Origin of the sequence: Methylobacterium thuringiense (genome assembly GCF_022179645.1) — a bacterium.
Classification (GTDB): domain Bacteria; phylum Pseudomonadota; class Alphaproteobacteria; order Rhizobiales; family Beijerinckiaceae; genus Methylobacterium; species Methylobacterium thuringiense.
Genome location: NZ_BPRA01000025.1, coordinates 1 through 56,933, shown reverse-complemented (window position 1 = coordinate 56,933; position 56,933 = coordinate 1). Strand labels below are relative to the sequence as shown.

Here is a 56,933-nt window from a genome sequence, read left to right as displayed (position 1 = left end):
GCGATCTCGTGCGCTTCGAGGTGAGCCTCGTCTACGAAAAGGCCGACGACCCAGCCGTGAAGCTGCGCTTCGACGAGGCCGCACACGGCCGGCTGGCGCTCGTGCCGCAGGTCGATTGTCATGCAGATCCTGAGCCCTGCCAGCCGCTCAAGACGACGGATTTCGGCGTCGAGTTTTCGCTGTGGTGAGACGACGTCCGGTTGATCGCTGCCAATCCCCCATCGTCATTGCGAGCTTAGCGAAGCAACGACGGCAGCGCTTGAGCCGCACGAGAGCCGAACTCAGCAGCCAACCCTGTGACACTGCCTCGCAAGCTCGGTAGCTGCGGGGCGGCATCGAACGCTATCTGATGACGACCTGTCAGTCGCCGCCTGTCGGCTCGTGGATCGGGCAGCCGTTGAAGCGCTCCCGAAACTTCGCGGAATGGCGATAGGGGGCGTTGCGGGCGCGGTTGATGTTGCCCAACGGCCGGTGGGCGGCGAGCCCCGTCCACACGCCGAAGCGCATGCGCTCGTTCACGGCGTCGACCTGGGCGGCGTCCCAGCTGTCCTGCGGGCGGGCGGTGATGGTGGCGACCCGCTGGAACGGCGCCTCCTCCTCGTTCCACTCCACCGTCGGATCCTCGAGCGGCTGGCGGTCGAGGTCGCGACAGAGCTGGACCCGGAACTCCCAGACGCCCTCGATCCCGCGCATCTCGGCTTGCACCGTTTCGCGGATCGCGTCGGGCCGGCCCGACGCATCGATCTCGGTGCCGGTGAGGGCGGTCAGAGCGGGCGCGACCGGCGCGACGGAGAATTTTGCGATGTAGTCGCTGTAGCGGAACGGCGTGACGCTGTAATAGGTCTCGCCGAGGGGATCGACGTTCGGCGCGCCGCCGAGCGCACCGAGCGTCGGGCTCTCGATGCCCACCGCCGTCAGCGCCTTGTTGACGCCGCGCAGGACGGTGGAGGCCGCGACCTTCACCCCCTCGATCCGGTCCGTCGTCTTCGCCAGGAGCTTGAGGCTGCCCAAGAACTTTTCCGCGTTCGGCGCCTGAAACACTTTGCCGTTGACCATGACGAAGTCCTGCGTCGTACCCTCGGCCTCGGGCAGGCGCTCGCCGTCAACGTCCAGCACCTTCAGCGCGAGGCCGCGCGGGAGGGAGACGGCGTCGGGCAGGATGTCGCCCGCATTGGTCGACATCCGCATGAAGACCGTGTGGGTGCCGGGCTTCGCGAAGAGACCCTGCGCCAGCTCCGGCGGCAGGTTCGCGTCGATCGTCAGCGTGCCTTCGAGAATGCCGTGCGACTTGGCGTGGACCGAGCGGATCGCGTGGCCGTCATTCTCCGCCGTGGTCTGGAGGATCGTGTCGAAGGTCTCGCAGAGCCCTTCGATCGTCTGCGCCTCGTCGGGCTTCACGTCCTCGACGTCCGGCCTGTAGCGGACGGGTGTGCTGGTCATGCCGTGTCTCTCCTGGAATTCTTCCAGAGAACCGTGGCTGTAGACCGGTGTTCCCGGGATCGTCCGCTCGGTACGCCGACGACCCGTCACGACTGTGTGAGGCCGTTTCCCAGCGGTTGGATCGGACCGTCCGGTTTTTCCCCTCCCCCTTGTGGAGAGGGGCCAGGGGTGGGGGTGGTTCAGGATCGAGCGTTGCGCCTCCTTCTGCACCACCCCCACCTCCTACCTCCTGCCCACAAGGGGGAGGAGGGTGCTGTCATCGACCGCTTCGATCACCTGGAAACCGTATGAGCTGCGCGGCTACGCCTTCCCCGTGAAGAAGCGGGCGATCTCCGCCGCCGCCGCGTCCGGCCGTTCCCGATGCGGAAAGTGTCCCGCCCCCTCGAACGGCGCCAAGTCCAAATCCGCAAAGAACTCGCCGAGGCGGTCGGTCCAGGCGTAGGGAAACAGCGGGTCGCGATCCCCCCAGCGCACGCAGGTCGGGACAGTGATCGGCGGCAGGCTCGGGCTCTCGCCGCGGATCATGGCGAGGCGGCCTTCCTGGGCACTGCGGTACCAGTTGAACCCGCCCTGCAGGTTGCCCGGCAGCATGAAATTGTCGGTGAAGGCCTCGATCACGTCGTCGAAGGCTGACGGATTGCCGCCGGCCCAGTGTTGCAGGAAGTGGCCGATATAGGCCCGGCACCCCTCGCGCGAGGCGCCGACCGTCGTGGCAGCGAAATCCTTGAGGTGGAAGGACTGGTACCAGATCTCGGCCAGCATCTCCGGCTGCGCCAGACGCGAGCCGATGCCGGCATAGGGGCAGTTGAAGAAGAACAAACCGGTGAGCCGTTCCGGCGCGGACCGCCCCAGGGCCTGCCCGACATAAGCGCCGACGTCGTGCCCGACGAGTCCGGCCCGTGCGAGGCCGAGGGCATCGAGCAGCGCGACGATATCCGCCGCATGGACCTCGGCGCCGGCCCGATCGGAGGGGCCGGGATCGGGCTTCTCGCTGGCGCCGAAGCCGCGCAGGTCCGGCGCGATGAGGTCGAACCGGTCGGCGAGGCGCTGCATCACCGGCTCCCAGGTAAGCCAGAATTCCGGCCAGCCGTGCAGCAGGACCAGCGGCTGCCCCTGCCCGGCTCGCGCGACGTGAAGGTCCACGCCGTTCGCCCGCACCGTCTCGTGCCGGATGTCCACCATTCGGGTCCGCTCCTTCCGTTTCGGAAGGTCAAAGCCCGCGGGCAGCGCTCACGTTCCCCGAAACGCCGTCGCTGCCGCCCTCGGCAAGGGCCAGCCACAGGAAGCGCGCCGGATCGACCGGTCCCGGCAGCACGAGGCGGCCCATCGGCACGGGCGAAAATCCGAAGCGCCGGTAATACGGCAGGTCGCCGACGAGGATGACGAGGCCGTGGCTGCCGGCCCGCGCCGCGTCGAGGCCGGCCTGCATGAGGGCGCAGCCGATGCCGCGATTGGCAAAACTCGGATCGACGGTGATCGGACCGAGCGCCAGCAGCGGCCGGCCGCCGGCCTCGGCCGCACTGAACCGCAGCGAGCCGACGAGGTAGGTCCCGACGAGCGCGGTGAAGCAGAGCTCCGGCAGTGCGGCCGCGCCCTCGCGCAGGCGGTAGGCCGTGCGGGCGAAGCGGCCGGGGCCGAAGGCGCGGGCGTGCAGGCGCTCGATCGCTTGCGCATCGTCAGGGTGCTCGCGCCGGATGACGAGAGGTAAAGCCGTCAAGGCGAGGTCTGCCGACTGAGGACGGCTCCGCGCGGCGATCTCGAACCCTGGTGTGCCAATGGCTCAGCCGTCATTGCGAGGCGAAGCCGAAGCAATCCAGGGCCAACGGGCCGACGTAGCGGGTGTCGCCCTGGATTGCTTCGCTGCGCTCGCGATGACGGGGGAGGTTCGGCCATGCCGAGATCAGTGCTCACGCGGCGCGGGCGGAGAAGTCGATGCGCGGATCGATCCAGGTGTAGATCAGGTCCGACAGCAGGTTCACCGCCAGCCCCATCAGCGAGAAGATGTAGAGGGTCGCGAACACGATCGGGTAGTCGCGCCCGATGATCGCGGTGAAGGACAGGAGCCCGAGGCCGTCCAGCGAGAACATCGTTTCGATGAGCAGCGAGCCGGTGAAGAACGCCGTGATGAAGGCGCCCGGAAAGCCGGAGATCACGATCAGCATCGCGTTGCGGAAGACGTGGCCGTAGAGCACCCGCGTCTCGGTGAGGCCCTTCATCCGCGCCGTCATCACGTATTGCTTGCGGATCTCGTCGAGGAACGAGTTCTTCGTCAGCAGCGTCGAGGTGGCGAAGGCGCCGAGCACCAGGGCGGAGAGCGGCAGCACGAGGTGCCAGGCGTAGTCGGCGACCTTGCCGACGAGGCTGAGCTGGTCGAAGTTTTCCGACGTGAGCCCCCGGATCGGAAAGATCTGGAAGAACGAGCCGCCGGCGAAAACGATGATCAGCAGCAGGCCGAACAGGAAGCTCGGGATCGCATAGCCGATGATGACGACGCTCGACGTCCAGATGTCGAAGCTCGACCCGTCCTTCACCGCCTTGCGGATACCGAGGGGGATGGAGATCGCATAGGAGATCAGCGTCATCCAGAGCCCCAGCGAGATCGAGACCGGCAGCTTCTCCTTAATCAGTTGCAGCACCGACACATCGCGAAAGTAGCTCTTTCCGAAATCGAAGCGGACGTAGTCCCAGAGCATTTTCGCGAAGCGCTCGGGGGCCGGCTTGTCGAAGCCGTACTGCACCTCGAGCTTCTTGATGAAGGCCGGGTCGAGCCCCTGCGCGCCGCGGTATTTCGAGTTCGATTCGCCGCTGCCGCCGCGCGTCACGCCGCCGCCCATGTCGCCCTGGCCGCCGGTGATGCGGGAGAGCGAGCCCTCCTGCTGGCCCTGCATCTGCGCGAGCACCCGCTCCACCGGGCCGCCGGGGGCGAACTGGATGATCGCGAAGGTGATCAGCATGATCCCGAAGATCGTCGGGATCATCAGGGCGATGCGACGGGCGATATAGGCGAGCATGCGGTTCGCGTCCTCAGTTCCGACCGATCCGCTTGGCCTTGTCGGCGTCGAACCACCACAGGCCCGGGGTGCCGAGGGCGTATTTCGGTGGCGTGTCCGGATGCCCGAACACGTCCCAGACCGCGAGCTTGTAGTTCGGGGAGTACCACATCGGGATCCAGTAGCGACCGGCGCGCAGCACGCGGTCGAGGGCGCGGCAGGCGATGGTCAGCTCCGCCCGCGAGGCGGCGCCCGCGATCCGGTCGAGCAGCGCGTCGATCGCCGGCTCGCCGATTCCGGCGAGGTTGTTGGAGCCGGGGATGCCGGCCGAGCGCGCACCGAAGGCCTCGCGGATCTCGGGGCCGGGCGTCGGGTCGGCCCCCATGGCGCGGGAGGCGACATCGAAATCGAAGTCGCGGATCCGCGCTTGGTACTGCGAGGCGTCGACGATGCGCTGGCTCGCCTTGATGCCGATCAGTCCGAGATTCTTGATGAAGGGCTGGGTGATCGGCTCCCAAAGGGAATCGTTGTCCAGGAACTCGAATTCCAGCGGCTTGCCGCCGGGCAGGCGGATCGTTCCGCCCTCACGGGTGCAGCCGGCCTCCTTCAGCAGCGCGACGGCGCGCGCCAGCAACGTCCGGTCCTGCCCCGTCCCGTCGGCCGTGGGCAGGGTGAACGGCTCGCCGAAGACGTCCTTCACGAAAGACGCCGGCAGTTTCTCGCGCAACGGTTCGAGGAGCGCCAGTTCCTCGGCCGAGGGCGGCCCGCTCGCCATCTGGTCGGTTTTTTCGAAATACGAACTCGTGCGGGTATAGGCGCCGAACATCGCCGAGCGATTGGTCCAGGGGAAATCGAAGCAGAGCCCGATGGCCTCGCGGATACGCGGATCGCGAAACGCCTCGCGGCGGGTGTTGAAATACCAGGCCTGGATGTTGGGCGGCGACAGGTCGGGCAGGGTGTCGCGCTTCACGCGGCCCTCGCGCACGGCCGGGAAGTCGTAGCCGTTCGCCCAGATCCGCGAGGTGTATTCCTGCCGGTAGGTGAAGGCGCCGCCCTTGAAGGCCTCGAACGCCACCTGCCGGTCGCGAAAGTACTCGTAGCGGATCCGGTCGAAATTGTTCTGGCCGAGCGTCACCGGCAGGTCCGCCGCCCAGTAGTTGGGGACGCGCTCGTGCTCGATGAAGCGGCCGATCTCCATGCGCCCGACCCGGTAGGGGCCGGAGCCGAGCGGCGCCGTCAGCGTCGGCTCCTCGAAGTCGCGCGTGTTAAAGTAGGCGGCGGAGAAGATCGGCAGTTGCGCCACCACCAGCGGCAGGTCGCGGCTGCGGCCGGCCGCGAAGCGCACCACCAGCGTCTCGTCGTTCTCGGCCGAGGCCTCCACCATGTCGCGGATCACCTGCGAGATGGTCGGGTGGCCCTTCTCCTTCAGGATCGACAGCGAGAACGCGGCGTCCTTCGCCGTCAGCCGGGTGCCGTCGTGAAAATGCGCCTGCGGGCGCAGGAAGAAGCGGTAGGTCAGGCCGTCCGGGCTGATCTCGACGGCGCGCGCGACGAGCCCGTAGAGCGCGTCCGGCTCATCGAGGGCCCGCACCATCAGGGTGTCGAAGGCGAGGTTCATCCCCGCCGCGCCGTTGCCGCGGAAGACATAGGCGTTGAGGGTGTCGAAGGTGTCGAAAGCCTGGTTGCCGAAGGTCTGGACGATCTGCGCCGAGAAGCTGCCGCCGCGCGGAGCCTCGGGGTTCACGTAGTCGAAGCTGCGAAAATCGGCGGCGTATTTCAGGTCGCCGAAGCTGGAGAGGCCGTGGCTTACCCGTACCTCGGCGGCGTGGGAGCCCTTCGGAAGCACACCGAAAGCGGCGAGCGCACCTACGCCTACAAGCAGATCGCGCCGGGCCAGCCTCACTCCCCTCCCCCTTGTGGGGCGGGGTAGGGGTGGGGGTGGAGCCGAAAGAGGTGCTGCGGTGCCTTCTGCACCACCCCCACCTCCAACTCCTCCCCACAAGGGGGAGGAGAGCCCGTCGAGACGCCGGCTCAACGCGGCGCCCCGGTCTTCGCGGCGAGTTTGTCGTCGTACCACCACGTCGCGGGGAAGCCCGATCCGCCGTATTTCGGCAGCACGGCCGGCCGCGAGAAGCGGTTCCAGTGGATCGTCCGCGTCACCGGCGAGGACCATTGCGGCAGCACGTAGTTGTGGGCGAGCAATACTCGGTCGAGGGCGTGGGTCGCGGCGATCTGGCTCTCGCGATCGGTCGAATAGATCAGCTTCTCGATCAGCGCGTCGACGGCTGGATCCTTGATGCCGGCGATGTTGCGCGTGCCCGGCTTGTCGGCGGCGGCCGAGCCCCAGAACTCGCGCTGCTCGTTGCCCGGCGAGAGCGATTCCGGCCAGTTCGAGGTCGTGATGTCGAACTCGTAGCCGCGCATCCGGTTCTGGTACTGCGCCTGGTCGATCACCCGGATCGAGCTCTGGATGCCGATGAGCTTCAACTGCGCGGCAAACGGCAGGATCACCCGCTCGAACACGTTCTGGAATTCCAGGAACTCCACGGTCAGCGGCTCAGCCGTAGCCTTGTTCACCATCTGGCCGCCCTTGAGCTCGTAGCCGGCCTCGCGCAGCAGTTTTACGGCTTCGCGGAGATTGGCGCGCACGGCCTCGGGCGTGTCGTTGACCGGGTTCCTGTAGCGCTCGGTGAAGACGCTGGCCGGGACCTTGTCCTTCAGCCCCTCCAGCAGCGCCTTCTCGGCGCCCTCCGGCAGGCCTTGCGAGGAGGCCAGCTCGGAGCCGTAGAAGTAGGAATCGATGCGGCCGTAGAGTCCGTAGAACAGCTGCCGGTTCATCTCCTCGAAGTTCATGGCGAGGTTGAAGGCCCGGCGCACGCGCTCGTCCTTGAACTTGTCCCGGCGCAGGTTGAACACGAAGGCCTGCATGATGCCGGTGCCGCGGCCCGGAAATTCCTCCTTGATCAGGCGGCCTTCCTTCACGGCGGGGAAGTCGTCGTAGGAGGTCGCCCAGTTGCGGGCGACGTTCTCGGTGCGGAAGTCGTAGAGATCGCCCTTCAGGGCCTCCAGCAGCACCGAGCCATCGCGAAAATACTCGAAGCGCACCGTCTGGAAGTTGTTGCGCCCGAGATTCACGGGCAGGTCCTTGCCCCAGTAATCGTCGACGCGCTCGTAGACCGCGCTGCGGCCGGCATCGATCTTGGCGAGGCGATAGGGGCCGGAGCCGAGGGGGATCTCGAGTGTGGTCTGGGTCGCATCGCGCGGCTTGCCGCTGGCGTCCTTGCCGGTCCACCAGTGCTTCGGCAGCACCTGCATCTGGCCGAGCACCTGCGGTAACTCGCGGTTGCCGGCCTCGTCGAAACGGAAGGTGACCTCGCGCTCGGCGGTCTGCTCGGCCTTCGAGACGCTCTGGTAATAGGCCGCGTAGAACGGGCTGTTGGCCTTCAGGGTCTCGAACGACCAGATCACGTCCGCGACGGTGAGCGGCTGGCCGTCGTGCCACCTGGCCTGCGGGCGCAGCCGGTAGGTGACGGACTTGCCGTCCTCGGCGATGCGCACGCCCTCGGCGATCTGGCCGTAGGAGGAGAACGGCTCGTCGGCCGAATCCTCCATCAAGGTCTCGTAGATCTGCGTGATCCCGCCCTCGAGGTCGCCCTTGAGGCCGTTGACGATGAAATTGAGGTTGTCGAAGCCGCCCTGCGCGCCGAGCCGCACGAGGCCGCCCTTGGGCGCGACCGGGTCGGCATATTCGAAATGCTTGAAGTCCGGCGGATATTTCGGGTCGCCGAGCAGCGTCAGCGCATGGCGCCAGGTGCCGGGGGCTTCCTGGGCCGACGAAACCGCCCCCCCTTCGGCGGCCGAGGCCGCGCTCCTCCCGATCGTGGTGGCGAGGATGCCGGCCAGGAAGGGGCGGCGTCCGATCACGGTAGATGAGCTCACGTCTGTGCGGTCTCCCGAACGGGTCCGATCGATCGGAGGCCGTTCTAGGCCGGTGCGTCGGCGAAGGCCAATCGGGCGCTTGCGCGCAGCCCGACCGGGAAAGAGGCCGCGGACTGTGAGGCAGCCGGTCGGCCGTCAGGTCGCGGCGCCGACGGTGTCGGCCATGTGGGCGTCGCGAACCCCGAGCGGCTGAGGGTCGCCGACGGTGGTGTCGTTCGCCGTCTGATGCTCCATTTCGGCATTCACCTGGGCACCCATCAGCACGATGATCGTCGAGATCCAGATCCAGGTCATGAAGCCGATTGCGGCGCCGAGAGATCCATAGGTCTGGTTGTACTTGCCGAAGTTCGAAACGTACCAGGAAAACAGCAGCGAGCCGGCGAGCCACAGGAAGGCGGCGAGCATGCTGCCCGGCGTCACCCAGCGCCAGCGCGGCGCATCGCGGCTCGGGCCGTAGCGGTAGAGCAGCGCCAGCGCGCCGATCACCACGAGAAACAGCGCGGGCCAGCGCAGCAGAGCCAGCCACCACGCGCTCTCGCTCAAGCCGACGAATTTGAAGACGATCGGAAGCACCACGATCGCTCCGAATGCCGCTACGACGAACAGCAATGCGCCCGCGGTGAAGCTCAGCGAGACGAGGTTGAGGACGAAGACGTTTCGCCGCTCGCGTTCGTTGTAGACGAGGTTGAGCGCGTCGAAGACGTGCTTCATGCCGCCGTTGGCACTCCACACCGAGAGCACGATGCCGAGCGCCAGGGAGAAGCCGAGGGTGGCGTCGCCCTTCTCGTTGAGCCGCTTGACCTGCTCGCCGACGATCTCGAGGGCGCCAGCGGGCAGCACGCCCTGGAGCGCGGCGAGGTTGTCGTTGATGGTCGAGGCTTCGGCGACGAGCCCGTAGATCGAGACGAGGGCGGCGACCGCCGGAAAGATGGCGAGCAGCGCAAAGAACGTGACGCCGGCCGAGACCAGCATGATGCGGTTCTCGGCCACGTCACGATAGGTGCGCAGGAGGATGTCCTTCCAACCCTTTGCCGGAATCTCCGTCGGGCCATCCGCTGCTCGGCCGCGCTCACCCTGTGTCGCGGCGACCCGGCGCGCATCGCCTCCCGTATGTGACGGCGGCAACTGGCGGGGTGCCTCGTCGATCGAAGGTTTCGCCCCCTCTCGGGACCGGCCGCGCCTCGGTAATGAGACGACGCCGATGAGCGCGACCCCCAGCGCCAGCGTCCAGATCGCGGAACCGCCTTGCGCGGACGGATCGCGGGTCGTGTGATGTGCTCGCGCCATGACGGACCCTCGGATCGCCCTCGACTCCGGACAACCGCCGTCGCGCATGAGATATCCGCCGCGACGCGGCGAATTCGCCGGCATCGGCGATGGCGGCACCGGCCTGATGGCGGCGGAGGTGCGGCGGCAACGAAAAAGGCCGGCCCTGTCGGGGCCGGCCTTTCGGACTCTGCGAGGATGCCTATTGCGGCTTCGGCTCGCCGCCGTTGTCGTCGGTCTTCGTGTCACCCTCGGGCTTCGCCTCGGCCGGCTCTTTGGCGGGCGTGGCCTCCTCGGGCTTCTTGTCCACGGCGGGAGGTGTCTCGGCAGGCTTCGCGTCCTCGGCCTTCTTTTCCGGCTCGGCGGGCTTAGCCTCCTCGGCAGGCTTGGACTCTGCGGGTTTGGACTCCGCAGGTTTCGTCTCCGCAGGCTTGGCGTCTTCAGCCTTCTTTTCGCCCTCGGCGGCCTTGCCGTCAGGCTTCGCTTCGCCCTCGGCCTTCTTCTCCGGCTCGGCAGGCTTGGCGTCGGGCTTCGCCTCACCCTCGGCCTTCTTGTCGCCTTCGGGCTTGGCCTCGTCCTTCTTGCCTTCGTCTTTCTTGGGCTCGTCCTTCTTCTCCGCGGCCGGCAGCGGCTTCGGAGTCTCGGCGAGCGTGCGCAGATAGGCGATGACGTTGGCGCGCTCGGGTGCCGCAGAGATGCCCTGGTAGGACATCTTGGTGCCCTTCACGTACTCGCTCGGCTTGGTCAGAAACCCGTCGAGTTCCTCGTAGCCCCACTCGCCGCCCTTGGCCTTCATGGCCTCGGAATAGCCGAAGCCCTCGTGCGAGCCCTTCTTGCGCCCGACGACCTCCCAGAGGTCCGGGCCGACCTTGTTCGGGCCGCCCTTCTCGAAGCTGTGGCAGGCCTGGCAGGCCTTGGTGCCGGCCTTGCCCTTCTCGGCGTCGGCGCTGGCGAGCAGCACCGCGATGCCCTCCTTCGGAGCGGCCGCCTCGCCGCCCCCGGCCGGCGCGGCGCCGCCGTGCTCACCACCCTCGGAGCCGCCGGGCAGGGCATAGCCCGCCTTTCCGGCCGGTTTCGGCGTGTAGATCAGTTCCGCGAGAAAGCCCGTCCCAAACGCGAACAGCAGGGTCCCGAGCACGGCGCCCGCGACCTTGTTCAACTCGAAAGAGTTCATTCTCGACGGCTCCGGCGTGCTGTGTCCTGGACCTGGTCTCGATCGGCCCCGACGCAAGCGTCGCCGGACTTTGGAGGGTTTCGAAGGTGCTTAGCCGCTCGGCCCCGTTTCGTGCAATGGCCGCGCGCGTCGTGCGGGGTCGCATCACGCCTTTTTGGGGTCTCCCGGGTGGCAACGGTCACGGTTACAGGTTTCGGGACCGGCCGGCACGGTTCCATGACAATGGCCGCTGCCCCTGTTAAGCACCGGCCCGAAGCGAGCCGTCTCGCGCGCCTATCCCCGAAAAAATGTCCGATCCCCTCGTCCTGATTCCCGCCCGCCTCGCCGCGACGCGCCTGCCGAACAAGCCGCTGGCCGAGATCGCCGGCGAGCCGATGATCGTGCATGTCTGGCGCCGGGCCGTGGAGGCCGGCATCGGCCCCGTGGTGGTCGCCACCGACACGGCCGAGATCGTGACGCTGATCGAGGCGCAGGGCGGCCTCGCCGTGATGACCCGCGTCGATCATGCCAGCGGCTCGGACCGGCTCGCCGAGGCCCTGGAGACCATCGACCCGAACGGCCAGCACGACGTCGTCGTCAACGTGCAGGGCGACCTGCCGACGATCGACCCCGCCGTGATCGGCGCCGTATTGCCGCCCCTCGCCGACCCCTCCGTCGACATCGCCACGCTCTGTGCGGTGATCACGCAGGCCGACGAGGCGGAGAACCCGAACGTGGTGAAGCTCGTCGGCCACCATGTCGGCCCTGGCCGCCTGCGGGCGCTCTACTTCAGCCGGTCGCGCGCGCCGTGGGGCGACGGCCCGCTCTTCCACCATATCGGCCTCTACGCCTATCGCCGGAAGGCGCTGACCCGCTTCGTCGCCCTGCCGCAGGGCGAGCTCGAACAGCGCGAGAAGCTGGAACAGCTCCGTGCGCTGGAGGCCGGCATGCGCATCGACGCGATGATCGTCGACGACCTGCCGCTCGGCGTCGACACCCAGGCCGATCTCGACCGCGCCCGTGCGCTGATGGCGCGCCGGCGGCTCAACTGATCCCCGACGGCCGCGAACCATGACCTCTTCTGCGATCGGCCGTCGGCAAGCGCGAATGCGCGTCGCCGCTGATGCGGCGGACGTCCGCGACCGTCTTCGGTCGTGGACAACACAAGAAGGTCCGAAACAATGACCGAGAACACCATCGCCTATCAGGGCGAGCCCGGCGCCAACTCGCACATCATCTGCGCCCAGGCCTATCCGCACTGGTCCTCCCTGCCCTGCCCCACCTTCGAGGACGCCTTCGCGGCGGTGACCGAGGGCCGGGCGGCGCTGGCGATGATCCCGATCGAGAACTCGATCGCCGGCCGCGTCGCCGACATCCACCACCTGATCCCGACCTCGCCGCTGCACATCGTCGCCGAGCATTTTTTGCCGATCCATTTTCAGCTGATGGCGCTGCCGGGCGCGCGGATCGACGGGCTCACCAGCGTGCACAGCCACATCCATGCGCTGGGCCAGTGCCGCCGCATCATCCGGCGCCTCGGCCTCAAGGCCGTGGTGGCGGGCGATACGGCCGGCGCGGCGCGCGAGGTGATCGAGGCGGGCGATCCGACCCGCGCGGCGCTCGCCCCGGCGCTGGCGGCGCAGGTCTACGGGCTCGACATCCTCGAAGAGGACGTCGAGGACGAGGCCCACAACACGACGCGCTTCGTGGTCTTTTCGCCCGAGCCCGGGCCGGGCGTGCCGCCTGGGACGGAGAGCGTGACGAGCTTCGTCTTCCGGGTCCGCAACATCCCGGCCGCGCTCTACAAGGCGCTCGGCGGTTTCGCCACGAACGGCGTCAACATGACCAAGCTCGAAAGCTACATGGTCGAGGGCCGCTTCACCGCGACGCAGTTCTACGCGGAGGTCGACGGCCACCCGAACGATCCGGCGCTGCTGCGCGCCTTCGACGAACTGCGTTACTTCTCGCGCGAACTGCGGATCGTCGGGACGTATCCGGCGCACCCGTTCCGCGAGACGACGCGGGCGGCGGCGGAGTAGGGGCCGATCGAACCTTCGCCGACCAGCCTCTCTCGCCGGTACGATCGCGGCACCTTTCCCGGACGCCTGCAGCGAAGCGAAAGGTGATCCGGGATCCAGTACGAAAACCGGCCGCGAAGCGGCTCTCGATCTCTGCCGTTGGTGGAAACATACGGACGCTTCGCGAAAGGGTCCTTGCGCTGGGTCCCAGATCGCATTCCGCTGACGCTCCATGCGTCCGGGAAAGGGGCTGGAGCTTACGGCCAACGTCGCGCTGCGTTCGCGATCAGTCGGCGATCACGTTCGGAAACCGCCCGGCCAGGCCGCGCCGCGTCGCCTCAGCCCAGCTGCGCGAGCGCTCGGCGCGCGGCGTGTCGAGGGGAACCTCGGCGACGAGGGTCGCAGGGCGTCCCGAGAGCAGCAGCAGCCGGTCGGCGATCTCGATGGCCTCGTCGACGTTGTGGGTCACCATCAGCACGCTGGTGCCGAAGCGCGCCACCGCCGCGACGACGAGGCCGCGCAGGCCCGCCGCGGCGGCATCGTCCAGCGAGACGAAGGGCTCGTCGAGGACGAGGATGCGCGGCTCCTGCGCCAGGGCGCGGGCGAGCGAGACGCGCCGCTGCATCCCGAGCGAGAGCGCGCCCGGATAGCGCGAGCGCCACGGCGCCAGCCCGAGCGCCTCGAACAGCGCGTCGAGATTCTTGTCACGGTGCGGGCGTGGAAGCGCCAGGCGGACGTTCTGCTCGACGCTGCGCCAGGGCAGCAGCCTCGGGTCCTGGAACACCATGGCGATGCCGGCCTCGGCGGGATCCGGCAGGACGGTGCCCTCGTACTCCGCGTCGAGGCCGAGCAGGATGCGCAGCGTCGTGGTCTTGCCGGCGCCCGAGGGGCCGATCAGACAGGTGATTTCGCCTGGACCGACCTCAAAGGCGAGGTCGCGGACGGCCTCGACCGGCTCAGTGCCGGCCCGGCGATAGACCTTTCGCGCAATCGCGACGCGCAGCAGCGGCGCGACCGCCGGCCGGTCCAGGATCGCGTCGGCGCCAGCGGCGGACTTAACGCCAGCGGCGGACATGAGCATCGATCGGCTGGAGGATCAGGGTGTCGATCGCGAGCATCACGGTCATGAAGACGAGGCTGTAGCCGATCACCGCGGTGACGTCGAAGAGCTGGAAATAGTAGTTGATGGCGAAGCCGACGCCGTTCGGCCGGCCGATCAGCTCGACCACGAGCACGATCTTCCAGGCGAGGGAGATGCCCGAGCGCGCCGCCGCGATCACGAAGGGCTGGAGCTGCGGGATCAGCACGTTGCCGATCCAGGTGCGCCGGTCGAAGCGATAGCTCGCCGCCATCTCCTCCAGCCCCGGATCGAGCCCGCGGGCGCCCTCGCGCATGATCACCGCGACGTTCGGCAGCTTGTTCAGCGCCACCGCGACGATCGCCGCCGTCTCGGTGAGCCCGAGCCAGACATAGGCGAGCACCGTGATGACCAGGGCGGGGGTGTTGAGGATCACCAGCAGCGGCGTGTCGAGGATCTGATCGGCCCATTTGGACCGTCCGAGCACGATGCCGAGCAGGCAACCGAGACTCATCGCGATGACGAAGGAGATCGCCACGCGCATCAGGGTGATACCGACGTTGAAAAAGAGGTCGCCCTTCTGAGCCTCCCGCCCGATGAAGGCAGCGACGGCGGCGGGCGAGGGCAGCGTGCGCACGTCGGCATAGACCGACACGGCCTGCCACAGCACCAGCAGCACGACGAGCGAGGCGAGACGCGCGAGGAGAGCCATACGCGTGTCAGCGACTCCGGAGGCCACAATGGGGTCTCATGGCCTCAACCATTGCCGGCCGCATCGAGATAGAGGTTCGGCGGCAGGGTCTTGGCCTCGCCGACGAGCTGTTCGCCGCCGGTGCGCACCAGGGTCGCGAAGATGTGTTCGCCGTCGACCCGCTCAGCCTCGATCGTGCGGCGCGGGATGCCGGCCAGGAACTGGCGCTTGAGGGCCTCAAACGTGGCGTCGTCCTCGGCCGCCATCAGCGGCCGCACGGCATTCCAGGCCTCGGGCTCGCCGGCCAGGATCTCCTTGGCGGCGCGGGAGGCGCGGGCGAAGCCCTGCACGGCGTCGGGGTGCTGCGCGACGGTCTCGCCCTCGAACAGGTAGCCGATCAGCGCGACCGCACCCTTGGCCCCGAAGGCCCGCATCACGTCGTCGGCGCTAATCAGCCGCTTGAAGCCCTTGGCCTCCAGCCGCGCGCAGTATTGCCAGTAGAGCAGCGCAGCATCGAGTTCGCCGGTCTCGAGCTTCTGCGCCAGCAGCGGCGGGGCGCCGAAGGCGAGCTTGGCGGTGTTCTCGAGGTCGATGTCGCCGGTCTCGCGCCCCTGCGCCTTCAGCAGCACCCAACTCTTGTCGAGGGCTCCACCGGCGACGCCCAGCCGCTTGCCGGAAAGGTCCTTGAGGCCCTTGATCGGGCTGTCGGCGGGCACCATCACGGCGCCCTCGGTGGTGGAGTACGGCAAAAACTTCACGCCGCGCCCCTCGCTGCGCAGCCGCGCCGCCCAGATCAGGTCGCCGACGATGGTGTCGAGCTGCTTGCCCTGGAAGGCGATGCGGGCGGCGTCGTTGCCGGCGAGCTTGACTGTCTCCAGGGTGAAGCCGTTCGCCGTATCGAGGCCGCGCGCCTTGATCACCGCCGCCTCCCAGGCCGCGGTGCCGAACGGGAGCACACCGAGCTTGATGGTCTGCGACGCCGCGCGAGCGGGCAGGATCGCCGGCATGGGCCACAGGGCCGCTGTCGCGAGCAGTCCGCGCCGTGACAGCATGGGCGCCATCTCCCTGAACTCTGGGGATCGACACCCGGCACCGCGTGCCGGACGCAATCTCTTGAGTTTCAAATAAGGTTTCGCCACCCCGGCGTCCACCGCCGAGACGGGCTTGCCTCTGCGGCAAATCCCGGAGGACCGGGTGCTTGAACCCTACGGGAAGTCGGCGCAGGCTTTCTCACCAAAAACCTTAACTGGATCACGGGAGAGACGAACATGACCAAGGCAAAAATCTTCGACGAGGCAGAGGTCGAGGCGCGGCTGAAGAGCGAGCTGCCGACCTGGCGGCTGGAAGACGGCTGGATCCGGCGCACCTACAAGACGGCGGGCTGGAAGGGCACGCTGATGGTCATCAACACCGTCGGCCACCTCGCCGAGGCAGCCTTCCACCATCCCGACCTCACGGCCTCCTATGCCTGGGTCGAGGTCCGGCTGATGAACCACGCCGCCAAGGGCATTACGGAGTCCGACTTCGCCCTCGCCAAGAAGATCGAGGAGGTGGTGATGTGGCAGCCCGGCCTGGACGAGGGCAGCCCGCTCTCCGGCACCCCGGAAGACCCGCGCTTCGCCTACATCAAATACGATAAGTAGCTGGATTTACCCCCCAACCCGTCATTCCGGGGCAGCGCAGCGGAACCCGGAATCCATGATTGGGCGCAGCGGCGAGCGCGCATCTCGGATGGGTTCCGGGTTCTAGCCTACGGCGAACCCAGGAATGACGGCGGTGGGTTTCGAGGCAGGACGAAGGTCCGTCAGCCGCTCAATCCACCGCCGCCACCACGATCGTATCCCCGTCGAGCCGGGCCTGCACCGCCTGTCCCCAGTAGCGCTCGCCGAGATCGTCGGCGGTCTTGTAGAGGCCGTCGATGGCGATGAGTTCGGGCTCGAAGCGCCGGGCCAGGATGCGGGCGTTGGAATCCCCCACCGCCCCGGCGATCGCCCGGCCCCGCAGCGCGCCGTAGACGTGGATCGAGCCGCCCGCGATGATCTCGGAGCCCGAGGCGACCGAGCCGATCACGGTGACGTCGCCCTCGAGATGCTGAACCACCTGCCCAGAGCGCACCGGCGCATCGAGCACCAGCGAGCGCGCCCGTCCCGCCGGCTTGGCGACGGACGTGGCGGGCTCGGCGGCGATCGCCCGCGCCTCGCCCGCTTCCGGCACGGTGACGTCGTCGGCCGCCTTGCCACCGGTCAGCGGCGGCGGGAAGCCCGGCCCGAGCGAGGTCGGGCCGATGCCCTCGATACCGAGGATGGTGATGTTGCGCTGGGCGAGCGCCGCGCAGAGGTCGGCGAGATCCGAACGGTCGAAGCTCAGGCCCGTCACGTCGAGGATGATCGCCCGGACCGTCAGGAAGGCCGGCGCGCGCTGCTTCAACTCGTCCAGTTCCGTGAGCCACTGGGCGATCGGCGGCACGGGAGCCAGCACCATGGCGAGGAACGAGCGGCCGCGGAAGCGGATCGGCGGGCGGGGGGAGGCAGGGCCGGTCAAGGCTGTGTCCGCTGAGCGTCGGGAGGTGGAGGGCGTCCCGTCCTTATAGCAGGTTGCGCGCCGCGCCCGCCGCCGCGCCGCCCCGTCAACACGTTTCCGACGCGCCGTTTTCCCCGTGCGGGGACCGCATGCGCCGCGGTGTCTTGCCGGATGCGACGGCTGTCTCTATTGCAGCGCCACACGATCAAGCCTTCCCCGCCCGACGCCGAGGGCCGCATGATGCGGTCCCCGCCTTGTCGGGCTCGACCCGTTCCGGACGCAATCTCCCGATGAAGCTGCGCAACATCGCCATCATCGCCCACGTCGACCACGGCAAGACCACGCTCGTCGACAAGCTGCTGCAGCAGTCGGGCACCTTCCGCGACAACCAGCGCGTCGAAGAACGAGCGATGGACTCGAACGACCTCGAGAAGGAGCGTGGCATCACGATCCTGGCCAAGGCGACCTCGGTCGTCTGGAAGGACACCCGCATCAACATCGTCGACACCCCCGGCCACGCCGATTTCGGCGGCGAGGTCGAGCGCATCCTGTCGATGGTCGACGGCGTGATCGTGCTGGTGGACGCGGCCGAGGGCCCGATGCCGCAGACCAAGTTCGTGGTCTCGAAGGCGCTGAAGATCGGCCTCAAGCCGATCGTCGCCGTCAACAAGGTCGACCGTCCGGACGCCCGCATCACCGAAGTCGTCAACGAGGTGTTCGACCTGTTCGCGGCGCTCGACGCCACCGACGATCAGCTCGACTTCCCGATCCTCTACGGTTCGGGCCGCAACGGCTGGATGGGCGATTCGCCGGAAGCCTCGCCGGAAGACGGCCTCGCGCCGCTGTTCGAGCTCGTGCTGAAGCACGTGCCGCCGGCCCGCGTCGAAGAGGGTCCGTTCCGGATGCTTGGCACGCTGCTCGAAGCCAACCCCTTCCTCGGCCGCATCATCACCGGGCGCATCGCCTCGGGCACGGTGAAGCCGAACCAGTCGATCAAGGTCATGGACCGCACGGGCAAGCTCGTGGAGACCGGCCGCGTCTCGAAGATCCTGGCGTTCCGCGGCCTCGAGCGCGCGCCGATCGACGTGGGCGAGGCCGGCGACATCGTCTCCATCGCGGGCCTCGTGAAGGGCACCGTGGCCGACACCTTCTGCGATCCGCAGGTCAACGAGCCGATCCAGGCCCAGCCGATCGATCCGCCGACCGTCACCATGTCCTTCATCGTCAACGATTCGCCGCTCGCCGGCACCGAGGGCGACAAGGTCACGAGCCGCATGATCCGCGACCGCCTGTTCAAGGAGGGCGAGGGCAACGTCACGCTCAAGATCGAAGAGGCCGCCGACAAGGACTCGTTCTACGTCTCCGGCCGCGGCGAGCTGCAGCTCTCGATCCTGATCGAGACCATGCGCCGCGAGGGCTTCGAGGTTGCCGTGTCGCGTCCGCGCGTCGTCCTGGAGAAGGACGAGAACGGCGAGATCCTGGAGCCGGTCGAAGAGGTCGTGGTCGACGTCGACGAGGAGTATTCAGGCGTCGTCGTGCAGAAGATGTCCGAGCGCAAGGCCGAGATGATCGAGATGCGGCCGTCCGGCGGCGATCGCCTGCGGCTGGTCTTCCACGCCCCGACCCGCGGCCTCATCGGCTACCAGGGCGAGCTGATGACCGACACCCGCGGCACCGCGATCATGAACCGGCTGTTCAAGGCCTACGAGCCCTTCAAGGGCGAGATCGCCGGCCGCCGCAACGGCGTGCTGATCTCGAACGACAAGGGCGAGGCCGTGGCCTACGCCATGTGGAACCTCGAAGACCGCGGCCCGATGATGATCGAGCCCGGCGCGAAGGTCTACCAGGGCATGATCGTCGGCGAGCACAACCGCGAGAACGACCTCGAGGTGAACGTGCTCAAGGGCAAGAAGCTCACCAACATCCGCACCACCTCGAAGGACGAGGCCGTGCGCCTGACGCCGCCGATCCGGATGACGCTGGAGAAGTCGCTGGCCTGGATCCAGGACGACGAGCTGATGGAAGTCACGCCGAAGTCGATCCGCCTGCGCAAGATCTACCTCGATCCGAACGACCGCAAGCGCTTCGAGCGCAGCAGCAAGGACGTCCTGACCGCCTAATCCCGTCGGGCCACACGGCGGCCCGACGAGAAGGTTCACACCGAAACGGCCCGGGGCGCCACCGCCCCGGGCCGTTTCGCGTTCGGGATTGCCGGCGCGCTTCGCGGGCGAGTAGGGCACGAAGCCGATGCCGGGTCCCCGTGATGCGGGAGTGCTGTCCCGCCTTCACGGGGTTCTTCCTGTACGATCCCAGCCGCCGGCAGATGCGTCCGGCGCTCCGTGCCTTCATCGACTTCTTCGAGAAAGGGTGAGCGGCCGGCTCGGTCCGGCGGCCGTTTTCGGGCCGATGCCCTAAATCGCCCTGCCGACCACCGCCCCGATGCCGGCCGTGACGGCCATGGCCAAGGCGCCCCAAAAGGCGACGCGGACCATCGCCTTGGGGATGTCTGCCCCGCCGGCGCGCGCGCCGAGCGCACCCAGCAGCGCCAGAAACACCAGGGACGCGGCCGAAACCGCGTAGACGGTGAGCCGGGGCGGCGCGAGCAGGGCCACAAGCAGCGGCAGGATCGCTCCGGCGGCGAAGGTCGCCGCCGAGGTCAGCGCCGCCTGGACCGGACGGGCCGTGGTGAAGGCCGAGATGCCGAGCTCGTCGCGGGCGTGGGCGCCGAGCGCATCCTTGGCCATGAGCTGGTCGGCCACCCGGGCGGCGAGGTCCGCATCGAGGCCGCGGTCGACGTAGATCTGCGCCAGTTCGAGCCGCTCGGCGGCCGGGTCCTGCTCCAGTTCGCGCCGCTCGCGGGCGAGGTCCGCCCGCTCGGTATCGGCCTGCGAGCTGACCGAGACGTACTCGCCCGCGGCCATCGACATCGCCCCGGCCACGAGGCCCGCGCTTCCGGCGACCAGGATCTCCGTGGGCGCGGCTGCCGAGGCGGCGACGCCGACGATGAGGCTCGCCGTCGACACCAGCCCATCATTGGCGCCGAGCACGGCGGCGCGCAGCCAGCCGATGCGGTCGACGAGATGATGCTCCGGATGCGTCGATCTCACGGGCGGTCGATCCTCATGGCCGGTCCCGCCGGCCATTGCCGGGGGAGCCGCCGCATCTGCAGGATAGGACCGGGTTCGGCCCGGCGTGAACGGATCCGGCGACATGGCCATCCGCCACCTTGCACCTTGACAGTAACGCGCACGGCCCGAGATCACCTTCGCCCGCCACGCGCACGGAAGCCCCATGACCGATCCCAACCGCCGCGCCCTCCTCGCCGGCACCGCGGGCGCGCTGATCGGCGGAGGCCTGATGGCAGGCCCGAGCGCCGCGCAGAATCTCGTCGAGGGTCCCGACAACTGGGCGACCATGAACCGGGTCGAGCGCGACGCCGCCTACAACAACTCCGCCGCCGTGCCCGAGGGCGCCGGCATGATCGACCGCTGGAACGCGGACTCCGTGGAGCTGCGGCGGCAGCACAAGGACACTGTCGACCTCCCCTACGGCCGGAAGGAGCGCAACCGCTGGGACCTGTTCCCGGCCAAGAACCCCGGGGCGCCTTGCCTCGTGTTCATCCATGGCGGCTACTGGCAGTCGCGCTCCCGCGAAAGCTTTGCCTGCCTCACCGACGGCGTGCGCGAGGCGGGGATGGCGGCGGCGCTGCCGGGCTACACGCTGGCGCCGGAGGCGAGCCTCACCGAGATCCTGGCGGAACTCATCGCGGCGCTCGACTGGCTCGGCCGCGAGGGGCCGAAGCACGGCATCGCGGGGCCGGTGATCGTGTCGGGCTGGTCGGCGGGCGGGCATCTCGCGGCGCGGCTGCTGTCGCATCCGAGCGTGCGGGCCGGGCTCGCCATCTCCGGCATTTTCGAGTTGGCGCCCCTGCGCGACACCTATCTCAACGACAAGCTCAAGCTCACCGACGAGGAGGTGGCGACGCTGTCGCCGCTGCGGCTACCGGCGGTGGAGAAGCCGCTGACGCTTGCCTACGGCACGTCGGAGCTGTCGCCGCTGGTCGAAAATTCCCGCGTGCTGCATGCCTTCCGCGCGGCGCAGCACGCCCCCGGCGCCCTGATCCCGGTGCCGAAGGCGAACCACTTTTCGGTGCTCGACGCGTTGAGGCCGCGTGACGGCGTGCTGGCGCGGGCGGCGATCGATCTCGCCTACGGGCTGTGAGCGCCGGTCAGCGGCGCAGCATGCGCAGGGCTGCGTCGTTCAGGTAGGCCATGCCGAACAGGGCGAGGCTGAGGGTGAGGGGGGCGGAGCTGAAGACGGCCATCGGGGACTTCCTTGTCGCTTGGGGAAGGGCCTGAGGTTCAGGCGCGAGTATCGGGGCAGAGGACCTTGCCCGCAAGGGCGAGGCCGATGGTGAGGGCGGCGATCGCGATCATCGACATTCGGCAGCTTTCACATCGGGGACGGGGCGGCCGGGTGCCGAGGCACGCCGGCCGGAGCGCGGGGCTCAGTCGTCGTCCTTGTCGGCGGGCTTCTCCTTGGTGATGGCGCCCGTCTTCGCGTCGGCGTGGAATTCGATCAGCTTGCCGTCCTTCGTGGCCTTGCCCTCCCAGTGGCCGTCGTCGGCCTCGACTTCGCGGATGTCGGCATAGCCGGCCTGGCTCAGCGCCTTGACCACCTGGTCCATCGGCATCCAGTCCTTGCCGGGCTGGTCGGCGAGCGCCGGGGCGGCGGCACCGAGGGTGAGGCCGAGGACGAGGAGCAGTGCGGTGGGGGTCTTGGTGAAGGTCTTCATGGGGTCGATCCTGGGTTCGTTGCGGATGCCCCCTTTTCGCAGCGCCCCACCCCGCGGCCCTGACGCGCCCTGTCAGCGTTCTGTCAGCCGGCGTCTCGTAGTGTCGCGCGCATGTCCCGCCTCCCCGCCCTCGCCCTCCTGCTCGCCGCCCTTGCAGGCGGCGTATCCCTGTCCGTGCAGGCGAAGGACGACCAGGAGCAGGCGCGCCAGGCGGTGGAACGCGGCGAGATCCGGCCCCTCGACGAAATCCTCGCCGCCGCGCGAAAGGCCGTACCGGGGGACGTCGTCGCCCTGGAACTCAAGCGGAAGCATGGAAGCTGGCTCTACGAGATCAAGATCCTGGCCGCCGAGGGAAAGCGCCGCGAGGTCAAGGTCGACGCGAAGTCGCTCGCGATCCTGGGTCAGGAAGATGACGACGACGATGATTGAGTCCGACGGCCTCTGGTTGCGAAACTTTCAACGATCGGCCGTCAGCAAGCGCGACCGCGCGTCGCCACGATCGCACGTCTTCAGACTGCGAAAACTTGCCTTCATGCGGCGGACGGTCATCAAGGCCCCGGCCTCGATGACCACCCAAGAAGAGCATCTTCGATGCGTATTCTGATCGTCGAGGACGAGCCGCGCATCGCCGAGGACGTGCGGCAGGGCCTGGAGCGGGCCGGCTACGTCGCCGACGTGGTGGGCGACGGCGAGGCGGCGTGGTTCCAGGCGGAGGTCGAGAGCTATGACGCCATGGTGCTCGATCTCGGCCTGCCCCGCCTCGACGGCCTCAGCGTGCTGAAGAAGCTGCGCGCGACGGACAAGCCCCTGCCCGTGCTGATCCTCACCGCCCGCGACGGCTGGCGCGAGCGCGTCGAGGGCATCGACGCGGGCGCCGACGACTACCTCGTCAAGCCGTTCCGGATGGAGGAGCTGGTGGCGCGGCTGCGCGCCATCCTGCGCCGCAGCGCCGGCCACGCCTCGCCCGTGCTCAAGGCCGGCCCGGTCGAGCTCGACACCCGCACCCGCGAGGTCGGCGTCGAAGGCCGGCCGATGAGCCTGACGGCGCTCGAATACCGGCTGCTCGCCTTCCTGCTGCACCGGCAGGGACAGGTGGTGCCCCCGGGTGAACTCCTGGACCACCTCTACGATTCCGGCACGGAGCGCGAGGCCAACGCCATCGAGGCGCTGCTGACCCGCCTGCGGCGCAAGCTCGGCGTGCCCTTGATCGAGACCCGCCGCGGCCACGGCTACATCATCCCGGCCGATTCCGAGGCGTCGTGAAGCTCCGCTCCCTACGGCTGCGGCTGAGCCTCGCCGCGGCGGGGCTGATCGCCCTGGCGCTCGCCCTCGCGGGTGCCGGGCTCGTCCTGATCTTCGACCGGGTGCTCGACGCGCGCACGGCCGAGGACCTCGACCGCACGGCGAAATTTCTGGCGGGGCAGGTCTCGCGCGCGCCGGACGGCCGCCTGCAGCTCGGGGCCGAGCCGGCCGACCCGCGCTTGGCCACGCCCTATGGCGGCCTCTACTGGCAGATCGCGCCCGACGGACCGGACCGGGCGGCGGATCTGCACTCGCGCTCGCTCTGGGACAAGAGCCTCCCCTCCCCTCCAACCGATCGGCACACCGTCGACCTCGACGGGCCGGAAGGCGCGCGCCTGATCGCCGTCGGCCGCCGCATCACCATCGGCCGCGAGCCGGCGCCGACGCCGCTGACGATCACCGTGGCCATGGACCGGCGCGACCTCGCCGCGAGCCGCACCACCTTCCTCGGCCTGATCGTGCCGGCGCTGGTCGGGCTCGGCCTCGTCCTGGCGCTGGCCATGTCTGTCTTCGTACAGCGGGCGCTGCGGCCGTTCCGGGCGCTGCGCACGGATCTGCGCGCCATCCACGACGGCGCCCGCACCACGCTGCCGGGGGACTTTCCGGACGAGGTCCAGCCGCTGGTCGACGACCTCAACCGGCTGATCGGCGTGCAGGAGCGCGCCCTCCAGCGCGCTCGGACCCAGGCCGGCGACATGGCGCACGGCCTCAAGACGCCGCTGGCAGTGCTGACGGCCCTCGCCCGGCACAGCGCCGACGACCGGCCGGAGCTCTCGGCCGAGATCGAGGGACAGGCCCTCGCCATGGGCCGGCAGGTCGAGCGGGCGCTGGTGCGTGCACGCGTCGCCGCCGCGGGCAATCTCCGCCGCCGCGCCTGCCCGGTCGCCCCGGTGGTCGCGCGCCTCGTCGCGACTTTGCGCCGGCTGCCGGACGCGGATTCGCTGTCGTGGGAGGTGAATGTCCCCGCCGCGCTGAGCTATCCCGGCGACGAGGGCGACCTCACCGAGCTGCTCGGCAATCTGTTGGACAACGCCCGCAAATGGGCCCACCGCCGCGTCGTCGTCACCGGCGCGTCGGACGGCTCGGACAGCCGCCTCGTCATCGCGGATGACGGTCCCGGCATGAGCGCGGCGGCCATCGCCCGCATTGCCCGCGGCCGCCGCTGGGACGAGACCAAGCCCGGCACCGGCTTCGGCCTTGCGATTTCTTCGGACATCGCCGAAGAGACCGGGGGGCAGGTCGCGTTGGGAGCGTCGGAGCTCGGCGGCTTGCAGGTCGCGCTGGAATGGCACACGGCCTGACGTGGCCGTAGGCGGACCGCCGAACGCGGCTCTATTCGACAGGGGGCTGCGCGGGCACCGGTTTGCGTCTTTGCACGATCGGCTTGGGCGTCGGCTTCGCTTTTCGATCCGCCGTCTCGGCGACGCCGTCGGACGCCAGCTTGATCGGAGCCGCCAGAGCGGGACGGTGCTTGGCCCGCTCGTCATGTGCGGCAGGCGCCGGCTTGAGCCTGGCATCGGACGGCCGCAGGGGCGGCCGCGGTGCGCGCACCATCGCGTGAGGCGCGAATGCCGGCTCCGGGGCCGCAGACGCGGCGACGGGCGGCACGGCATCCGGTTCCGGAACCTGGGGAACGGGGAGCGCCGCCACGCCTTGCGCCTCCGGCGCGACAGGCAGGCTTTGGGGTCGCGCCGGCTCCGGTGGAGCCGGAGGCGCCGGCACGATCGCCTGGCGGTCACGCTGCCCGTCGACAGCGGTCGCGGGGTTCGGATCCGCCGTCGCGCTGCGTTGACTGCAATTGCTGACGACGGCTTCGCGGGTCTCGTTCCCGATCGTCGCGCCGACGATGCAGGTCGCCGGATGGTAGACGAGTTCGAACTGAAACGATCTCGCTTCGTCGGAGGTGGTCTCGAACCGGCCGTCCAGGACGACGCGCTGGCGAGACTCGCTGGTCGTGCCGAGCACGAAAAGACGACCACCCGTGATCGTGGCGATCACGATCTCATCCGCGGCGACGGCCGCGGCGATCGAACCACCGTACCCAGCCAGGGATGCGGCGACCATCACCGCCCAAGCTGCGATCCCCCCGCGTCTCGAGCGGCCACACCAAATGAAGCGCACGGATCGAAGTCTCCTTCGATTTGATTGACGCCCGCTGGGTGCAAAATTCGCGCCCAGGCCGCCTGCCGGACACTATATTCGGCCAGACGCCGCCACTCAATCGTCCATCTTCAGTGCGGCGATGAATGCCTCCTGCGGGATCTCGACGCGGCCGAACTGGCGCATCTTCTTCTTGCCCTCCTTCTGCTTGTCCAGAAGCTTCCGCTTGCGGGAGATGTCGCCGCCGTAGCACTTGGCGGTGACGTCCTTGGAGAGGGCCTTGATGGTCTCGCGAGCGATGATCTTGCCGCCGAGCGCCGCCTGGACCGGAATCTGGAACAGGTGGCGGGGAATCAGGTCCTTCAGCTTCTCGCACATGGCGCGGCCGCGATGCTCGGCGCGCGAGCGGTGGACCAGCATCGAGAGGGCGTCGACCGGCTCGGCGTTGACGAGGATCGACATCTTCACGAGGTCGCCCTCGCGGTAGTCGGAGATGTGGTAGTCGAAGCTGGCATAGCCTTTCGAGATCGATTTCAGGCGGTCGTAGAAATCGAACACAACCTCGTTGAGCGGCAGGTCGTAGACGACCATGGCACGCTTGCCGACGTAGTTGAGGTCGACCTGGCTGCCGCGCCGGTCCTGGCAGAGCTTCAGCACGCCGCCGAGATATTCGTCGGGCGTCAGGATCGAGGCGCGGATCCAGGGCTCGTTGATCGCGGTGATCTTCATCACGTCCGGCATGTCGGCCGGGTTGTGCAGCTCCTTGGTCGAGCCGTCGGTCATCGCGAGACGGTAGACCACGCTCGGCGCCGTCGAGATCAGGTCGAGGTTGAACTCGCGCTCGAGCCGCTCCTGGATGATCTCGAGGTGGAGCAGGCCGAGGAAGCCGCAACGGAAGCCGAAGCCGAGGGCCGCGCTGGTCTCCATCTCGTAGGAGAAGCTGGCATCGTTCAGGCGCAGCTTGCTCATGGCGCTGCGCAGGGTCTCGAACTCGGCGGCGTCGACGGGGAAGAGCCCGCAGAACACCACCGACTGGACCTCTTTGAAGCCCGGCAGCATGTCCTTGCACTGCCGCTTGTCTTCCGTGAGCGTGTCGCCGACGCGGGTGTCGGCGACCTCCTTGATCGAGCCGGTGAAGAAGCCGACTTCGCCGGGGCCGAGCTCGGCGATGTCGGTCATCTTCGGGCGAAACACGCCGATCTTGTCGACGCCGTGCACGGCGTCGGCCCGCATCATGCGGATGTTCATGCCCTTCTTAAGCACGCCGTCGACGATGCGCACCAGCACGACGACGCCGAGATAGACGTCGTACCAGCTGTCGACGAGGAGGGCCTTGAGGGGCGCGTCGCGGTCGCCCTTCGGCGGCGGCAGCCGGGTGACGATCGCCTCCAGCACCGCCTCGATGTTGAGGCCGCTCTTGGCCGAAATCGCCACGGCGTCCGAAGCGTCGAGCCCGATCACCTCCTCGATCTGCTGCTTGATGCGGTCGGGCTCGGCCGCCGGCAGGTCGATCTTGTTGAGGACCGGCACGATCTCGTGGTTGGCGTCCAGCGCCTGGTAGACGTTGGCCAGCGTCTGCGCCTCGACGCCCTGGGAGGCGTCGACCACCAGAAGGGAGCCCTCGCAGGCGGCCAGACTGCGAGACACCTCGTAGGCGAAGTCGACGTGGCCGGGCGTGTCCATGAGGTTGAGGACGTAATCCTTGCCGTCCTCCGCGCGGTATTCGAGGCGCACGGTCTGCGCCTTGATCGTGATGCCGCGCTCCTTCTCGATATCCATCGAGTCGAGCATCTGCTCGCTCATGTCGCGGAGCGCGACCGTGCCGGTGGTCTGGATCAACCGGTCGGCGAGCGTCGACTTGCCGTGGTCGATATGCGCGACGATGGAGAAGTTGCGGATGTTGTCGATGGGTGCGGTGGTCATCATGGTCCCCGGCGCGAGGCGGCCCGTCCGAGGGGCTGGCGGCGCACGGCAGGTCTGAAGAGGGAAGCGTCCGAGCCGCGGGAGATAGCAGCGGCAGGCCTCAGCGCCAAGGCGGCACGCGAACGCGCCGCCCAGAGCCCATGGGCCTTAGAGCAGCGCGACCTGGGGCCGGGCCGCGCCGCGATCGTTGAAAGCGAGTTCGTCGAAGACGCGCCGGGCGAGTTCGCGGGCGACGCGGGCGCGTTTCAGGGCGGCCTCTTCGGCCGGGCCCGGCTCGGCCGCCGCGAGGCGATCGTGCGACGAGGCGAGGTCGAGGAAGCCGAGCCGGCGTGCGGCTACGGCGATCGTGTCGGCATCGGTCCTGGCGGAACCGGGGATCGACGGGTCGGCGTCGTGGGCCGCCTCGACCAGCACGATGAAGCCGCGCAGCGCGCTCTGTGCCGCCTCGGCCCCGAGGCTCGCGATCAGGCCGTCATAGGCGGCGCGGTCGAAGATCGTCGGCGCCTCGCCGCCGCCGCGACGGGTCTCGAGCACCAGCGAGGAGGCGAGTTCCGCCTCCACCGCCGCGCAGAGGCCCTTCCGGTCCAGCGGCTTGGCGATGTAGCCGTTCATGCCGGCCTCGTGGAACCCCTTGACCTGATCGGGCAGGACGCTGGCGGTCATGGCCAGGATCGGCACCCGCCGGGACGGATGCTGCAGGGCGCGGATGCGGCGCGTGGCCGTCAGGCCGTCCATGCGGGGCATCTGTATGTCCATCAGCACGAGGTCGTAGCCGTGCTGCTGCACCGCGGCCACGGCGTCCGCGCCGTCGTTCGCCGTGTCGACGACGTGGCCGGCCCGCTCCAGGAGCTTGCAGGCGACCTCGCGGTTGATCGGATGATCCTCGACCAGGAGCAGGCGGGCGGGACGGCCGAACACCAGGCCGGCGCCCTCGGGGCGCACCTCGGGAGCCTCGGCCTCGGGCAGCGGCACCGTGAAGCGATAGGTCGACGGCTCGCCGCCGCCGGCCACCTGATCGAGCCGGCCGCCCATCAGCCCGATCAGGCGTTGCGCGATGGTCGGTCCGAGCCCGACCGCATCCGTCGCCACCGCACGTCCGCCGCTCGACGCGATGGTGAAGCCGATCCGGTCCTTCACGCCGTGCCGGCGCTGGACGGAGATGGTGACGAGACCGCCGCGATGGCTCCGGAGCAGCGCGTTGAGGAGGTTGAGCAGGATCTGGCGCAGCCGGCGCTCGTCCCCGAGCACGTGAAGCGGAAGGTCGGGCGTGATCGTCGCGCCGACGGCGACACCCCGTCGGGCCGCGACCGGGCGCAGGAACACCGCCACGTCCTCGATGGCGCTGGCGAGTCCGAAGGGTTGAGGATCGAGGCGCAGGTCGCCGGCTTCCATCCTGGCGAAATCGATGATGTCCTCCACCGCCGTCACCATCGTCGCCGCCGCGTCGTCGACCAGTGCGATGTAGCGGCTCTGCTCCGCGCTCAACGGAGCGGTGTCGGCGAGAAGCTCCGAGAAGCCCCGGATGGTGGAGAGCGGCGTGCGGATCTCGTGGCTCATCACCGCGAGGAATTCGGATTTCGCGCGGTTGGCGTTCTCCGCCTTGGCCTGGGCGAGCTCGGCCATGTCGCGCGCCATGCGCAACTCGTCGGCATGACCCTGGCGCTCGGTGACGTCCCGCAGCACCGAGACGACGTCGGGCTCGTCGGGACCGGCCGAGGCGATCCGGCTGCTGACGCTCTCGACCCAGATCCAGCGTCCGTCGGCGTGCAGCGCGCGAAACAGGCAGGTCACGCTCGACTGGCCGGAACCGAGCGCGGCATCCACGGCCGCGACGGCCGCGACGTCCTCGGGATGGATCTTGTCGGCGATCGCGAAACCCGCGATCGCATCGTCGTCTTGACCGAACATCCGGGCGCAGGACGGGGAGACGTAGCTGAGGTCGTAGCTGCCCTGCCGACGCATGGTGATGACGTCGCTGACGTTGTCGGCCAGCACCCGGGACTGTGCGCGGCTCGCCTCCAGAGCGCGGCCGCCCTGCTCGACGCGAGCCTCCAGATCGGCCTGCGCCGCGTCCAGCGTCGCTCGTTGCTCCGCGAGCGCGCGGGAGGCCGCCGCGAGGGCCTGTCCGACGACGTCGACTTCCCGCAGCCGGCTCGGCTCCAGGCGGACGAGCCTTTCCTGCCCGACCGCCTCGGCGGCCGCCGCGAGCGCACGCAACGCTGCCTTGGTCCGGCGCATCAGCGGCAGGGCGACCAGACCGCCGAGGGCCGCGAGCAGGCATCCGATCGCGGCGAGAAGCGCCAACGATCGGCGAAAGGGTGCCTCGAGCGCCGCCGTCTCCACGTCGGTCACGACGGTCCAGCCGGAGCGTTGCGAGCGATGCGCGTAGGTCGCATCGCGCGTCCGCTCGGTCTCGCCCGAGACCTCCCCGGCATCGGCCTCGCCGGCCTGCGCCTCGCTCGCGAAGACCCCGTTCGCAGCGGCGATCACAGGCGCGTAAGTCGCCGCGATGATGCCGCCTCCGGCATCGAGGATCGTCGCCGAATAGGGTTGAGCGATTCCCTCCTGCTCGATCAGCGTTTCGAAATGCTCGACCCGCACGACCACCGAGACGAGCTTCGTCACGATGCCGTCGCGGATCACGGGTGCGTGCACCCCGATGATCCGGCGGCCGGTAATGCCGCTGATCATGAGACCGGACACGACCGGCTGCCGCGAAGCCGTGACGGCCGCGACGATTGCCGGGCGCGGAACGGTCGGCATCGCCCGGCCGGGCTCGGCGCGCGTATTCACCCGGTGGCGGCCATCGAGCTCGGACAGTGTCACCGTGACGTGGCTGACGTCGACGACGGCCCGCGCCTGGGCCGCGAAGGCCGCGTCGTCGCCGGCATCGATCGCGGGCGAGGTCGCGAGCGTGCGGGCGGTGGCCGTCATCTCGGCGAGTTCGCGGTCGACGCGTTCGCGCAGGTGGTCGCCGGTGAGCTGGCCGATCGCGGTGAGGCGCGAGCGCTCGCTCTGCACGTAGCAGGCCGCCGCGACGACCGTGAGAATCACCAGCGGCACGGCCAGCGCCAACGCGAACAGGGCGAGCGAATCGACGAGGGAACGCGTCCGAGCGGCACCGATCATCCCGAAAGTCCGCTGCTCCACGCGTTCCGATACGGTCGAGAACTAGACCATCAATGGTTGCCAGACGGTTGACCGGACCGGCGTCGCGCGGATTTTCCTCACCGCCGTCAGGAACTTGCCGCCGGCTCCGATACGCTCTCGCCACCGGCCCGTGCCGCATGGGCCATCGTGACGAGGCTCTTGCGCAGGCCGCCCATGTCGGAGACCGGGCTCGGATAGAGCACCCGCGCCGTGCGGTCGCCGGCCAGGAGGTCCATGCCCTCGGGGTCGAGACCGCTCAGGCGCCAGCCGCCGCCCTCGCCTCCGGCCCCCTTGGCATAGAGTTCCAGCGCGTCGGCATGGTCGACATTCATGTGCTCGACGGCACCGCGTTCGCCCGCGACGATCGCCTCAGCCTGCGACAGGTCGAGCAAGAGGTCCGACGGCGTCAGGGTCGCGGCCTTGGCGAAGCCGCCGTTGAGATGGCCGGCGATCGGCTCCAGGGCGAAGAAGCCGAAATCGGGGAAGTCGGCATACAGCTTCGCCTTCGGATGACGACTGATGAAGCGCTCGCGCACCCGCGGCTCCTCGGTCCGGGTCGCGCGCCCGGTGACGGTGATGCGCGGATGGGCGAGCGGATCGCCCTTGCCGCCGGCCGAGAACAGCAGCGAGGCGCGCGGATCGGCCATCAGGTTGCGCGTATGCGCCGAGAGCCGCGACAGCAGCATCAGCGGTGTGCCGTCGACGTCGGTGGCGATGGTGACGAGGGAGGCGAACGGGATGCCATCCGCCGGATCGAGGGTGGCGAGCGCTCCCGATCGGATGGTGCGCAGCAGATGCCGGCCGAGGCCGATCGCGTCGAAGCCTGCCTCGGCGGCGGGCAGCGGCCGGGCTTGCGGCCGCGGCTGAGAAGCGCCAGTCGGCTCAGCGACTTGGTTCGACGACCCGTTCTCCGACATCGATGTCCCTCCTGCCCGGCGCGGCGCCGGATTGGGACGGGAGCATAGCGCGGATGAGCGGTGCGGCACGAGGACGGGTCGCCGCGGACACGGACCGATACGGCCAAGCTATGACGGACGCTCGCTTTTTCCCGACGATGGTCGTAAAGGACCTGACTCTGTTACGCGATCCGGACCTGCCCCCGAAGCGGGCCGTCATCGCGTCATGGCCAGCCTGTTCAACAGGACCGGCGCCGGGGCGGCTCTCTTTTACGATCGACCGCCGACGCGCCGACTAGTCAGGGAAAGCGCATGCCGACCATCGCCCTCGTCGACGACGACCGGAACATCCTGACTTCGGTCTCGATCGCCCTCGAGACCGAAGGCTACCGCATCCAGACCTACACCGACGGCGCCTCGGCGCTGGACGGTCTGAAGCATTCCCCGCCCGACCTCGCGATCTTCGACATCAAGATGCCGCGCATGGATGGGATGGAGCTTCTCAGGCGCCTGCGGCAGAAATCCGACCTTCCGGTGATCTTCCTCACCTCGAAGGACGAAGAGATCGACGAGCTGTTCGGCCTCAAGATGGGCGCCGACGACTTCATCCATAAGCCGTTCTCGCAGCGCCTCCTGGTCGAGCGAGTGAAGGCGGTGCTGCGCCGCTTCGCCCCGAAGGACCCGGCCAACGCCGCCAAGAATGAGGCTGACGCCGCCGCCCGGTCGCTCGAGCGTGGCCTGCTGATGATGGATCCCGAGCGTCACACCTGCACCTGGAAGGGCGAGCCGGTCACGCTCACCGTCACCGAGTTCCTGATCCTGCAGTCGCTCGCCCAGCGTCCCGGCGTCGTGAAGAGCCGCAACGCCCTGATGGATGCGGCCTACGACGACCAAGTCTATGTCGACGACCGCACCATCGACAGCCACATCAAGCGGCTGCGCAAGAAGTTCAAGGTGACCGATACCAACTTCGAGATGATCGAGACGCTCTACGGCGTGGGCTACCGCTTCAAGGAATCGTGAGAGCACAGTCGAAGTCGGACCGCCTCAGCGCGATGCTCGCACCCTTCTTTCGCAACCCAGCGTCCCCCGAAGCCCGGGCCGGCCTATCGGCCAAGCTTGCGGCCCTGTTCCGGCAGCCGCCGCTGAACTGGCTGAGCGACCTCTGGAACGGCATCGGCCAGCGCGCCTCGTCGAGCCTGACGCGGCGCATCGTCGTGCTGAACCTCGTCGGGCTGATCGTTCTGCTGTTCGGCTTCCTCTACCTGAACCAGTTCCGGCAGGGGCTGATCCAGGCGCGGGTGCAGAGCCTGCTCGTGCAGGGCGAGATCATCGCCGGCGCCATCGCCGCACAGGCCTCCGTCGGTAGCGACGCGATCCAGGTCGACCCCGACCGCCTGCTGCAACTGCAGGCCGGCGAGGGCAAGGACGACGACGATCCCTCGACGCTCAGCTTTTCGTTGAACCCGGAAAAGGTCGCGCCGCTGCTGCGGCGCCTGGTGACGCCGACCGGGCATCGCGCAAGGGTCTACGACCAGGAAGGCGGCCTGCTCTTCGACACCCGCTCCCTGTCAACACGCGGCGACGGAGCACGGCCCGAGCCGCTGCCGCGCCGCAAGCGCAACTTCCTCGAACAGGCCTGGGATTTCGTCCAGATCCGCGTTCTCGGCCTGATGCTCGGCGACCGCACGGGCGCCGACGAGGTTGGCCCGCAGAACGGCAAGAGCCTCAAGGAGGTCGAGGCGGCCCTGTCGGGCTCGCGCGGCACCATCGTGCGCCGCAATGCCTCCGGCGAGACCGTGGTCTCGGTGGCCGTGCCGATCCAGCGCACCGGCGGCGTGCGCGGCGCCCTGATGGTCTCGACCCAGGGCGACGACATCGACCGAGTCATCGCCTCCGAGCGCTTCGGCCTGCTTCAGGTGTTCCTCGTCGCCGCCGCGGTGATGCTGGTGCTCTCGATCCTGCTCGCCGGCGCCATCGCCGGCCCGGTGCGCCGCCTCGCGGATGCTGCCGAGAAAGTGCGCATGGGCATCAAGTCGCGCCAGGAGATCCCGGACTTCACCAGCCGTACCGACGAGATCGGCCATCTCTCCGGAACGCTCCGCGAGATGACCCAGGCGCTGTACCGCCGCATCGACGCCATCGAGAGTTTTGCCGCCGACGTCAGCCACGAGCTGAAGAACCCGCTGACTTCGCTGCGCAGCGCCGTCGAGACGCTGCCGCTCGCCAGAACCGAGGAATCGCGCGGTCGCCTTCTCGAGATCATCCAGCACGACGTGAAGCGCCTGGACCGGCTGATCAGCGACATTTCCGATGCCTCGCGCCTCGACGCCGAGCTCGGCCGCGCCGAGGCGCGCCGCGTCGACCTGAAAAAGCTTCTGACCACCGTGGTCTCCGTGGCGAACGAGCGACGCCGCTCCAATGCGGCGGTCATCAAGTTCGATCTGGAATCACCACCGGGCGAGCTCGAGGATCCGTTCCGCATCATCGGGCACGACAGCCGGCTTGGTCAGGTCGTGAACAATCTCCTCGACAACGCCCGCTCGTTCTCGCCGCCGGGCGCGAAGGTGCGGCTGGCGCTGCGGCGCTCGGCCAAGGAGATCGAGTTCATCGTCGAGGACGAGGGGCCGGGCATTCCCGAGCACGCGTTGGAGCGCATCTTCGAGCGCTTCTACACCGACCGCCCCGAACAGGGCTTCGGCCAGAATTCCGGCCTCGGGCTCTCGATCTCGCGCCAGATCATCCAGGCCCATCGCGGCAGCATCCGCGCCGAGAACCGGCCGGGCCCCGCAGACGAGGACGGCGAGCCGACGATCCGGGGCGCGCGCTTCATCGTACGCCTGCCGCCCGCCACGCGCGCCGACCTGTTCGGCACCGACGAGAAGGCGGCGTGAGCGCGGCAGGTGGCGACACCGGCTGCCACGCGACCTGCCTCCTCCTCGGCGAGCATGGAATCCTGATCCGCGGACCCGCCGGGTCCGGCAAGTCCACGCTCTGCCTCGAATTGCTGGACCATGCCGACACGACCGGCAGCCATGGCCGCCTCGTCGGCGACGACCGGGTCCTCCTGTCCCTGCGCCACGGCCGGATCGTCGCCCGCGGACATCCGGAGGTTGCAGCGCTCATCGAGATCCGGGGGCTCGGCATCCGGCGGCTCGTGAACGTCGCGCAGGCGGCCGTGATTCGCCTCGTCGTCGATCTCGTCGCGGAGGCCCCGCGCCTGCCCCCCGGACGGCCCGATCCGACACTGATTCTCGGCGTCGCACTGCCGCGACTCGTTCTTGAACCCCGTCAACCTCGCGCATACGTGATTCGACAGGCGCTCGCCGCAGTGCGGCAAGACGGGATCGTGTCTTCGCGGACGCACTCGGCCGCTCTGTTGGCGGCAGAACACTGCGACGTGTAGCGTCGGCATCGCCGCCATGTCATGTTGATGGCGTGAGAATGAGCAAATCGTCGCGAATGTCTTGCGCTATACCTTGCGCTGCACAACCTGACGGCTCCGCTCTGACGGTGTCGGAAAGCGCTTCCATGATTGGTATGGTGCTTGTCACCCACGGCCTGCTCGCGACCGAGTTCAAGGCCGCACTCGAGCATGTGGTCGGTCCTCAGCAGCAGATCGAGACGATCACGATCGGGCCCGAGGACGACATGGAGCTCCGTCGCCGCGACATCATGTCGGCGGTCGGCCGGGTGAACACCGGATCGGGCGTCGTCGTGCTCACCGACATGTTCGGCGGCACGCCCTCCAACCTCGCCTTGTCGTGTATGAACGGCGGCCAGGTCGAGGTGGTCGCCGGAATCAACCTGCCGATGCTGATCAAGCTTGCCAGCGTCCGCGACGAGGAGAGCCTCGGCGACGCCGTGCTCCACGCCCAGGAAGCGGGCCGGAAGTACATCAACGTCGCCTCGCGCGTGCTGGCCGGCAAATAATCGCGACAGGCGCAGGCTGCGGCCGACCCGGCTTTGTCGATTGCAGACTCGGTCCCGTCGGTCGCCGTTCAGCTTGACCGCCCTATCTGCCGTGGCGCCGTCCCGTTCGCACGAGGCCGGCTCAGCCGATGCCGGTCAGCGGCACGACCGTATGCCAGAGCCGTATTCGATCCGATTGCGTCGGCTCGGCGTCTCTAAGACTTTTTTTTGCCGCGCTTTCTTTCGACCGACCGGTATCCACTTGGTCGGAAAGCGCTCTAGGGACGACGCCGCGCCGATGAGCGAGAGTTTCGAGACAGACGACGCCGCGCCGGAGGTCCCCGAGGGCGGGCTGCTGCGCACGCTGCCGATCATCAACCGGCGCGGCCTTCATGCCCGTGCCTCGGCGAAATTCGTGCAGACGGTCGAACGCTTCTCGGCGCTCGTCACCGTGACGCGGGCCGGCGAGACGGTCGGCGGCCGCTCGATCATGGGCCTGCTGACGCTCGGCGCAGCCCAGGGCACGGCGATCTTCGTCACGGCGGTCGGCGACGATGCCGGGGCGGCGCTCGATGCGATCGAGGAGCTGCTCGCCAACCGCTTCGGCGAAGACGAGTAGTTTTTTATCGGCGATGTCCAGGCTTCCGCGATCGAAACCGGGAGATTGCGGTAGCTTGCCCGTGGGCGATGCGGTGCCTCAGCACTAGGTTGGTCGGCATGGTCTCGCTTGCCGGCGCGGCCTCCACCCGGAACGCCACGCAGTCGGGAGCCTCCATGCCGAAGCAGGACCGCCATCAGCCACGGCCGCCGGAACTGCTCTCGCCCTGGAAGACCGAGACCCGCGTACGACTGCAGCGCGAGGCCCGCGCCTTCGCCCGCGACGTGGTCATGCCGATCGCCGACGAGCTCGACCCGCAGAAGGCGGAGATGCCGCGCTCCCTGATCGACGCCATGGCGGAGAAGGGCTGGTTCGGCATCACCATCCCCGCCGAGTACGGCGGCATGGGTCTCGGCGTCTTCGAGTACTGCCTGATCTCGGAAGAACTCTCGCGCGCTTGGCTCTCCGTCGGGAGCATCCTGGCCCGCGGCCAGGGCCTCGGCACCCAGACCCTCGATGACGACCGCAAGCGCGAGCTGCTGCGCAAGTCCGCCCGCGGGGAATGGATCGGCAGCATCTCGCTCTCCGAGCCCAGCGCTGGATCGGATCTCGCGGGCGTGCGCACCCGCGCCGTTCGCGAGGGCGACGACTGGGTGCTCACCGGCACCAAGCGCTGGGCCGGCTTCGCCAAGGCCGCCGACTTCATCGAAGTGCTGGCCCGCACGCGCGAGCCGAAGGAGGGCGAACCGCGTTCGGCCGGACTGGAGCCGTTCCTCGTCATCAAGAAGCCGGGCACGTTTCCCGACGGCGTCACCGGCACGGTGATCGACAAGATCGGCTATCACGGCTTCCTCACCTTCGAGCTGGAGCTTGACGGCGTGCGCGTGCCCGAGAGCGACCGCTTGACCGGCCTCTACGGTGACGAGGGTGCAGATGCGGATTCCGGCGGCTTCGCCTCGGTCCAGCGCGGCCTCAACATCGCCCGCGTCCACACGGCCGCGCGGGCAGTGGCCGTGGCGCGCGCCGCGGTCGAGGACACGCAGGCCTACCTGCAGGAGCGCGAGCAGTTCGGCCACCCGATCGGCGAATTCCAGGCGTTGCGCTTCGCGCTGGCCGACATGGCGGCAGAGGTCACTCAGGCCCGCGCCTTCTGGCAGCAGGCTGCGCATCTCCTCGACGAGGGCGAGCCGGCCGAGAGCGGATGCGCCATGGTGAAGCTGCTCGCCACCGAGATGGCGGTGAAGGTCACCAACCAAGCCATGCAGCTGCATGGCGGCAACGGCTACACTACCGAACGGCGCGTCGAGCGCTACTGGCGCGACGCGCGGCTGACCACGATCTTTGAGGGCACCAGCGAGATCCAACGCCGGATCATCAGCGACCGGATGCTGCCGAAGGCATGAGCCGCCCTGCCCCGCAGCCGTACCCTCACGGCTTGCGGGAGCGGTCTTCCTGGATCGCGGCCTCATGATAGGAGCCGCTCCCGAATTCGCAGAGCGGCAGACGCGGCGGCATGAGCTCGATCACGGGCGCCGTCCGATCGCGCAGAGCCGGCGGGTTCATGCGCGCCTTGGGCACGAACTGATAGATCCGCGCCGACTCCTGGTGGCTGCTCATAGACATCGGATCGCCTCTGCTTTCGTGATCCTGCCGTTACCTGTTTGGCAATTCGGTCTGTCTACCAGACGATTCAAGTCTCTAACATGATCATCACGATGAAAAGCCGCGAATGCTTTCATTATGAGCATGATGAATTTCAGTCCATTCGTGAGCAACTGCAGCAACAGTTCCGAAATCATTCAGCGGCCGCCAGGGGCCGGGTGACGCTGGCGGCCGAGCCGGTACGCATTCACCGGGTGTGACCTGTCGGCGACTTCCCGACGAAGAACCGTCTGTTAACCATGAGGTTGGACGATGGAACCGTAATGACGCGTGCGGTGCCGGCGTCGATCGGGCGCCGTTCTGAGGACATCCCAGCCGTGACCATGTGCGCCCTGCCCTTCCTGCGCGCCCCCCTCATCTCGGCCGCAGCTTTGCTCGGCCTCGCGGCCCTCGGCCTCGGGAGTGCGGCCGAAGCCCGTCCGCGGGCGCCGAAGGCTCCCCCCGGCGGGGCCGCGGTCGTCGTCGATTACGGCGTCAATCTCGCAGGCTTCCCGATCGGGACGGCCCAGATCTCCGGCGCCTTCGAAGGCAGCCGCTACCGCATGGACGTCTCGGCCCAGCTCACCGGCCTCGTCGGCGCCGTGACCGGCGGCCAGGGCTCGGCCCGCGCCGCCGGCAGCTTTTCCGAGAAGCCGCTGCCGAACGCCTTCTCCATCGCGACCCGCACCTCGAATTCCGGCATCGCCGTGCGCATGGCGCTTGCCAACGGCAACGTCTCGCGTGCCGAGATCACCCCGCCCCTCGTCGACATGGGCGACCGCGTGCCAGTCTCGGCCGCGGCCAAGCGTGGCATCGTCGATCCGGCCAGCGCCCTGCTGATGCCGGCCCAAGGGCGCGGCGACCTCGCCGACCCGGCCAATTGCAACCGCACCCTGCCGGTCTTCGACGGCGCGACCCGCTTCAACGTGGTGCTGAGCTATGCCGAGACCCGCCAGATCGAAAAGCCCGGCTACAGCGGCCCGGTCCTCGTCTGCAACGCGCGCTACGTCGCCATCGGCGGCCACCGCCCGGACCGTCCCGGCGTGAAGTTCATGGAAGACAACACCGACATGTCGGTCTGGCTCGCCCCCGTCGAGGGCGCGCGGGTGCTGCTGCCGATGCGGATCTCCGTGCGCACCACGCTCGGCACCAACATCATCGAGGCGACCCGCTGGAGCCGCTCCGGTGGTACGCCGACGGCGCAGGCGAGCCTCGCGGCACACTGATCGGCTTTGGATGTGTGATGCGCCCGGGGACCTGACGACGCCCGGACACATCGACCTTTTTGGCGCCGCCTGCAGGATCGCTTCCGCCATCCTACGAGGTCGTCACCGTCCCAATGCCGGCCACTCGCCCCGTGAGGCGACGCGCAAGATGCGGTCCTGTGTAGCTTCCGGCCGGTTCAGCTCTTGCGCGCTTCGATCGCTGCGACGAATGAGGGGCGCGCCATGGAGTCCTGGACGTAAGCTGCGAGCTTCGGCCAGCGTCCCGCATCGACCGAGCACTCGGCGAGACCGAAATTGTAGAATCCGGTGACCACCGAGATATCGGCGATCGAGAAGGCATCCCCCACCAGGAACGGGCCGGCGATCTGGCTCTCCAGATAGTCGAACAGCGGGGGCAGATCCGTCTCCAGCGCTCTCGTCACCGCCGAGTCGTCGCACGGTCTACCCATCATACTGGGCTTGAGGACCCGCTCGACGAAGGGCACCACCAGCTTTGAAAAAAGCTCGGTGTCGCCGAACTTGTCGAACCACACGGCGCGACCCAAGGCCTTGGCATCGGTCGGCAGCAAGGCGGGCGAAGGATGTTTGCGCTCCAGATACCAAAGAATTGCGGACGAGTCGGATAGGGTGAAGCCTGCGTCTTCGATGGCCGGGATCTTGCCGAACGGACTTGCGGCCTGAAAGGCGGGATCTGGGGCGTGGAACATGTTGGGCACGTGCTCGTAAGAGACGCCCTTTTCAGCCAGCGAGACGAGGATTTTGCGGACGAAGGGCGAATAACCGGTTCCGTAGACGATCACTGCGTGTTCTCCAGAGAAGGTTCGACAGGCGGCTCGCTAGCGGGCGCTTCCACGGCGCTTGCCCGAACCGTCCTCGATCGCTGCTTTAGCTCATCATTTCCGCCGCGAACCGTGGAATACGTCACGCAACGCCGCTCGCTACAATTCGACGCCGTGTGCACAGATCGGGGGCGCCGTAGTGGGCCTACCAACGGAAAACCGGGTCGCAGCCGGTCGATCCGTCGAAGCCGATCGGTCGTAGACCGGAATCTTTATCGTTTCGGCTTTCATAGGTCCATGCGCCGGATCTTTCTCCTCGTCGTACCCGTGATGTGCGCTGCCTCGACAGCTCAGGCCGGCGAACTCTCGGCCGGCGGCCGCGATTGCGGCGGCGACGCATTCTCCTCCGCCCAGGTGATCGAGCACCGTGCACCGCGGCGCGGCCCCCTCACCGCGACCCCCGACACCCTATGCGCCGACCTCGCGCCGCAGCAGCCGCCGACGCGGGTCGACATCTACGCAAACCCGATCCTCACGCCGCAGGTTGGTCCCGGGCGACCACCGGCCCCATATGATGGCTGGCCGCCGTCCGGCGGCAGGCCGCCGCGGCCTCGGAACCCCTGACCGGGCTCCCTGAATTAGCCGGCACCGCGGGCGGGCTGAAACGACGGACCTCCCGTGAACGGGGGCCGCAGGGGTCGCCGACGACAGGATGAATCTTCACCACCTCCCCCCGCATGCCCGCTCGCGCGGCGCCACGGCGGTGCTCGGCCCGACCAACACCGGCAAGACCCATCTCGCCATCGAACGGATGCTCGCACATCCGACGGGCATGATCGGCCTGCCGCTGCGACTGCTCGCCCGCGAGGTCTATCTGCGCGTCGTCGCCAAGGTGGGAGCGGAGAAGGTCGCCCTCGTCACCGGCGAGGAGAAAATAAAGCCGGAGCGGCCGCGCTACTGGATCTGCACCATCGAGGCGATGCCGCGTGATCTCGACGTGGCGTTCGTCGCCATCGACGAGATCCAGCTCGCCGCCGACATGGATCGCGGCCACGTCTTCACCGACCGCCTGCTTTATCGACGCGGCCGGGAAGAAACACTGCTGATCGGCTCCTCGACGATGACTCCGCTGGTGCAGGCGCTGGTGCCTGGCGTCCACGTCACCACCCGCCCCCGGCTGTCGAGCCTCACCTTCGCCGGCGAGAAGAAAATTTCGCGATTGCCGCGTCGTACGGCGATCGTCGCCTTCTCGGCCGAGGAGGTCTACGCCATCGCCGAGCTGATCCGGCGCCAGCGCGGCGGGGCGGCCGTAGTGCTCGGAGCGCTCTCGCCTCGGACCCGCAATGCGCAGGTCGAGCTCTACCAGTCGGGCGACGTCGATTATCTCGTGGCCACCGACGCAGTCGGCATGGGCCTAAACCTCGACGTCGACCACGTCGCCTTCGCCGCGACGTGGAAGTACGACGGCACGCGGTTCCGCAAGCTGACGCCGGCCGAGATGGGCCAGATCGCCGGACGTGCCGGCCGCCACCTCGCCGACGGCACCTTCGGCTCCACCGGGCGCTGCAAGCCGTTCGAGCCCGAGATGGTCGACGCGCTGGAGAACCACCAGTTCGATCCGGTGCGCATGCTGCAATGGCGCAACCCGGACCTGAGCTACGCCTCACTCGACGCGCTCCAGAAAAGCCTCGACGAATTCCCGCGCGAGCCGGGCCTGACCCGCGCCCCGATGGGCGAGGACCAGGCCTCGTTCGAGATCCTCGCCCGCGAAGAGGAGTTTCGCGACATGGCGACGAGCCCGGCGGCGGTGCGCCGCCTGTGGGACACTTGCGGCGTGCCGGATTATCGGAAGGTCCATCCGCAGACGCATGCCGACCTCGTGGCGCAGCTCTACCGCTTCCTGATGCGCGGCATGGCCGGCCGCATCCCGAACGACTGGTTCGCCAAGCACGTAAAGATGATCGACCGCACCGACGGCGACATCGACGCGCTGTCGCAGCGGATCGCACAGGGACGCACCTGGACCTTCGTCGCGAACCGCCCCGACTGGCTCATCGACCCCCTGCATTGGCAGGGCGAGACGCGTCGGGTAGAGGACAGGCTGTCGGATGCCCTGCACGAGCGCCTCGCGAGCCGCTTCGTCGACCGACGGACCAGCGTCCTGATGCGGCGCTTACGAGAGAACGCGATGCTCGAAGCTGAGATCACTCCCGGCGGTGACGTAACCGTCGAGGGTCAACATGTCGGCCACCTCCACGGCTTTCAGTTCGTCCCGGACGCGAATGCCGAAGGGCACGAAGCGAAGACGTTGCGCAACGCGGCCGAGAAGGCGCTCGCCGGCGAAATCGAGGCGCGGGCCGACCGGTTCTCCGCCGCGGCCGATTCCGCTCTCGTGCTGTCGCATGACGGCATCGTGCGCTGGACCGGCGACCCGGTCGCCAAGCTGGTGCCCGGCGACAAGCTGTTCGAGCCGGGGCTGCGCCTCATCGCCGACGAGGGCCTGAGCGGCCCGTCGCGCGAGAAGGTCGAGACGCGGCTCAATGCCTGGCTCAAGGCCTATGTCGTGCGCCTGCTCGGGCCGCTGATGGAGATCGACTCCGCCGCCGACCTGACGGGGCTGTCCCGCGGCATCGGCTATCAGGTCGTCGAGTCGCTGGGCGTGCTGGAGCGGGCCAAGGTCGCGCAGGAGATGCGCACCCTCGACCAGGACGGCCGGGCCAACCTGCGCCGCCACGGCATCCGCTTCGGCGCCTACCACATCTTCCTGCCGGCCCTGCTGAAGCCGGCGCCGCGCACCCTCGCCGCCCAACTCTGGGCCCTGCGCAACGACGGCCTCGACCAGCGCGGCCTCGACGAGATCGCGCATCTCGCAGGCTCCGGCCGCACCTCGATCAAGGTCGACCCCGAGATCGCCAAGGGTCTCTACCGCGCTGCCGGCTTCCGCGTCTGCGGCGAGCGGGCCGTACGCGTCGACATCCTCGAGCGCCTTGCCGACCTGATCCGTCCGGCCATCGCCTACCGCCCCGGCGCGACGCCGGGCGAGCCGCCGGCCGGCACCGCCGACGGCGAAGGCTTCGTCGCCACCGTCAACATGACCTCGCTGGTCGGCTGCTCGGGCGAGGATTTCGCCTCGATCCTGAAGTCGCTCGGCTACGTCTCGGAGGCGCGGCCCGGACCGGCGATCACCGTCGCACTCGTGCCCGCGGCCGCGACGACGCCTGCTGCCCCGGCAGCACCGTCACAGCAGAGCGCCGGGACTGAAGACGTCGTCTCGGACGACGCTGCGTCGGCAGGCCACGAAACGGCGGACACGACCGAGACCGTGTCGGACGCGACCGAGACCAGCGACGCGGTCGCGGCTTCGTCCGATGACGCGGCCACCGAGGCCGCACCGGCCGAGTCCGCGCCCGAGGCCGTGGTGGACGCTGCGCCGACGGCCGCGGCACCCGAGCCGGAGGCCGGGCCGGCGGCAGCGGAACCCGAGGCTGAACAGGCCGATGCGGAGCCTTCTGGTGCGACCGTCGAGGAGCCGGCAGCGGAGGCTGCTGCTCCGGAGCCTGCGGCAGAGCCGACGATCGAGTCACCGGCGCCCGAGGCCCTCGCAGCGGATGCGGACGGATCGGCCGAAACGGCATCCACCGAGACCGCGGCCTCCGAGGCCGTGCCCGGCGAGACCCCTGCCGAGCCGGAAGCGCCTGCCGAGCCCGAGACCATCGAGATCTGGCGTCTGCACCGCCACCAGCGCCCGGCCGGCGGCCAGCGGCCGAACCGCGGCCCGCGCAGTGAAGGCCGCCAGGGCGACGCCAGGACCGGAGAAGCCAGGACCGGCGAGCCCCGGCCCGATGGCGGTCGCCGTGACGGCCGCCGGCCGGACGGCGGCGGTCGCGACCGCCGAGGCGGAGATCGTCCGGAGGGTGGAGCGCCACGCGAGCCGCGCGCCGATGGCGGTCCGCGCCGTGATCAGCGCGGCCGGCCCGAGCGCCGCCCGGACCAGGGACGCGACGAGGTCCGCAAGGCCGAGGCCCGGCCGCCGCGGCGCGAACGCCCGGTCGATCCGGACTCGCCCTTCGCCAAGCTCGCCGCCCTCAAGGCGCAGCTTGAATCCGGCGACGGCGGCAAGCGCTGATCCGATGGGGAGACCGTCGCGGGAGCACCGGCCCGGTTGAGCGGCGAACGCCAGCGCCTCGACAAATGGCTCTGGTTCGCGCGCTTCGCCAAGACGCGCTCTCTCGCCGCACGCCTCGTCACCGACGGGCATGTGCGGATCAACGGCAGGCGGGCCGAGGCCCCGGCCAAGGGCGTCGCCGTCGGCGACGTGCTCACGATCGCGGCGCTACACGTCACGGCGCTGGTGCGCGTGGTCGATCTCGGGCAGCGACGCGGCCCGGCGTCGGAGGCCCGAGGGCTTTACGCAGAACTCGGCGGCGTCCAGGCGTCGCCGGACGATCCGGACACGCTGTAGCAGCCCCGCCCCACCAGCATGGCGGCGAAGCGACACCGGGTCGCCGAGGCGTTCCTGGCAGTCCGCATCGGCTTGTCAGCCCCGTGGGCAGCGGCTAAGGCGCACGAACGCGTGCAGCCCTGTTTCTGGGATCCACGCCGCCCGACGGGAAACCAGCGCCCGACGGACCGACACGGTCCGTCGCCGCACGCGGCAGGACAGGCCCGAGAAAGCGTACCGAGGACCGAGCAGCCCATGACCTACGTCGTCACCGACAACTGCATCAAGTGCAAGTACATGGACTGCGTCGAGGTCTGCCCGGTAGACTGCTTCTACGAAGGCGAGAACATGCTCGTCATCCATCCGGACGAGTGCATCGATTGCGGCGTCTGCGAGCCGGAATGCCCGGCCGAGGCGATCAAGCCGGACACCGAGCCGAGCCTCGAGAGCTGGCTCAAGCTCAACACCGACTACGCCAAGAGCTGGCCGAACATCACCCAGAAGAAGGACGCCCCCTCCGACGCCAAGCAGTGGGACGGGGTCGCCAACAAGCTCGAAGAGCATTTCTCGGCCAACCCCGGCACCGGCGACTGAACGGGATCGCCAAGGCGGCGACCGAGAGCCGCAGGCGGGGAAACTCCGCCTCGGGCCAGGCCGGGAAGGACCACCTCCATAGGGCCCGACGGGAGCGAACGCACCGCGAGCCGCCTGCGCGGACGCTTGGGCGTGCGCCGGCAATCCTTTGATTCGGAGCCCGGATTGTGGTAGACCTGTGTCTGCCGTCGCCTTCGCTTGACGTGCTCCCTCCGCCGTCCCCCTGCGGCTCCAGCTTTGGATAGAGGTTGCATGTGATCGACCGTGGAAAGCCCCGATGCTTTCCGCGGCGATCTAGTCTTTGCTTGGACGCATGGTGAGCCCGGGAGCCGGCGGGAGCGTGACGAGCGCCTGCCGGTCGAGTGGTGTGAGCCGGGTATCCCGACCCGGAAGTGACCCTGTGCGGACGCCGATCCGCGCGATGATCTGGAGCCCTTCTCGCATGACCACAGCCAAGAAGACGACGACCGTTGCAGGCCGTCAGGGCTTCAAGACAGGCGAAGCTGTCGTGTATCCGGCTCATGGCGTCGGCCGCATCACCGCGATCGAAGAGCAGGAGATCGCCGGCTACAAGCTCGAGCTGTTCGTCGTCGCGTTCGAGAAGGACAAGATGGTTCTGCGCGTTCCGACCGCGAAGGCCAACAGCGTCGGTATGCGTAAGCTGGCCGAGCCGGAGCTCGTCAAGAAGGCGCTCGACGTGCTCACCGGCCGTGCCCGCGTCAAGCGCACGATGTGGTCGCGCCGCGCCCAGGAATACGAGGCCAAGATCAATTCCGGTGATCTGATCTCGGTCACCGAGGTGGTGCGCGACCTGTTCCGCTCCGAGGCCCAGCCTGAGCAGTCCTACAGCGAGCGTCAGCTCTACGAGGCCGCCCTCGACCGCGTCCTGCGGGAGATCTCTTCGGTGAACAAGATCACCGAGACCGAGGCCCTCAAGCTGATCGAGCAGAGCCTCGCCAAGTCCCCGCGCCGCGCCAAGGCCGATGCCGACACGGATGGCGAAGCCGAGACCGACGACGTTCAGGAAGAGGCTGCCTGAACGGTATCCGCCGCCCCTTTTCATCCAACGTATTCGAGGCCCGGCGCACCACGCCGGGCCTTTTCTTTTGTGGACCATGCCGAACAGCAGCCCTTGAAAATCCCTCGCCTCGTTCCAGGCCGCAGTGCGAACTCCGCGGAACAACGGCGGTGGCAGGATTGTTGTGCCTGAGCCCAGCGAGGGCATGCCCGACCATCTCGGACGCGGCGCGGCTCCTGCTGTCAAAAGACTCTGACCAGAAAGGCACGACGGGGATGGCGGAAATCGCTGGAATTCGGCGTCAGTTCATACGGACCGCGATGGAGGCGCCGTTTCTCGCGAGAGACGAAGAACGCGGCCTCGCGGTCAGCTGGAAAGACCACGGCGACGAACGCGCCCTCCATCGCCTGATCTCGGCCCATATGCGCCTCGTCATCGCATTGGCCGGACGCTTCCGCCATTACGGCCTGCCCATGGCCGACCTCGTCCAAGAGGGCCATGTCGGCCTCATGGAGGCCGCTGCCCGCTTCGAACCTGAGCGGGAGGTTCGGTTCTCCACCTACGCCACATGGTGGATCCGGGCCTCGATCCAGGACTACATCCTGCGCAACTGGTCGATCGTGCGTGGCGGGACGAGTTCCGCCCAGAAGGCTCTGTTTTTCAACTTGCGGCGCCTGCGCGCCAGACTGATGCAGTCCACCGAGGAGCAGGTCGGCTCCGAGATCCATAGCCGCATCGCCATCGCGATCGGCGTCTCGACCAAGGACGTGGCGCTGATGGATGCGCGGCTTTCGGGTCCCGACATGTCGCTCAATGCGCCGGTCGGCGAGGAGAGCGAGGCTTCCTCCGAACGGATGGATTTCCTCGTCGACGGCGCCGCCCTGCCCGACGAGACGGTGACGGCTACGGTGGACGGGGAGCGCCGGCTGAGCTGGCTCAAGCAGGCCCTCACCGTCCTGTCGGAGCGGGAATTGCGGATCCTGCGCGAGCGCCGCCTTGCCGAGGATCAGGCAACGCTCGAAGCCCTCGGGCATCGCCTCGGCATCTCGAAGGAGCGTGTCCGGCAGATCGAGAACCGTGCCCTGGAGAAGCTGCGCCGCGCCTTGGCCGACCGTTTCCCGAACTCGGCGAACAACATCTACGCCTGAGATCGCCGGGGGCATCGATCATCGTGTTCGTCCCGCCGGGTCATGCCGGCGGGTTTTTCATGCTTTGTGGCTCGATAGTGCATCGGCGTTCCCGAAAACCGGCGGCCACGTTTCAGGCCGATGCACCATGATGCGTTTTTCACACGGCCGCGCGAAATCTGTTTCCGCCAACGGGCGGTTGTTCTCGTTTGAAATCCCGTCAGGATAGGATCGCGGCGTTCGACAATCCCACCCTCTCTCCAGTTCCGGCCGGCGCCCCTGTGAAACCCATTCCGTTTCTTGCGGCTCTCGTACCTGCCCTCGCGACCCTGGCACTCATCGCGGCGCTGCGGCACGGCTTCTCGTGGTACGACGCGGTCGCCCTGTTCTATGGCGCGCTTGCGTTGGCGGAAGTGGCCTATCTCGCCGTAGTCTTCCTTTTTCGAAGCGGCGGAATGCCGGCCGTTCAGGATCGAAGCGCGAAGACGGGTGCCGTAGAGTAGTCACGAGACGGGTCGATATCGCTCGATTCCGGGATGGGCATACCTCGGGCGGCGGTCGTCAGGATGGCATTGAGGCGCTTCGTCGCGAAGTCGATGAAGCTGCGCGCCTTGGCGGGCAGAAGCCGCGACGTCGTGACGATGTAGACGGGCGTCGGCGGAAGCCGCCATTCCGGCAACACCCGCTCTAGCTTTCCGGTGACCAGATCGCGCTCGACGTTGATGAGGTTTGCCGACGTGATGCCTTGCCCGGACACGACGAAGCGTCGCGCCAGGCTCAGGCTGTTGCAAGAAACCGGGCCGCCGACCGTGACCGCCACCGTCTCGCTGCCACGCGTCAGGCTCCAGTTCGCGCTTGCCCCTTGGGAAGGGAGCACGAAGCGATGCTGGCTCAGTTCCTTCGGATGCTGCGGCCTGCCATGCGCGAGCAGGTAGGAACGCGACGCGAACAGACCGTTCTCGAGTTCGCCGACCTTTCGCACGATGAGCGAGGTCTCGCGCGGCTCCTCGATGGCGATGGCGAGATCGTAGCTGTCGCTGGCGAGGTCCACCGGCGCCGGCCTAAGATCCACGTGGATCTGGACATGCTCATGATCGCGGGAGAACTCCGAGATCACGCCGGACAGGTGACGCAGCACCCAGAAGTCCGGCGGCACGGCGATTTTCAGAAAGCCGCTCGGGCCTTTCGCCTGCGAAACCATGTCGTCGAAGGTGCGCTGCGCCTCCTCGACGAGCCGGGTCGCCTGATTGAGATAGGCCTCGCCGTAAGACGTCAAAACGAGTTTTCGCGTCGTCCTGTCGAGCAGACGCAAGCCCACGGCAGATTCAAATAGTGTTATGCGCCGCGACAATGAAGAAATCGGCATGCCGAGCGCAGCGGCGGCCTGACTGAAGCTTTTTCTTTTGGCCACCTCGACGAACAGGGCCATGTCTCGAAGAACTTGCGGATGCGGCATGAATGTCTCCGTGCCTCGTCCTCAGACCTCGACAAACTCCTCCCTAGGGATTGCCTCGCCCGCGAACCTCACAACCCCAATAGATCATACGTGGGCACGATCAACGTCAAGGTGCGTCATCCGCGCCATTCCGCTTAAAGAAACGTGTTTCCACCACATGAAACAATACATTTATGATGGTTTCTCGACCATTACGTACGTTTCCAGACGATAGGGTACGATTTTCTCATGCCGTGTCCGACCCGACTGCGTCGAGCCGACGATTCCAAGATTCCATCTTGAGGGATTTTCTTTCGACCAGCCGGCATCCACTTGGTCGAGAAGCACTCTAGCGGCGAGATGCCTCGAACAGCCAGTCGGGCCGTTGGATCGAGGCCGCGCAGATGAGAAATAACAATGCGACGAACATCGCGATGCTGCCTCCGGACAGGATCGACGTACTCGCGCCCGATACGCCACCTCCGACGACGGAGCCGAAGTTCATGACCGCCATGAACACTTCGAATTGGGTTGCCGCTCCGGGCCTGCCGCGGCTCGCGCGCATCAGCGCTGGCACCAGCGCCACGACGAGCAAGGTCGGCAGCGTGTTGGTAAGGCCGAGGATCAGGGGCACGGCGGTCGTGACGTGATCCGCCCGGATCAGGATCGCGGCGGCCCCGAAGCTCGCGGCACCGGCGAGGAACAGGCCCGTCAATGCCGGCAACGGGCCGGCTCGATCCGACCACAGGCCGATCCCGAGCGCTCCGACCGTGCCGCTCACCAGCGCCAGACCCGCCTGAAGCCGCGAGAGCGCCGAGGGGTCCCATCCATGGACCTGCACGGCTTCGACATTGAAGCGGACTTCGAACAGAGAGAGGGCGAAGTCGACGCAGAAGCAGAGGGCCAGGAGCCTCAGTGCCGTCGGACGGCGCAAGCCGGCGACCAGCTGCACGAGGAAAGCTCTGAACGGCAACGCGCTCGGTGCCGCGCCGGCCCGCGAAGCGAGCGAGAACAACGCATCCCCGGCCGCCTCCCGCACCAGAATCAGCGGGACGAGCGCCAACGAGCTCAGACCGATCAGGAGCGCGCTGCACACGAAGAAGCTCACGGAGGTGAGCAGCGTCGAGAACAGGGCCGCGCTCAGGCTGGTGCCGATGACGAAGCCGCCCCGGGTGCAGCCGCTCATCCGCCCGAACTCCGCCTCCGGCACGTGATCCATGATCATGCGGTCGCAGGCGGTGTCGAGGAGCGAGGCAAAAAGGCTGTGCAGGAGGAAGACGAGGCCGACCCAGCCGAGAGCGTCCGGCTTCGAGACGAACCAGAGCAACCCGAGGCTCGCCTGCGCGCCGAGGGCCGCACAGGCGGCCCAGATCCGTCGGCGCCCCATGCGCGCGCCGCCGGCCCGGTCGATCAACGCCCCCCACAGGAGCGGCTGCAAGGTCCAGGGCAGGCCCGCTATGGCGAAGTGCAGGCCGACCTCGCTCGCCGGAAGGCCCAGGCCGGCATAATGGTTGGCGAGCGCGGTCAGCGAGAAGCCCGCGACGAGTCCTTGGTAGAGATAGGCGCAGAAGAACACGACGTAGCGGGTGCCGCGCCGCCCGAGCGTCGGCAGCAGGCTCTCCCGCTCGCGCGACCCGACCGAGACACTCAAGCGCCGGCACCGTCCAGAGATGTGGCTAAGCCGTGGCCATTCCTGCGACTTGGAACGGCACCGAGGCCCATTACGTCCCTTCCCCATATCGGATCGCGTCCGCCGGCCGCGAGCCCCCCGCCTCGGCAGGCCGACGCTTCGTCCGCTTCGCTTCATGTCTTATCGTAGATCGCCGCCGGAAACCCGCGGGCGCTTCCCGGAACCTGCGTAGGGCGCACTCGGCCGTCGGAGAATCCAGTTCGATCCATGCCTGCTTCGACCCATGCCTGCGCGATGCGACGATGGCTTGGAAACGTGTCCGGCCACAGGACGGTCGGCTATGGCTTTCCGCATATCGTGCAGAAATGTCCCGCGCCCTTGAGCCGAGAACCCGCGACCCACCGAGAAACCGAGCAGGCGAAGCCGTGGTCTGGCGACGCGACGCTGCCCGGCCGGTCGCCGCCCGTACGGGGACGCCTGCCGTGACAGACCCCGCCTGGATCACCGCCGCACCGGGCCCCGTGCACGATCCGACGGTCTGGCGCATCGCCCTCACTCTCGGCGAGACGGAACGCCGCGCCTGCCTCTCAGCCCTTTCGGACGAGGAGCGCGGGCGCGCCGGCCGTTTTCTGCGCCAGGAGGATCACGACCGCTACGCCGCCAGCCATGCCGCCCTGAGGCGGATTCTGGCAGCCGCCCTGGTTGCCGATCCCGCCGAGCTTCTTTTCCGTACCGACGATGCCGGTAAACCGGAACTCGACGGCCCCTGGCGCGGCAGCCTCGCCTTCAACCTTTCGCATTCCGGCGGCATCTGCCTGATCGGCCTGTCGCCCGATACGCGTATCGGCGTCGATGTCGAGCTGATGAGGCCGATCGGCGATTGCCTGAGCCTGGCACGCAGCCATTTCACGGCCGGCGAGGCCGCGACCCTGGCGCAGCTTCCGGACGAGGCGCTTCCGGCCGCCTTCTATGCCTGCTGGACACGCAAGGAGGCCTTCGTGAAGGCGCTCGGCCTGGGGCTGTCCTTTCCCCTCGGCCGCTTCGCCGTCGCGATCCCGCCCGCCCCTGCCGCCCTCCTCGCGGTCGATGGATCGGCGCAGGCCGCGCGCGCCTGGAGCCTGCAGCATCTCACTCCCGCCCCCGGCCATGTCGGCGCCGTCGCCATCGATGCGCCGGGCCGGACCTGCATCCTGCGAAGCCTGGAACAGGGCTGGCTCACATGCCCCATGTGAACGCCGAAATCCTTTTGGCCAATCCGCTTGCGGGTCGACCAACCCACGGCTATAAGCCCGCTCGCTGGCCCAAGGGCGCAGCTTCGGAGTGTAGCGCAGTCTGGTAGCGCACCACGTTCGGGACGTGGGGGTCGCAGGTTCAAATCCTGCCACTCCGACCAAATTTCCCGAGAGCCCGCAGTCTCTTACTGCTTTCCCTCAGATCGACGTCTTAGAGCGTGGACCGCGTGACCGGCTTGCGGCCGATGTTGTCGGCCGCCTCCTGCTGGAATCCGGCGGCATGGTGTCGGCAGACCCGGACCAGCGTTTCGACCGACATGCCGAGGAAATCCGCAGCCTTCTCCACGAGCGGGCTGGCGTGAGATGACGAAGGCGCTGCTCGACTATCGCGACCTTCGTGCCGATCCGACGGCCCGCTCACCCGATATCGACGCCGGCCTGCATGTCCGAGGCGACGGCGGTAAGACGGAGTGACCTGCGACCGCCACATCCACCATCCGCGATCGCCGACGTCATCGGCCAAAAACTCACGCGATCGGATCGGCCGATGCGACATCCGGCCGGAAGTGTATGCGAGGTGAATGCACGAACGATTTGTGCTTTCGGCGACGGCAAGCTCCTGCAACTCGAGCAAGACCTTCGGCACCGGCAACAAGGAAGGCAGACGCGGCCGACCCCAGCGGCTTGACCCCGAATGCCCTTGTCAACCATGCTACCTTGATCCGAGGACTTGTGTAGAGCTTGAGCCGCGCACGGGATCGGGGTTGTCGTCGGAAGGCCGCAGGCCGGAATATGGACGAAACTTATCAATTGCGCGAAGTGATGGATGACACCCGCGAGTTACGCGAAAGGCTCACGCGCGCGTGGCAGACGACCCTGGAGGTCGCGATCGAGCAGGGAATGCCGGCACGGGCCGTGATCGAGACCATGGTCACCGTAGCGCATGAACGCTATTCCGATTGCTTCGGGCTGGCGGCCGCCGCCAATTATCTACAGCTTCTGGCGGAACAACTGCGCGACATCGAAAAAAACGACACGGAAAGTCTGATCAGCGGCGACGAAGCGCTCGTTTTTGCTAGCGGCGAAGACGTGGAGATGGCCATAGATCCGAACTGGCTCGTCGATGGAAAGGCATCTGGTTAAAATATTTCTTGGCCGATCGATTTATATACTATAATCGTATCCGCCAGGTCGGAAATCACACTGGAACCGCCTCGTGAACCGATCTCTATCAATCGACGCTTGTTTTGCACACGTTCCGAGTCTTGCGCAGCCAAGGCGACCCCATCGGTCCGGTTGAGCGCAGACTGCAATTGCGACACGACCGCTCGGTAGCCGAAGCCCGAGCCTCCAAGCCGGCCGAATGTCAGCCCTACCGTCCACGTTCTAGCAAAAGCGCAAGACCTCCCTGCCCGCGCGAAGACGCAGCGAAGTTGCACCCTGGTCGCGCTTGCGCGGCATTCGGAAGCTTGCGGATTCGGTGGCGGCAGTTTCGGTGATGTGCCGGCCCCTCCCTTTTCCGGCGATCTGGCCCTTTGCGCGCCTAACGGGAAATCTAGCGCGCTTCGATCGCACCTCACAGACTCGCTCCTGCCTCATTTAAATTTAGATTGGGCTCGAAGAACACGCCTTCTCTTAGATCTCATTCGATCGGCCCGAAGTCTCTATTGTGTTCCCAGGCGCCAGATCATTAACATAAGTTCTCGGTGCCAAAGGGCGGATTCGAGAATTCAGACGCTAGTTTTTCGTGCCGATCCGTCGTGTCGGACACCGTTACGGTTCGCCGAACAGGGCCTGGGTGACCCTGCGGCCGCAGTGTCGGAAGGGGTAGATGTGAGCCGAAGCGATGATTGATGCCGTGCGAGACGGGACGCCGGCACAGGCGGAGCAGCCGAGTGCGGGCTCGTCCGCGGGGCAGCCAGGATCCCGCTCGGATTCCGGCCTGAGTGCACTGGCCCTGGTCGCATCGTTCCATCAGGTCCAATGCGAACTCAGTCAGGTCCGGCACGAACTCGGCCTCGGCACAGGGGCGGCATCGCCCGTGGACATCGTCCGCGGCGCCAAGCTGATCTCGCTTCGAGCCCGCCTCCTCCGCAACCAGAAGCCGGAAAGGCTGGAGCGGGTACCGTTGCCGGCCATCATCCAGTGGGACGACGACAGCTTCCGGCTTGTCGGCCGCCGTCTGGAGGACGGCACCTTCCGCATCATCGATCCGGCCGCCCGGACTGCGGAGCACGTCGATCGGGAGCGCGTCTTCGAGCGCTGGAACGGGACGGTGATCCTGATCGCGCGCCGCGCCAGCCTCGCCAAGATCGTCCAGGATTTCGGCCTGACCTGGTTCCTGCCCTCGATCTGGCGCTACCGTAAACCGCTGGCCAGCGTCATCATCGCGTCGCTGTTCATCCAGATCTGCGGCCTGGTCACGCCGATCTTCTTCCAGATCACCATCGACAAAGTGCTGGTCCACAAGGGCTATTCGACCCTGACGCTCGTAGCGGTCGGGCTTGTGGTGCTCGGGCTGTTCAAGGTGATCCTACAGCATCTGAGGCAATACATCCTCACGCACACGACGAGCCGCATCGACGTCGAGCTCGGCGCACGCCTGTTCGATCATCTGCTGCGTCTGCCGCTCGGTTACTTCGAGACCCGCGCCACCGGCCAGACGGTGGCCCGCGTGCGCGAACTGGAGCAGGTCCGGGCGTTCCTCACGGGACAGGCGCTCACGGCCGCGATCGACGTGCCGTTCACGCTGATCTTCATCCTGATCCTCTTCGCCTATTCCCCGCTCCTCGGCCTGATCGTGACGCTGTCGATCCCCTGCTACATCCTCGTGGCAGTGATGCTGCGTCCGATCCTGCGCGAGAAGACGCTTGAACAGTTCAACCGTTCGGCGCTCTCGAACCAGTTCCTCATCGAGTCGATCGTCGGCATCCACACGATCAAGGCCATGGCCGTCGAGCCGACGCTGCGCGTTCAGTGGGAAGAGCGGCTCGCTGCCTACGTCAACACGTCCTTCGTGACCTCCATCCTCGGAAGCATCGGCCAGAATGCGATCCAGTACATCAATGCGGTGACGTCGGCGCTGGTGTTGTTCTTCGGGGCCTATGCCGTGATCGACGGCGCCATGACGGTCGGCAGTCTGATCGCATTCAACATGATCATGGCGCAGGTCACCGCGCCGATCCTGCGCCTGAGCCAGCTCTGGCAGGATTTCCAGCAGGTGAAAGTCTCGATCGAGCGCCTCGGCGACGTGCTCAACTCGCCCGTGGAAACGCGCGCCACCGCTCAGGCGCATCTGCCCCCGGCCACGGGCCGCCTCACGGTGCGCAACGTCTTCTTCCGCTACCAGCCGGGAGCGCCGGAGGTGCTCCGCGACGTCTCGATCGACATCCCGGCAGGGCAAGTCATCGGGATCGTCGGACCGTCGGGAAGCGGCAAGTCGACCTTCACCAAGCTCCTGCAACGCCTCTATGTCCCGGAGAAGGGGCAGGTTCTCGTCGACGGCATCGACGTGGCCCAGGTCGATCCGGCCTGGCTGCGACGGCAGATCGGCGTGGTGCTTCAGGAAAACCTGTTGTTCAACAAGACCGTGCACGAAAACATCGCGCTCGCAAATCCGGCGCTCACCCGCGCGCAGGTGATCCAGATGGCGAGACTTTCGGGCGCCGACGAGTTCGTCAACCGGATGCCGCACGGCTACGACACCATGATCGAGGAGCGCGGCGCCAACCTTTCGGGCGGCCAGCGCCAGCGCCTCGCCATCGCGCGAGCCCTCGCTACGAATCCGCGCATTCTGATCTTGGACGAGGCGACCTCGGCGCTCGACTACGACAGTGAACGGATCATTCAGGACAACATGAAGCACATCGTCATGGGCCGCACCGTGGTCGTGATCGCCCACCGCCTCGCGGCCGTGCGTGGATGCGACCGCATCATCACCATGCAGGACGGACGCATCGTCGAAGACGGCTCGCACCGCGAGCTGGTCGGTCGGCCCGGCAGCCTCTACGGCCGGCTTTGGCAACTTCAGTCCTACCATGGTCCCGAGCAGGGATCCGCCGCATGAATGCCCGGCCCGGTCCGATGCCGCCCCCCGAACCGACCAAACTCCCCGCCACCGAGTCGAGGGCCCGCTCGCTTCTGCCCGTACTTCGCGTTGGGACCTTGCCGACACGGGCGCTGGCCCAAAGGATCCGGACCTTCGCGAACACGCGCGAGGACCAGGAATTCCTGCCGGCCCATCTCGCGATCCTGGAGACACCGCCCTCCCCGCTGGCGATGGTGTTCACCTGGACCATCTGCGCCCTGTTCGCCTCCGCCTTGCTCTGGAGCTTTCTGGCCAACCTCGACATCTATGCCGTCGCCTCGGGCCGCGTTCAGTCGAGCGGCCGCTCCAAGGTGCTGCAGCCCTTCGAGACCAGCAAAGTCGAGGCGATCAACGTGTCCAACGGCGCCCGGGTCAAGGCTGGCGACCTCCTGATCAGTCTCGATCCGACCGATGCGGGCGCTGACCTCGCCGGTCGCGTGAGCGATCTCGAGGCTCTCGGCGCGCAGATGGCGCGCCGCGTCAGCACGATCCAGGCGATTCGTGAGGGTCAGAAGACGGCCGAGCCGGCCTATGCGGAGACGACGCCGCTGCCGATCAAGATGCGTGAGACGGGGGCCATGACCGCCGATCTCAATCAGTACCACGCCACCCGTCTGGCTCTCGAATCCCAGATCGCCGAGAAGGTGGCGACCGAGCAGCGGCTGACCGCGAGCATCGCCGCCCGCGAGCGCCTGCACGCCGTCCTGAGCGAGCGCGCCACCATGCGCGAGACCCTCGTATCCCGTTCCGCCGGCACGCGCGCGGCGGTCATCGACGCGCTGCAACAGGTCGAGCAGGTCGCCGCCGACCTCGCCTACGATCAGGGGCAGAAGCAGGAGGCGAAAGCCGGCATCGATTCGCTGCGGCGCCGGATCGAGCAGCTGACCAGCGAAACGATCGCCAAGCAGGCCCAGTCCCTGACCGAGATCGCGCAGAAAGTGGACAGCCTGCGCCAGGACGTGATCAAGGCGCGGCTGCGGCGCGAGCGCATGGAATTGCGTGCGCCCATCGACGGCACCGTGCAGCAGCTCGCGGTGACCACGGTCGGCCAAGTGGTGACGGCCGGTCAGCCCCTCCTCGTGCTGGTGCCGAGCGACGGTCCGTTCGAGATCGAAGCGCTCCTTCTCAACACGGATATCGGTTTCGTGGCGCCCGGCCAGAACGTGACGGTGAAGGTCGATTCTTTCCCGTTCACCCGCTACGGGACCGCCGAGGGGAAAGTCGTCCGGGTCTCGCGGGACGCGGTCGACGAACGGGATGCGAGCGGAGCGACCGACACCCTCTCGGTGGTCCGAAGCCAGGGCGTGTCTGCGGCGAACGGTACGCCCCGGACGCAGAACCTCGTGTTTCCGGTCACCGTCGAGGTCTGGAAGAACAACATCGTGTCGGACGGTAAGCCCGTCGTGCTGACACCCGGCATGACGGTTCAGGTGGAAATCCAAACTGGCACGCGCCGGGCGATCGATTACATTCTTTCGCCGATCCGGGAGACGACCTCCACGGCGGGGCACGAGCGCTGAGGCGAGGTCTCATACCCGCGGAGCTTGACCGAGCCCGGTCCGAGGCGTCCGCCGCACGAGCGGCGGCGCGCGTTCGCGCTTGCCAACGGCCGCGTGCGAGAGTCGACGTCGACGGTCGTTGGTATCATTGCGCCGAGATGCATGCCCTCGGCAGAGCCCGAGCTTCGTTCGGATCATCGCGGAACATTCAGACCGCTGCCGCGACAGGAAGCCTGTTCTCGTTCATGCGGAAGATGGTCGAAGCGACAGCGGGTGCCCTGCTGAACTCCGGGCTATTGACAAGTTCTCTTGCGATACGTTCGGCGAGGACCTGGACTTTTCCGAGCCTTCGGCAGGCGGCTTCGGCTGCGGCGGTGTCCTGCAGCGAGGAGAGCTCGATGGCGTCGAAGGCATCGAAGAGCCGTGTTCCGGCCTCTCTCCATTCTGGTCTGT

At 67.9% G+C, this 56,933-nt stretch carries 50 protein-coding genes, 1 tRNA gene and 1 pseudogene (1 of these 52 running past the window's edge); 29 read left to right on the top strand and 23 right to left on the bottom strand.

The genetic code is table 11. From position 1 onward, the window contains the following. Window positions 1-188 carry the 3' end of a hypothetical protein gene (locus MFF07_RS20985; protein ID WP_238232809.1) on the top strand. The gene continues 511 nt to the left of window position 1, outside the view, so the window shows 188 of its 699 coding nt (coding positions 512-699); its start codon lies off the left edge, out of view; the stop codon is at window positions 186-188. A gap of 172 nt (window positions 189-360) precedes the next feature. Here the strand turns inward: MFF07_RS20985 and MFF07_RS20980 are convergent, their stop codons facing one another. The 8 genes from MFF07_RS20980 to MFF07_RS20945 form a co-directional block, all read right to left on the bottom strand. After that, window positions 361-1,440 (bottom strand): catalase family protein, encoded by a 1,080-nt coding sequence (locus MFF07_RS20980; protein ID WP_238232808.1) that lies wholly within the window; start codon window positions 1,438-1,440, stop codon window positions 361-363. 300 nt (window positions 1,441-1,740) lie between these two features. Then, window positions 1,741-2,622 (bottom strand): alpha/beta fold hydrolase, encoded by an 882-nt coding sequence (locus MFF07_RS20975; RefSeq protein WP_147816967.1) that lies wholly within the window; start codon window positions 2,620-2,622, stop codon window positions 1,741-1,743. Window positions 2,623-2,650: 28 nt separating this feature from the next. Then, window positions 2,651-3,157, bottom strand: coding sequence for a GNAT family N-acetyltransferase (locus MFF07_RS20970; RefSeq protein WP_147816966.1), 507 nt, complete (start codon window positions 3,155-3,157; stop codon window positions 2,651-2,653). Window positions 3,158-3,347: 190 nt separating this feature from the next. Beyond that, on the bottom strand, window positions 3,348-4,451 hold the full coding sequence (locus tag MFF07_RS20965; protein ID WP_147816965.1) for a microcin C ABC transporter permease YejB: 1,104 nt from the start codon (window positions 4,449-4,451) through the stop codon (window positions 3,348-3,350). Between the two features lie 13 nt (window positions 4,452-4,464). Then, the gene (locus MFF07_RS20960; protein WP_238232807.1) at window positions 4,465-6,333 is read right to left on the bottom strand and encodes an extracellular solute-binding protein; all 1,869 of its coding nucleotides are present in this window, start codon (window positions 6,331-6,333) and stop codon (window positions 4,465-4,467) included. A 128-nt stretch (window positions 6,334-6,461) separates the two neighbouring features. After that, window positions 6,462-8,369 carry an extracellular solute-binding protein gene (locus MFF07_RS20955; protein ID WP_147816964.1) on the bottom strand — a complete coding sequence of 636 codons (1,908 nt, stop codon included), beginning with the start codon at window positions 8,367-8,369 and terminating at the stop codon, window positions 6,462-6,464. 135 nt (window positions 8,370-8,504) lie between these two features. Next, the gene (locus MFF07_RS20950) at window positions 8,505-9,656 is read right to left on the bottom strand and encodes a YihY/virulence factor BrkB family protein (protein ID WP_147816963.1); all 1,152 of its coding nucleotides are present in this window, start codon (window positions 9,654-9,656) and stop codon (window positions 8,505-8,507) included. 181 nt (window positions 9,657-9,837) lie between these two features. Further along, window positions 9,838-10,809, bottom strand: a complete 972-nt coding sequence (locus MFF07_RS20945; protein WP_147816962.1) for a c-type cytochrome — start codon at window positions 10,807-10,809, stop codon at window positions 9,838-9,840. A gap of 287 nt (window positions 10,810-11,096) precedes the next feature. Between MFF07_RS20945 and MFF07_RS20940 the strand changes: the two genes are divergently transcribed. Next, window positions 11,097-11,840 (top strand): 3-deoxy-manno-octulosonate cytidylyltransferase, encoded by a 744-nt coding sequence (locus MFF07_RS20940; protein ID WP_147816961.1) that lies wholly within the window; start codon window positions 11,097-11,099, stop codon window positions 11,838-11,840. A 129-nt stretch (window positions 11,841-11,969) separates the two neighbouring features. Beyond that, a complete protein-coding gene (locus MFF07_RS20935) occupies window positions 11,970-12,827 on the top strand; it encodes a prephenate dehydratase (protein ID WP_147816960.1) in 858 nt (285 codons plus the stop codon). 265 nt (window positions 12,828-13,092) lie between these two features. Here the strand turns inward: MFF07_RS20935 and MFF07_RS20930 are convergent, their stop codons facing one another. From MFF07_RS20930 to MFF07_RS20920, 3 genes are read right to left on the bottom strand one after another with little or no spacing between them, the layout of a single operon-like run. Beyond that, entirely contained in the window at window positions 13,093-13,881 is a 789-nt protein-coding gene (locus MFF07_RS20930; protein WP_238232806.1) for an ABC transporter ATP-binding protein, read from the bottom strand. Further along, window positions 13,862-14,596 (bottom strand): ABC transporter permease, encoded by a 735-nt coding sequence (locus tag MFF07_RS20925; protein WP_147816958.1) that lies wholly within the window; start codon window positions 14,594-14,596, stop codon window positions 13,862-13,864. Before MFF07_RS20925 ends, MFF07_RS20930 begins: the two co-directional genes overlap by 20 nt. A gap of 44 nt (window positions 14,597-14,640) precedes the next feature. Beyond that, entirely contained in the window at window positions 14,641-15,627 is a 987-nt protein-coding gene (locus tag MFF07_RS20920; RefSeq protein WP_147816957.1) for an ABC transporter substrate-binding protein, read from the bottom strand. Window positions 15,628-15,843: 216 nt separating this feature from the next. Here MFF07_RS20920 and MFF07_RS20915 point away from each other — a divergent pair, with 216 nt between their 5' ends. Then, window positions 15,844-16,218, top strand: coding sequence for a 4a-hydroxytetrahydrobiopterin dehydratase (locus MFF07_RS20915; RefSeq protein ID WP_238232805.1), 375 nt, complete (start codon window positions 15,844-15,846; stop codon window positions 16,216-16,218). A gap of 169 nt (window positions 16,219-16,387) precedes the next feature. Here the strand turns inward: MFF07_RS20915 and minC are convergent, their stop codons facing one another. Next, window positions 16,388-17,056: a septum site-determining protein MinC gene (gene minC, locus MFF07_RS20910; protein WP_238232817.1), complete on the bottom strand. Its 669-nt coding sequence runs from the start codon at window positions 17,054-17,056 to the stop codon at window positions 16,388-16,390. A gap of 329 nt (window positions 17,057-17,385) precedes the next feature. Between minC and typA the strand changes: the two genes are divergently transcribed. Next, entirely contained in the window at window positions 17,386-19,215 is a 1,830-nt protein-coding gene (gene typA, locus MFF07_RS20905; RefSeq protein WP_147816954.1) for a translational GTPase TypA, read from the top strand. A gap of 155 nt (window positions 19,216-19,370) precedes the next feature. Then, window positions 19,371-19,466, top strand: a pseudogene (locus MFF07_RS20900) (LysR family transcriptional regulator); the annotation flags it as partial. A gap of 40 nt (window positions 19,467-19,506) precedes the next feature. Here MFF07_RS20900 and MFF07_RS20895 read toward each other — a convergent pair. Beyond that, the gene (locus MFF07_RS20895; protein ID WP_238232804.1) at window positions 19,507-20,202 is read right to left on the bottom strand and encodes a VIT1/CCC1 transporter family protein; all 696 of its coding nucleotides are present in this window, start codon (window positions 20,200-20,202) and stop codon (window positions 19,507-19,509) included. Between the two features lie 184 nt (window positions 20,203-20,386). Between MFF07_RS20895 and MFF07_RS20890 the strand changes: the two genes are divergently transcribed. After that, on the top strand, window positions 20,387-21,316 hold the full coding sequence (locus MFF07_RS20890) for an alpha/beta hydrolase (protein WP_238232803.1): 930 nt from the start codon (window positions 20,387-20,389) through the stop codon (window positions 21,314-21,316). A 286-nt stretch (window positions 21,317-21,602) separates the two neighbouring features. Here the strand turns inward: MFF07_RS20890 and MFF07_RS20885 are convergent, their stop codons facing one another. Then, on the bottom strand, window positions 21,603-21,890 hold the full coding sequence (locus MFF07_RS20885) for a PepSY domain-containing protein (protein WP_147816952.1): 288 nt from the start codon (window positions 21,888-21,890) through the stop codon (window positions 21,603-21,605). 111 nt (window positions 21,891-22,001) lie between these two features. Here MFF07_RS20885 and MFF07_RS20880 point away from each other — a divergent pair, with 111 nt between their 5' ends. The 3 genes from MFF07_RS20880 (at window position 22,002) to MFF07_RS20870 (ending at window position 24,493) form a co-directional block, all read left to right on the top strand. Further along, complete coding sequence (locus tag MFF07_RS20880) at window positions 22,002-22,319, top strand: PepSY domain-containing protein (protein ID WP_147816951.1); 318 nt, start codon at window positions 22,002-22,004, stop codon at window positions 22,317-22,319. A gap of 162 nt (window positions 22,320-22,481) precedes the next feature. Continuing rightward, a complete protein-coding gene (locus tag MFF07_RS20875) occupies window positions 22,482-23,153 on the top strand; it encodes a response regulator transcription factor (protein ID WP_147816950.1) in 672 nt (223 codons plus the stop codon). Continuing rightward, the gene (locus tag MFF07_RS20870; RefSeq protein ID WP_147816949.1) at window positions 23,150-24,493 is read left to right on the top strand and encodes an ATP-binding protein; all 1,344 of its coding nucleotides are present in this window, start codon (window positions 23,150-23,152) and stop codon (window positions 24,491-24,493) included. Before MFF07_RS20875 ends, MFF07_RS20870 begins: the two co-directional genes overlap by 4 nt. Window positions 24,494-24,524: 31 nt before the next feature. Here the strand turns inward: MFF07_RS20870 and MFF07_RS20865 are convergent, their stop codons facing one another. The 4 genes from MFF07_RS20865 to MFF07_RS20850 form a co-directional block, all read right to left on the bottom strand. Beyond that, window positions 24,525-25,259, bottom strand: a complete 735-nt coding sequence (locus MFF07_RS20865) for a hypothetical protein (protein ID WP_147816948.1) — start codon at window positions 25,257-25,259, stop codon at window positions 24,525-24,527. A 150-nt stretch (window positions 25,260-25,409) separates the two neighbouring features. After that, entirely contained in the window at window positions 25,410-27,215 is a 1,806-nt protein-coding gene (gene lepA, locus MFF07_RS20860; RefSeq protein ID WP_147816947.1) for a translation elongation factor 4, read from the bottom strand. A gap of 147 nt (window positions 27,216-27,362) precedes the next feature. Continuing rightward, window positions 27,363-30,344, bottom strand: a complete 2,982-nt coding sequence (locus MFF07_RS20855) for a response regulator (RefSeq protein WP_238232802.1) — start codon at window positions 30,342-30,344, stop codon at window positions 27,363-27,365. Between the two features lie 107 nt (window positions 30,345-30,451). Then, a complete protein-coding gene (locus MFF07_RS20850) occupies window positions 30,452-31,282 on the bottom strand; it encodes a HugZ family pyridoxamine 5'-phosphate oxidase (RefSeq protein WP_147816945.1) in 831 nt (276 codons plus the stop codon). Window positions 31,283-31,573: 291 nt separating this feature from the next. Here MFF07_RS20850 and MFF07_RS20845 point away from each other — a divergent pair, with 291 nt between their 5' ends. The 6 genes from MFF07_RS20845 to MFF07_RS20820 all read left to right on the top strand — a co-directional run bounded on the left by MFF07_RS20845 (window position 31,574) and on the right by MFF07_RS20820 (window position 37,174). Continuing rightward, the gene (locus MFF07_RS20845) at window positions 31,574-32,284 is read left to right on the top strand and encodes a response regulator transcription factor (RefSeq protein WP_147078591.1); all 711 of its coding nucleotides are present in this window, start codon (window positions 31,574-31,576) and stop codon (window positions 32,282-32,284) included. Window positions 32,285-32,316: 32 nt separating this feature from the next. Next, on the top strand, window positions 32,317-34,155 hold the full coding sequence (locus MFF07_RS20840; protein WP_147816944.1) for a sensor histidine kinase: 1,839 nt from the start codon (window positions 32,317-32,319) through the stop codon (window positions 34,153-34,155). Then, window positions 34,152-34,667 carry an HPr kinase/phosphorylase gene (locus MFF07_RS20835; RefSeq protein ID WP_147816943.1) on the top strand — a complete coding sequence of 172 codons (516 nt, stop codon included), beginning with the start codon at window positions 34,152-34,154 and terminating at the stop codon, window positions 34,665-34,667. The genes MFF07_RS20840 and MFF07_RS20835 overlap by 4 nt, the downstream gene beginning before the upstream one ends. Before the next feature lie 125 nt (window positions 34,668-34,792). Continuing rightward, on the top strand, window positions 34,793-35,194 hold the full coding sequence (locus MFF07_RS20830) for a PTS sugar transporter subunit IIA (RefSeq protein WP_147816942.1): 402 nt from the start codon (window positions 34,793-34,795) through the stop codon (window positions 35,192-35,194). Window positions 35,195-35,471: 277 nt separating this feature from the next. Then, window positions 35,472-35,792, top strand: coding sequence for an HPr family phosphocarrier protein (locus MFF07_RS20825; protein ID WP_147816941.1), 321 nt, complete (start codon window positions 35,472-35,474; stop codon window positions 35,790-35,792). Window positions 35,793-35,947: 155 nt separating this feature from the next. Beyond that, window positions 35,948-37,174 carry an acyl-CoA dehydrogenase family protein gene (locus MFF07_RS20820; RefSeq protein WP_147816973.1) on the top strand — a complete coding sequence of 409 codons (1,227 nt, stop codon included), beginning with the start codon at window positions 35,948-35,950 and terminating at the stop codon, window positions 37,172-37,174. A gap of 25 nt (window positions 37,175-37,199) precedes the next feature. Here the strand turns inward: MFF07_RS20820 and MFF07_RS20815 are convergent, their stop codons facing one another. Beyond that, complete coding sequence (locus MFF07_RS20815) at window positions 37,200-37,388, bottom strand: DUF2735 domain-containing protein (RefSeq protein ID WP_238232801.1); 189 nt, start codon at window positions 37,386-37,388, stop codon at window positions 37,200-37,202. A gap of 86 nt (window positions 37,389-37,474) precedes the next feature. Here MFF07_RS20815 and MFF07_RS20810 point away from each other — a divergent pair, with 86 nt between their 5' ends. Both MFF07_RS20810 and MFF07_RS20805 read left to right on the top strand, forming a co-directional pair. Next, window positions 37,475-37,633 carry a hypothetical protein gene (locus tag MFF07_RS20810; RefSeq protein ID WP_187272500.1) on the top strand — a complete coding sequence of 53 codons (159 nt, stop codon included), beginning with the start codon at window positions 37,475-37,477 and terminating at the stop codon, window positions 37,631-37,633. 123 nt (window positions 37,634-37,756) lie between these two features. After that, window positions 37,757-38,638, top strand: a complete 882-nt coding sequence (locus tag MFF07_RS20805) for a DUF3108 domain-containing protein (protein WP_373322410.1) — start codon at window positions 37,757-37,759, stop codon at window positions 38,636-38,638. 176 nt (window positions 38,639-38,814) lie between these two features. Here the strand turns inward: MFF07_RS20805 and MFF07_RS20800 are convergent, their stop codons facing one another. Continuing rightward, a complete protein-coding gene (locus MFF07_RS20800; RefSeq protein WP_147816939.1) occupies window positions 38,815-39,438 on the bottom strand; it encodes a glutathione S-transferase family protein in 624 nt (207 codons plus the stop codon). Between the two features lie 276 nt (window positions 39,439-39,714). Between MFF07_RS20800 and MFF07_RS20795 the strand changes: the two genes are divergently transcribed. The 6 genes from MFF07_RS20795 (at window position 39,715) to MFF07_RS20770 (ending at window position 46,618) form a co-directional block, all read left to right on the top strand. Then, the gene (locus MFF07_RS20795; protein WP_187272502.1) at window positions 39,715-40,041 is read left to right on the top strand and encodes a hypothetical protein; all 327 of its coding nucleotides are present in this window, start codon (window positions 39,715-39,717) and stop codon (window positions 40,039-40,041) included. Window positions 40,042-40,129: 88 nt separating this feature from the next. Further along, complete coding sequence (locus tag MFF07_RS20790) at window positions 40,130-43,543, top strand: helicase-related protein (protein ID WP_238232800.1); 3,414 nt, start codon at window positions 40,130-40,132, stop codon at window positions 43,541-43,543. Between the two features lie 36 nt (window positions 43,544-43,579). Next, window positions 43,580-43,879, top strand: coding sequence for an RNA-binding S4 domain-containing protein (locus tag MFF07_RS20785; RefSeq protein WP_147819200.1), 300 nt, complete (start codon window positions 43,580-43,582; stop codon window positions 43,877-43,879). A 234-nt stretch (window positions 43,880-44,113) separates the two neighbouring features. Further along, the gene (gene fdxA, locus MFF07_RS20780) at window positions 44,114-44,452 is read left to right on the top strand and encodes a ferredoxin FdxA (protein WP_147819198.1); all 339 of its coding nucleotides are present in this window, start codon (window positions 44,114-44,116) and stop codon (window positions 44,450-44,452) included. A gap of 442 nt (window positions 44,453-44,894) precedes the next feature. Beyond that, window positions 44,895-45,491, top strand: coding sequence for a CarD family transcriptional regulator (locus MFF07_RS20775; RefSeq protein WP_147819197.1), 597 nt, complete (start codon window positions 44,895-44,897; stop codon window positions 45,489-45,491). Window positions 45,492-45,745: 254 nt separating this feature from the next. Beyond that, window positions 45,746-46,618 carry an RNA polymerase factor sigma-32 gene (locus MFF07_RS20770; protein WP_147819195.1) on the top strand — a complete coding sequence of 291 codons (873 nt, stop codon included), beginning with the start codon at window positions 45,746-45,748 and terminating at the stop codon, window positions 46,616-46,618. Between the two features lie 445 nt (window positions 46,619-47,063). Here the strand turns inward: MFF07_RS20770 and MFF07_RS20765 are convergent, their stop codons facing one another. After that, entirely contained in the window at window positions 47,064-48,026 is a 963-nt protein-coding gene (locus MFF07_RS20765; protein WP_238232799.1) for a LysR family transcriptional regulator, read from the bottom strand. Between the two features lie 355 nt (window positions 48,027-48,381). Further along, window positions 48,382-49,683, bottom strand: coding sequence for an MFS transporter (locus tag MFF07_RS20760; protein ID WP_238232798.1), 1,302 nt, complete (start codon window positions 49,681-49,683; stop codon window positions 48,382-48,384). 461 nt (window positions 49,684-50,144) lie between these two features. Here MFF07_RS20760 and MFF07_RS20755 point away from each other — a divergent pair, with 461 nt between their 5' ends. The 5 genes from MFF07_RS20755 to MFF07_RS20735 all read left to right on the top strand — a co-directional run bounded on the left by MFF07_RS20755 (window position 50,145) and on the right by MFF07_RS20735 (window position 56,501). After that, window positions 50,145-50,894, top strand: coding sequence for a 4'-phosphopantetheinyl transferase family protein (locus MFF07_RS20755; RefSeq protein WP_187272648.1), 750 nt, complete (start codon window positions 50,145-50,147; stop codon window positions 50,892-50,894). Between the two features lie 84 nt (window positions 50,895-50,978). Then, window positions 50,979-51,055 (top strand) — tRNA-Pro (locus tag MFF07_RS20750). A 631-nt stretch (window positions 51,056-51,686) separates the two neighbouring features. Next, window positions 51,687-52,037 (top strand): hypothetical protein, encoded by a 351-nt coding sequence (locus MFF07_RS20745; protein WP_147819188.1) that lies wholly within the window; start codon window positions 51,687-51,689, stop codon window positions 52,035-52,037. A gap of 703 nt (window positions 52,038-52,740) precedes the next feature. Next, window positions 52,741-54,960: a type I secretion system permease/ATPase gene (locus MFF07_RS20740; protein ID WP_147819186.1), complete on the top strand. Its 2,220-nt coding sequence runs from the start codon at window positions 52,741-52,743 to the stop codon at window positions 54,958-54,960. Then, complete coding sequence (locus MFF07_RS20735) at window positions 54,957-56,501, top strand: HlyD family type I secretion periplasmic adaptor subunit (RefSeq protein ID WP_147819184.1); 1,545 nt, start codon at window positions 54,957-54,959, stop codon at window positions 56,499-56,501. The genes MFF07_RS20740 and MFF07_RS20735 overlap by 4 nt, the downstream gene beginning before the upstream one ends. Window positions 56,502-56,688: 187 nt before the next feature. Here the strand turns inward: MFF07_RS20735 and MFF07_RS20730 are convergent. Further along, window positions 56,689-56,933 (bottom strand): hypothetical protein (locus MFF07_RS20730; protein WP_238232797.1); only part of this gene is annotated, 245 nt, incomplete at its 5' end.

What these genes read in the sequence shown, in the direction of transcription:
- MFF07_RS20735 (WP_147819184.1), top strand. Translation starts at nt 54,957, where the DNA reads ATGAATGCCCGGCCCGGTCCGATGCCGCCCCCCGAACCGACCAAACTC.
- MFF07_RS20845 (WP_147078591.1), top strand. Translation starts at nt 31,574, where the DNA reads ATGCCGACCATCGCCCTCGTCGACGACGACCGGAACATCCTGACTTCG.
- MFF07_RS20810 (WP_187272500.1), top strand. Translation starts at nt 37,475, where the DNA reads ATGATCATCACGATGAAAAGCCGCGAATGCTTTCATTATGAGCATGAT.
- fdxA (WP_147819198.1), top strand. Translation starts at nt 44,114, where the DNA reads ATGACCTACGTCGTCACCGACAACTGCATCAAGTGCAAGTACATGGAC.
- MFF07_RS20940 (WP_147816961.1), top strand. Translation starts at nt 11,097, where the DNA reads ATGTCCGATCCCCTCGTCCTGATTCCCGCCCGCCTCGCCGCGACGCGC.
- MFF07_RS20820 (WP_147816973.1), top strand. Translation starts at nt 35,948, where the DNA reads ATGCCGAAGCAGGACCGCCATCAGCCACGGCCGCCGGAACTGCTCTCG.
- MFF07_RS20745 (WP_147819188.1), top strand. Translation starts at nt 51,687, where the DNA reads ATGGACGAAACTTATCAATTGCGCGAAGTGATGGATGACACCCGCGAG.
- MFF07_RS20790 (WP_238232800.1), top strand. Translation starts at nt 40,130, where the DNA reads ATGAATCTTCACCACCTCCCCCCGCATGCCCGCTCGCGCGGCGCCACG.
- MFF07_RS20890 (WP_238232803.1), top strand. Translation starts at nt 20,387, where the DNA reads ATGACCGATCCCAACCGCCGCGCCCTCCTCGCCGGCACCGCGGGCGCG.
- MFF07_RS20740 (WP_147819186.1), top strand. Translation starts at nt 52,741, where the DNA reads ATGATTGATGCCGTGCGAGACGGGACGCCGGCACAGGCGGAGCAGCCG.
- minC (WP_238232817.1), bottom strand. Translation starts at nt 17,056, where the DNA reads ATGGTGCTGGCTCCCGTGCCGCCGATCGCCCAGTGGCTCACGGAACTG.
- MFF07_RS20950 (WP_147816963.1), bottom strand. Translation starts at nt 9,656, where the DNA reads ATGGCGCGAGCACATCACACGACCCGCGATCCGTCCGCGCAAGGCGGT.
- lepA (WP_147816947.1), bottom strand. Translation starts at nt 27,215, where the DNA reads ATGACCACCGCACCCATCGACAACATCCGCAACTTCTCCATCGTCGCG.
- MFF07_RS20775 (WP_147819197.1), top strand. Translation starts at nt 44,895, where the DNA reads ATGACCACAGCCAAGAAGACGACGACCGTTGCAGGCCGTCAGGGCTTC.
- MFF07_RS20815 (WP_238232801.1), bottom strand. Translation starts at nt 37,388, where the DNA reads ATGAGCAGCCACCAGGAGTCGGCGCGGATCTATCAGTTCGTGCCCAAG.
- MFF07_RS20915 (WP_238232805.1), top strand. Translation starts at nt 15,844, where the DNA reads ATGACCAAGGCAAAAATCTTCGACGAGGCAGAGGTCGAGGCGCGGCTG.
- MFF07_RS20855 (WP_238232802.1), bottom strand. Translation starts at nt 30,344, where the DNA reads ATGATCGGTGCCGCTCGGACGCGTTCCCTCGTCGATTCGCTCGCCCTG.
- MFF07_RS20925 (WP_147816958.1), bottom strand. Translation starts at nt 14,596, where the DNA reads ATGGCTCTCCTCGCGCGTCTCGCCTCGCTCGTCGTGCTGCTGGTGCTG.
- MFF07_RS20975 (WP_147816967.1), bottom strand. Translation starts at nt 2,622, where the DNA reads ATGGTGGACATCCGGCACGAGACGGTGCGGGCGAACGGCGTGGACCTT.
- MFF07_RS20825 (WP_147816941.1), top strand. Translation starts at nt 35,472, where the DNA reads ATGAGCGAGAGTTTCGAGACAGACGACGCCGCGCCGGAGGTCCCCGAG.
- MFF07_RS20840 (WP_147816944.1), top strand. Translation starts at nt 32,317, where the DNA reads ATGCTCGCACCCTTCTTTCGCAACCCAGCGTCCCCCGAAGCCCGGGCC.
- MFF07_RS20930 (WP_238232806.1), bottom strand. Translation starts at nt 13,881, where the DNA reads ATGTCCGCCGCTGGCGTTAAGTCCGCCGCTGGCGCCGACGCGATCCTG.
- MFF07_RS20980 (WP_238232808.1), bottom strand. Translation starts at nt 1,440, where the DNA reads ATGACCAGCACACCCGTCCGCTACAGGCCGGACGTCGAGGACGTGAAG.
- MFF07_RS20850 (WP_147816945.1), bottom strand. Translation starts at nt 31,282, where the DNA reads ATGTCGGAGAACGGGTCGTCGAACCAAGTCGCTGAGCCGACTGGCGCT.
- MFF07_RS20945 (WP_147816962.1), bottom strand. Translation starts at nt 10,809, where the DNA reads ATGAACTCTTTCGAGTTGAACAAGGTCGCGGGCGCCGTGCTCGGGACC.
- MFF07_RS20965 (WP_147816965.1), bottom strand. Translation starts at nt 4,451, where the DNA reads ATGCTCGCCTATATCGCCCGTCGCATCGCCCTGATGATCCCGACGATC.
- MFF07_RS20935 (WP_147816960.1), top strand. Translation starts at nt 11,970, where the DNA reads ATGACCGAGAACACCATCGCCTATCAGGGCGAGCCCGGCGCCAACTCG.
- MFF07_RS20875 (WP_147816950.1), top strand. Translation starts at nt 22,482, where the DNA reads ATGCGTATTCTGATCGTCGAGGACGAGCCGCGCATCGCCGAGGACGTG.
- MFF07_RS20920 (WP_147816957.1), bottom strand. Translation starts at nt 15,627, where the DNA reads ATGCTGTCACGGCGCGGACTGCTCGCGACAGCGGCCCTGTGGCCCATG.
- MFF07_RS20880 (WP_147816951.1), top strand. Translation starts at nt 22,002, where the DNA reads ATGTCCCGCCTCCCCGCCCTCGCCCTCCTGCTCGCCGCCCTTGCAGGC.
- MFF07_RS20830 (WP_147816942.1), top strand. Translation starts at nt 34,793, where the DNA reads ATGATTGGTATGGTGCTTGTCACCCACGGCCTGCTCGCGACCGAGTTC.
- typA (WP_147816954.1), top strand. Translation starts at nt 17,386, where the DNA reads ATGAAGCTGCGCAACATCGCCATCATCGCCCACGTCGACCACGGCAAG.
- MFF07_RS20805 (WP_373322410.1), top strand. Translation starts at nt 37,757, where the DNA reads ATGTGCGCCCTGCCCTTCCTGCGCGCCCCCCTCATCTCGGCCGCAGCT.
- MFF07_RS20770 (WP_147819195.1), top strand. Translation starts at nt 45,746, where the DNA reads ATGGCGGAAATCGCTGGAATTCGGCGTCAGTTCATACGGACCGCGATG.
- MFF07_RS20795 (WP_187272502.1), top strand. Translation starts at nt 39,715, where the DNA reads ATGCGCCGGATCTTTCTCCTCGTCGTACCCGTGATGTGCGCTGCCTCG.
- MFF07_RS20765 (WP_238232799.1), bottom strand. Translation starts at nt 48,026, where the DNA reads ATGGCCCTGTTCGTCGAGGTGGCCAAAAGAAAAAGCTTCAGTCAGGCC.
- MFF07_RS20885 (WP_147816952.1), bottom strand. Translation starts at nt 21,890, where the DNA reads ATGAAGACCTTCACCAAGACCCCCACCGCACTGCTCCTCGTCCTCGGC.